Raw genomic sequence first — 55,828 nt, forward strand, 5'->3', positions numbered from 1 at the left:
GCCGCTTTATCCGCGATGCCCTTCTCAAACCACGCTACAGCGGCCTCGCGCTGCTCTTCGGATAACGGACTACGTACATGCATAAAACTGCTCCCCGGGAGTCGGAACTGAATTTCTCAGTCCAACTTCCGGGGAGCAGTTCACGGGCAGGGGAGGACATGCCCATTTGCCCGCTGGGGACATGGGCATGTCCTCCCCTGCCCTGGCACCGGGGAAGGGACATGTCCGTACCTGGCGTTGGAACGGGACATGTCCATTCTTGGGCGCGAGGAGTGGGCATATGGGCCACATGTCCACTGGCTACGGTCAACGGAGGGCATGCCCAATTTTCGAATCGGAGGGGCAGCTCGTCCGCGGGCAACCTGAATGGGATATGCCCATTCTTTAGCACGGGGAGTGGGCATGGCGGCCATATGTCCACTGGCTGCGGCCAAGGCAGGGCATGTCCAGTGCAGGGGGCCGGGCCCAGGCACCCAAGGGCTAGTCCTCCGGGTCCTCCGGCTCACCCAGTCCACGGGCGGCGAGGGCTTCGCCGGTCTGCCGGGCGAAGGCCACCGTGCTGATGAAGACGGGCAGCACAAGGGCCCGCGGGTTGCGTTCGAGCCCGCGGGCCCGGGCAGAATCGCGCACGTCCATGTAGGCCCCGACAACGAACGGGATGCTGCGGAGCATGATGGCAATGGTCAGGGCGAAGCGTTCCGGGTCCGCACCGAAGCGCCGGAACGGCCGGGCCAGGGACGCCACACCGTCGAGCAGCGCCTGCACCGGGGTGGTGGCGGTCAGGATTGAGGCGGCGACAACGCAGACCAGGACGTTCAGCACGATCCGGGCCGCGGTCGGTGCGCCCAGCTGCCACCACTGGAAGAGGCCGATCGCCAGGAGTACGGGCAGGACCGGGCGCACTGCGCGAAGCAGCCTGGCTGGACCTGCCCCGCTGAGCAGGAACAGCCCGCACAGCAGCGCCAACACGACGGCCGAAACGGCCCAGTCGGCGACCAGGAAAGACGCCATTCCGCAACCAACCACCAGCAGGAACTTCAGCCACAGCGGCGTCCGGTGGATCAAGGACGAGCCCGGCGCGTACGTTGCGAGGAGGAAGCCGTGGCCGCTCACGGCTGCTCCAGCCGGGCCTGCTCGGGCACGGCCCGCTCAAGCCCGCCGCCGGCCAGCCCGCCGCCCGGTGCAGGCAGGCCTGCAGTGCTGAGGGCACGGTAGTGCGCGACGGCGGCCGCCGGTTCGCCGTCGAACACCACCTTCCCGTCGTCCACCACCAGGACGCGGTCCATGTCCCGGGCGAGCTCGAGGTCGTGGGTGGACAGAATCACCTGCTGGCGGAGTCCGGCCAGCGTGCGTCGCAGGAGTTCGCGGTTGCGGAGGTCCAGCAGTGTGGACGGCTCGTCGAGGACCAGTACCTCCGGATCGACGGCTAGGACGGCGGCCAGCGCCAGGAGCTGGCGTTCGCCGCCGGAGAGCTCATAGATGCTCTGGTCCGCCAGCGGCAGGAGGCCGAACCGTTCCAGGACTGACTCCGCGTGGGCCCGGCGCTCGGTGGCGTTGCGGATGGAGCGCCGCAGGGACAGTTCAACATCCTCGCGCCCGGTGGGCATCACGAGCTGGGAGAGCGGATCCGTGAAGACAAACCCCACGCGCCGGCGGACCTCCCGGACCGAGCGGACGGTATCGGCGCCGTCTACCCGCACCGTGCCCTCGCTGGGTGCCACGAGCCCGTTCAGGAGCCGCAGGAGGGTGGACTTGCCGGAGCCGTTAGCCCCGATCACCCCGATCCGCCGTTCCGTGAGGTCCAGCGAAAGTTCCCGGAGCAGCGTCTTGGGTGCCGGGCGGCCGTCAACCGGCACCCGCACCGTCACGCGGTCCAGGACGATGCTGCTCACGGGCGGGTGTCAACCGTCCGAACGCGGCGCAGCAGCAGGTCCGGGAAGGCCTTGTGCAGGGCCAAGGCGATGCTTACGGCCAGGATGTTCTTGATGATGTCACCGGGGTAAAACACCAGATCGGCCAGGAAGGCTTTGGAGAAGTCCAGCTTGGCGTTGACCATCATGCCCAGGATGCCCAGGCCGTGGATGAAGACGATGCTGCTCACCATGGCTGCGGCGAACAGGAGGATGGCACGCAGCCTGCCTTTGCGGTTGGCGGTGCGCGCGAGCACGACGACGGTCAGCCAGCCGACGGCCGTGGCGGCCAGCAGGAACCCGATGATGTAGCCGGCGGAGGGTCCGGCGAGGACGCCCAGCCCGCTGCGGCCGCCGCTGAAGATCGGCAGGCCTGCGAAGCCCAGGAGCAGGTAGAGGCCGACGGCGGCGAAGGCCCGGCCCGGGCCGAGGGCCAGACCGGTGAGCATGACGGCGAGGGTCTGCAGCGTGATGGGCACGCCGAGCCCGCCCACGGGAATGGCGGCGATCAGCGCCGAAGCGGCCACAAGGGCGGCAAAGACGGCGATGAGGCCAAGGTCGGTGGCATTCCAGCGTCCCCGGCGGCGCGGGGTCCTGGCTGTGGCGGGATGGTCGGTCTGCGTCATGGTGTTCCTGTCGGGTGCTGCGGCGGATATCGGTGTCGTGATATTGACTGTACGGTCGCGGCGGGTCGGGTATTTTGTAGGCGCCCCACTAACCGGCGGCCCAGATGCTGGAGGGCGCCGCCAAAGACGACAGTGAAGGGAGCGCGGGCGGCTGGCGGCTGCCACATGGGTCCATGTCAGGGAGCAGGGGCGGTGCCGGTAGACTTGTAGAGGCCGTGCTCTCGCACCGCCCTGCCCCGGCCCCGCCCAGACTCCACCCGTTGTGCCGCGGCATTCCCTGTTGTGAAAGGCCTTAGCTGCATTGATTACCGTCCAGGATCTCGAACTGCGCGCCGGCGCCCGCCTCCTCATGGACCAGGTGAGCTTCCGGATCGACAAGGGAGACAAAATCGGTCTGGTCGGCCGTAACGGTGCAGGCAAGACCACGCTGACCCGGGTGCTCGCGGGCGAGGGCCTGCCCGCCGCGGGCAAGGTAACCCGCAGCGGCGAAATCGGCTACCTGCCGCAGGATCCGCGCACCCCGGACATGGAGCAGCTCGCGCGGGACCGGATCCTGTCCGTCCGCGGCCTGGACATTGCCGTGGGCAAGCTCCGCCTGGCCCACGAAGAGATGGCCAGCGAGGACGCCGCGGTCCAGCGCAAAGCGATGAACCGCTATGACCGGCTGGAATCCGAGTTCCTGGCCGCCGGCGGCTATGCGGCCGAAGCCGAGGCGGCAGCGATCTGCTCGAACCTCGCCCTGCCGGACCGGCTGCTGAACCAGCCGCTCAAGACCCTGTCCGGTGGACAGCGGCGCCGCGTGGAGCTCGCGCGCATCCTGTACTCGGATGCCGAAACGATGCTCCTGGATGAGCCCACCAACCACCTCGATGCCGATTCCATCTCCTGGCTCCGTGAGTTCCTCAAGAACCACCAGGGCGGCCTGATTGTGATCAGCCACGACACCGAACTGCTCGAAGCGACTGTTAACAAGGTCTTCCTGCTGGATCCGAACCGCGCCCAGATCGACTTCTACAACATGGACTGGAAGCGCTACCTCACCCAGCGCGAAACGGACGAACGCGCCCGCAAGCGTGAGCGTGCCAACGCGGAGAAAAAGGCCCAGGTCCTCATCGACCAGGCCAACAAGATGCGCGCCAAGGCCACCAAGGCCGTCGCCGCGCAGAATATGGCCAAGCGTGCCGAGCGTCTGCTGGGCGGCCTCGAAGCCGTGCGCGCACACGACAAGGTGGCAGCCTTGCGCTTCCCGGATCCGTCACCCTGCGGCAAGACCCCGCTCACAGCGGACGGCCTCAGCAAGTCCTACGGCTCGCTGGAGATCTTCACCGACGTCGACCTCGCGATCGACCGCGGCTCCAAGGTGGTCATCCTGGGCCTCAACGGCGCTGGCAAGACCACCCTGCTGCGCATGCTGGCCGGCGTCGACAAGCCGGACACCGGCGAAGTCGTTGCGGGCCACGGCCTGAAGGTGGGCTACTACGCCCAGGAGCACGAGACGCTCGACGTGGACCGCACCGTGCTGCAGAATATGCGCTCTTCCGCCCCGGACATGAACGACGCGGAAGTACGCAACATTCTGGGCTCGTTCCTGTTCTCCGGCGACGACGTCGAAAAGCCCGCCGGTGTGCTGTCCGGCGGCGAGAAGACCCGGCTGGCGCTGGCCACCATCGTGGCCTCGAGTGCGAACGTGCTGCTCCTCGACGAGCCCACCAACAACCTCGACCCCGCCAGCCGCGCCGAGATCCTCGGGGCCCTGAGCAACTACACCGGCGCCGTCGTCCTCGTGAGCCACGATGAGGGCGCCGTCGAGGCGCTCAACCCGGAGCGCGTCGTCCTGCTGCCCGACGGCATAGAGGACCACTGGAACGAAGACTACCTGGACCTGATCACGCTGGCGTAAGACCGGTCAGCGGACCGGCATCGCTTCTGCGTCCGTGATTCGCCGGAGGTCTTCGTAGCCGATGGAGAACATCGAGTTGTGATCGCCTGCCCCGGCCCACAGCACACGGTGGACTGCCAGGGACTCGTCCAACAGCGTCCGGATCTTCTCCGGGTGGCCTACCGGGGCTACGCCGCCTACTTCCTGGCCGGTGTGTTCCAGGACGAACTCGGGGGAGGCGCGGCGGATCTTGCCCGTGCCCAGCTGCCCGGCGACCTTGTGGACGTCCACCTTGGCCGCCCCGCTGGCCAGGATCAGCAGCGGGGCGCCCCCGAGATCGAACACCAGGCTGTTGGTGATCGCCGCGACGTCGCAGCCCAGCGCGGCGGCCGCGGCGGCCGCGGTCGGGACTTTTGAGTCGAACACTGTCACCGTGTCCTTCGCGCCCAGCGCGGTGAGGGCCCGCTTGACGTTGGCGACCGGTCCGGGAAAGGCATCAGGGCTCACCGCTCAGAACCCCTGGGCGTCGAGGATGGCGTCTTCCTCTTCTTCCGCCGTCGCGTTCTTGCGCTTGCGCGGAGCGGGACTGCGCCGCACGGCCGGGCCGCTGGAATGCAGGAACACGCCGCCGGCTGCGTCGGCTTCGGCGTCCTCCGCGTCAATCGCGGCGTTGCGGGCCTGCTGCCGGGCCGCGTAGCCGAACCCGACGAACATCAGCACGCCGAACGCGAACCACTGCAGCGAGTAGGAAAGGTGGGTACCTTCATCGGTGGACGGCTTGGGGAACGGGAACGGCATGTCCTTCACCGCGGGCGACTCGGAGGCCAGCTGTCCGTAGGCGCCCGTGAGCAGCGGATAGCCCAGCTGCGCGGAATAGGCGGCGAGGTCGATCGAGGCCAGTTGGCCGTCAGGGGCGCCGCGCTGCAGCGCGGGCTCGGCCGGCTTGAGGCGGGCAACCACTGTCACCGGACCCTGGGGCGGCGCAGGCACTGAGTCGGGCCGGCCCGGAGTGTTGTTGCCGATGGGCAGCCAGCCGCGGTCAATCACCACGGTTTCACCGGACACGAGCTTGAACGGAACCACCACCTCGTAGCCGGGCTGGCCGTTGAGCGGGCGGTTACGGACGATGCGCTGGCCGGCGACGTCGTAGCTGCCCTTCAGGTCCACCTGGGTCCACTCGCGCTCCGGGTTCAGCCGGCTGAACTGGTCCCGGACATCGGCGAACGGCACGGGGTCGGCGGAGTAGTTGGAGACCACGCGGTTGATTTCCGCCAGGGTTTCGGCGCGACGGTCCATCTGCCACCGACCCAGTCCAACGCAGCCCGCAGCGAAGATCGCGGCCAGCAACAGGTACCCCAGCCATTTACTGGAGAAGAGAAAGCGGTACATTCAGCCGATCCTGCCTGACGGGTCGAGGGGCGCGGTCTCTGCGGAGACGTGGACGGTCTCAGCGCCAAGGGCCAAAGTCTCTTTCCACAGTCCGCGCGTCTGGAGGTAGTCCTCGAGCCAGGCCCGGTGTTCACCGCACGCCAGCCAGATCTTGCGCCGCTCCGGGGTGTGGATCTTGGGATTGTTCCACAGCAGCTGCCATTCCGCCGCCGTGCGGCAGGCTTTCCGCGAGCAGACGGTACCGGGGGCCGCGGCGGTGTCGCCACCGGTCCCGGCCAGGTCAAAGAGGTTCATGAAGCGGCCCGTCCGTGGTCGTCGTCGTCGTCGTTCTCATCATCGATCAGCTCGCCCTGCAGCAGCGGCCCGGAGTCGTCTCCGCCGTCGGCCGGGTACTGCTCAGCCGGGTCGGCCGCGGCGTCCAGTTCTGCGAGCGGCGCATAGTCCAGGAGCGAATCGCTATGGATCTCCGCCTTGTCGCTGCCGTTGGCGATCACCACCGCAATCCAGGGCAGGAAGACGGCGCCGGCAATCGGCACGAGCTTGAACCAGCCATCCACGACAAAAATCAGGATCAGGCAGACCATGCGGATGCCCATGGCGACGGCGTACTTGACCATCCGCTGGTGCATCTCGTCCGAGTGGGGCGCAGCGGCGTCCGTGATGCTGTGCACCTCGGTATCGCCGGACTCGGCGTCCGGCCTCCCGGGCACATGTGCACCGGGTCGATTTTTGAGTGTCACGGCTGTCAGATCACGCTCCCAAGGCTTACTTCAATTCTCTCACCATCGGCGGAGCCGCCCAAACGGATGCGAACCGGGCGCTAAGATCGGAGGCAGGAAAAATCCAGCCCCCAGCGCGGCCCTCCCTGCCGCAGAACCCGGAGCCCCATATGTCTGACACACCCACCATCGGCCGCAGCGTTCTGATTACCGGCGGAAACCGGGGGATCGGCCTGGCCATTGCCGAGTCTTTCCTTGCCAACGGCGACAAGGTGGCGGTGACATTCCGCAGCGAATCGTCCCTGCCCGAGGGCATTCTCGGCGTCAAGGCGGACGTCACCGACGAAGCTTCGGTTGACGCTGCGTTCGCGGAAGTCGAAGCCGCCCACGGTCCTGTGGAGGTACTCGTGGCCAACGCCGGCATCACCAAGGACACCCTCCTGATGCGCATGAGCGAAGACGACTTCACCTCGGTGATCGACACGAACCTCACGGGTGCCTTCCGGGTCATCAAGCGTGCGTCCAAGGGCATGATCCGGGCGCGCAAAGGCCGCGTCGTGCTCATTTCCTCCGTCTCCGGCCTGTACGGGGCTCCGGGCCAGATCAACTACTCTGCCTCGAAGGCAGGCCTGGTGGGCATCGCCCGATCGCTCACCCGCGAGCTCGGCGGGCGCGGGATCACCGCGAACGTGGTCGCGCCCGGCTTCATCAACACGGACATGACGGCCGAGCTGCCCGAGGCCACGCAGAAGGACTACCTGACCAAGGTTCCCGCCGGCCGCTTCGCCGAGGCCTCCGAGGTCGCCAACGTTGTGCGCTGGATCGCCAGCGACGAGGCGTCCTACATTTCGGGTGCGGTCATTCCGGTCGACGGCGGCCTCGGAATGGGCCACTAGCCCCGGGCGACGCCGGGCCACTGGCCCGGGATACAGCGGACGACGGCGGCTACCGCCGTCGTCCGCTGCCGGCCGCGCTGGGCCTTTTTGCCCTTGGCGCCGGGGCGCCGGGAGCGTGTAATGGGCTCACAGCCCCAGACCATGCCGCGGCAGGGGCGTGACCGCAGGAGGAAAATCATGAGTGATCTCAGCAAGTGGACGCCCTCGGACATGCTGGAGCCGGTCCGGCGCTTCCTTGACGGTGATCTGTCCATAGCGCCAGGGATCAAGATCGAACAGTTCCAAGAGGGCAGCACCCTGGTGGTTCGGGCGGAAGTGCCGGGTATCGACCCGGACCGGGACGTTGACGTCTCGGTCGGCGAGGGCATGCTTAATATTGCAGTGGAGCGGCGGGAAGCGTCCGAGCACAAGGGCAAGGACGGTTTCCGCTCGGAGTTCCGCTACGGCCGGGCCGCCCGGAGCATTGCGCTGCCCGCTGGGGTGAGGGAAGAAGACATCACCGCCACCTACAAGGACGGCGTATTGGAAGTCCGCGCACCGGCTCCGAAGGTTGTGACCGGCGAAGCGACGACGAAGATCCGGATCGACCGCGGCTGACCGAACCGCCGGCCGGTTCCAGTCAAAGCGCCTTCCGGTCACGGCACGTCGGGAACTACGCCGCAGGGGCTTCTTTGTCGATGCTGAACAACTGCAATGGCGCGATCCGCTGGCATGATGGATTGCAGACCCACAGTGTTTGGACGTTTGGAACAAAAGGAGCTCGTATGGGACTGCTGGAAAAGAAGACTGCGATCGTGACCGGTTCGTCGCGCGGAATCGGCGCCGAAGTCGCCAAGATCCTGGCCGCCGAAGGCGCTGCCGTCGTCGTGAACTACCGCCAGAAGGCGCCGCGCGCCAACAAGGTTGTCGCGGAGATCGAAGCCGACGGCGGCCGTGCTGCGGCCATCGGGGCGGACCTCACCACCCAGGAAGGCGTCCAGGCCCTCGCCAGCGCCGCCATGGAGAACTTCGGCTCGCTCGACCTCCTGGTCCTCAACGCCTCCGGCGGCATGGAGACCGGGATGGAAGAGGGCTACGCGCTGAAGCTGAACCGTGACGCCCAGGTGAACATGCTCAACGCCGCCGTTGCGCTCATGCCCGAAGGCTCGCGCGTGGTCTTCGTGACCAGCCACCAAGCCCACTTCATCGACACAGTGCCCACGATGCCCGACTACGAGCCCGTTGCCCGCAGCAAGCGTGCCGGCGAGGACGCACTCCGCGCACTCGTCCCGGCACTGGCGGACAAGGGGATCTCGCTCGTGGTCGTCTCCGGCGACATGATCGAGGGCACCGTTACAGCAACCCTGCTCGACCGGTCCAACCCCGGCGCCATCGAGGCCCGCCGTGCAGAAGCGGGCAGGCTGTACTCGGTCAAGGAGTTTGCCGCGGAGGTCGCCAAGATGGCCACGGCCGACGTCGAGACCGGCCACACCGAATACGTCGGCGGCGCCGACTATTTCGATAAGACAGCCAACAAGCGCTCCTAGGAGCGCAGGCCGCCAGCGGCGCCGAGATGGCACGTCAGCAATGTTTAGCCAAACGTTGCCGCGGCGTGCCATCTCGCGGTTAAGGCATCAGACCCCCGCGATGTACCGCACGGCGTCAAGATAGGGAAGGTTGACGGCGGCGTCCGCGACAGCACGGACGGCCGGCTTCGCGTTGAAGGCGATGCCGATCCCGGCGGCGCCAAGCATGTCGAGGTCGTTGGCGCCGTCACCCACGGCAATCGTGTGTTCCATCGGGATGCCTTCGGCAGCGGCCCACTCGCGCAGGTACTTCTCCTTGGCCGCCCGGTCGATCACGTCGCCGAGCACCTTGCCGGTCAGCGCGCCGTCGACGATTTCGAGTTCGTTGGCGATCCAGTAGTGCAGCCCGAGGTCTTCGGCGATCGGCCGGAGGATCTGGTTGAACCCGCCGGACACCACGGCCACGGCATGGCCGGCGGCCTGGAACGCCGCCACAAGCTCGGCCGCGCCCTGGGTCAGTTTGACTTCGGCTCGGACCTTCTCGACGACGTCCGCCGGCAGTCCAGCCAGGACAGCCACCCGGGCGTGCAGGCTCTGGGCGAAGTCCAGCTCGCCGCGCATGGCCGCCTCGGTCACGGCCGTCACTTCCTCGCGCTTGCCGGCATAGGCGGCCAGGAGCTCGATCACTTCCTGCTGGATGAGGGTGGAGTCCACGTCCATGATCAGGAATTTTCGCGGCGCGCTGCGCAGCGCTGCGGGAACCAGTGCCGTGTCGACGCCGTCGATACCGGAGGCCGCCAGCACATGGCGCGGCCCGTCCAGCCGGGCCGCGATCGCAGCCGGCGCGGCGGCACTTTCGGCCTCCAGCGCGCCGTCCAGGTCGGCCTCCAGTTTGGCCTCCAGTGCGCAGTCCGCCGCATACACCTCGAAGCGTGCGTCGCCGGCGCGGGTTTCGGCCCCGACGCTCAGCCCCGCGGCCGTGAGGAGCGAACGCAGCCGCTGGATGTCGGGAAGGGACAGTTTCAGGCCGTAGCTCACTGCGGTCACGTTCGAACTCATGGCCTCAATCCTAGCGAGCAGGCGTTGGGCGGCCCGAATTCGTTGCGCCCGGGCCGGCGCCGCGTGACGCTCCACGGCAGCCCGCGGCGCCGGTTATCAGTCGTCCGCTTTTTTGTCCTAGTGTCTACTCCTATGAGTGATGTTCTTGAAATGGCCGGGGTCAGCGTTGTACGTGGGGCTAAGACGCTCCTGGACAAGGTGGACTGGCAGGTCAAGGAAGGCGAACGCTGGGTGATTCTGGGACCCAACGGCGCCGGCAAGACCACACTCCTCCAGCTGGCCGCGGCCCGGATCCACCCGACGTCCGGAATGGCGGGCATCCTCGAGGAAGTCCTCGGCGCCGTCGACGTTTTCGAGCTCCGGCCCCGGATCGGACTGTCCTCCGCTGCGCTGGCCAGCCAGATCCCCGAGCACGAGAAGGTCCTCAACGTGGTGGTCACCGCCGCGTACGGGGTGACCGGCCGCTGGCGCGAAGGCTACGAGAAGAACGACGAACGGCGCGCCTTTGGACTGCTGAACGAGTGGGGGATGGGCCCGCTGCTTAACCGCCCTTTCGCCTCGCTGTCCGAGGGGGAGCGCAAGCGCGTCCAGATCGCCCGTGCTCTCATGACCGATCCTGAGCTCCTCCTCCTGGACGAGCCGGCCGCCGGGCTCGACCTCGGCGGACGCGAGGACCTGGTCCAGCGCCTGAGCGAACTCGCCCGCGATGACGCCGCCCCGGCGATCGTCCTGGTCACCCACCACCTCGAAGAAGTGCCGCCGGGATTCACGCACGCGATGCTCATGCGCGACGGCGGCGTGGTGGCCTCCGGTCCGCTGCCGGAAGTCCTCACGGCCGAAAACCTGAGCGAAACGTTCGGCCTGCCGCTGGACGTCACCGTCAACGCCGGCCGGTACACCGCGACCGCCACCCACTGACGGGGCCGCTGACCCCGCGTGGAGTTCCTCAATAGCGCCTTCATTTTCTTCGCCGGGCTGTGGGCGGGCACCATCAACAGCGTCGTCGGATCCGGCACCCTGGTCACGTTCCCGGTGCTGATCGCTCTGGGCTATGCCCCCGTCACCGCCTCCATCAGCAACGCCATGGGGCTCGTGGCCGGCAACGCCACCGGCGCCTGGGGCTACCGGAAGGAGCTCGAAGGCCGCGGCCGGCAGCTGCTCCGGCTCCTGCCGGCCTCGCTGTTGGGCGCCGTCACCGGCGCCTACCTGCTGCTCCACCTGCCCGAGAAGGTCTTCTACTACGCCGCCCCCGTCCTGATCGTGCTGGCCCTGCTGATGGTGGTCTTCCAGCCGCGGCTCCAGCGCTGGGTGAAGAACCGCGAGGAAAACCCTGAGCACGCCATCCGGGACCGCCGCCACGGTGTCCTGCTCCTGGTGCTGGTGTTCCTTGCCGGCGTCTATGGCGGCTACTTCGTCGCGGCCCAGGGCATCCTCCTGGTTGGCATCCTGGGCGTCTTCTTGACCGGGACCATCCAGAACGCCAACGCGATGAAGAACTTCCTGGTCCTGGGCGTGAACGTAATCGCCGCCTGCTCCTACCTCTTGTTCGCCTTCGACCGGATCGACTGGAATGTGGTCGGACTGATCGCCGTGAGCTCCCTGATCGGCGGCGTGATTGGCTCCAAGGTGGGGCGCCGGCTCTCCCCGGCGGTCCTGCGCGGGGTCATCTTCACCCTGGGCCTGGTGGCACTGGGATTCATGATCGCCAACCTGTTCAAATAGCCGCCCCGAATAGACTCCGATCACTTCAAATAGCCTCGGAAATGACCTGCCCATGACCTTTCATTTTCTCGAATCCGCCGACGACCCGCGGGTTTCCGACTACACGCAGCTCACCGACGTGCACCTGCGCAAAGTCCGGGAACCGGTCGAGGGCCTCTACATCGCCGAGTCCTCCCGTGTCCTGCGCCGGGCGCTGGCGGCAGGGCACCGGCCGCGGTCCTTCTTCCTTGCCGAGAAGTGGGCCGAGGACCTGGCGGATGTCTTTGCGCAGTACCCGGACGTCCCGGCCTATATTGGCTCCGCGGCGCTGCTGGAGGAAATCACCGGCTTCCACCTGCACCGCGGCGCCATGGCCGCCATGCACCGGCCCGCCCCGGTGCCGCTGGGGGATCTGCTCGCCGGAGCCCGCCGGGTTGCCGTGCTGGAGGACATCGTGGACCACACGAACGTCGGGGCCATTTTCCGCTCGGCCGCGGCCCTGGGCGTGGACGCCGTCCTGGTCTCGCCGCGCTGCGGGGATCCGCTCTACCGCCGCAGCGTGCGGGTCAGCATGGGGACCGTGTTTCAGGTGCCGTGGGCCCGGCTGGAGGACTGGGCGGGAGGCCTGGCCGAGCTCCAGGAGCAGGGCTTCACCGTGGCGGCCATGGAGCTCACGGAAGACGCGGTGGACCTCGACGTGCTCGCGGCCCGCCGCCCGGAGCGGCTGGCCCTGGTGCTGGGCACGGAAGGCGCGGGCATGAGCGCAGGAACCTTGGCCGCCGTCGACCTCGCCGTGAAGATCCCGATGCGCCCGGGCGTCGATTCGCTCAACGTCGCCGCGGCGTCGGCGGTTGCGTTCTGGGAACTCCGCCCGAAGGACTAGGGCCAAGCATTACTGCCGGCACCGCCGCCCCGCGCTGACGTGCGCCGACGGTGTTCGTCAGCGCTCCGGCTATCGGCTATCATTGATAGCTGGCCGTCCGGTGATTTCCGCCGGCCATCCCATTCATACCTGGCAACTGGCAAAATCCAGTTGTGCGAACAAAGGTCCAATTATGAAGTCTAATACTCACCCGAAGTACGAAGCTGTTGTTTTCAACGACCTGGCTTCCGGCGTCAAGTTCCTGACCAAGTCCACCGTGTCTTCCAAGAAGACCATCGAGTGGGAAGACGGCAACACCTACCCGGTCATCGACGTCGAAATCTCCTCTGAGTCGCACCCGTTCTACACGGGCAAGCAGCGCATCATGGACTCCGCAGGCCGCGTCGAGCGCTTCAACGCTCGCTTCAAGGGCTTCGGCGGCAAGAAGTAAGCTTCTTCCCCATGGTCTGATGGAAGCCCGCACCGGCAACGGTGCGGGCTTTCTGCATCTCTGCCGGCGTTCTGGTTTCCTGGGGTTGCCGGTTTCGCGGGTTCCCGGATGCATGCGGCAGGATGGATGTCATGACATCCCATCCCGTGGCCACCGCTCCCAGCACTGACGACGACGGCGGCGGCCGCCACCACGGCGAGTACAAGGTCCCGGGTGGCAAACTCGTGGTCGCCGATTTCGACGTCGTGGACGGCGTGCTGACCCACGTCTCGCTGAGCGGGGACTTCTTCCTGGAACCAGACGAGGCGCTGCCGGAGATCAACCGGGCCCTCACCGGGCTGCCCGTCGATACAAGCGCAGCAGACATCGCGGACGCGGTGACGGCGGCCCTGCCCGAAGGCACCGTGCTGTTCGGTTTTTCCGCCGACGCCGTCGCGGTCACCGTCCGCCGCGCCCTTGCGAAGGCTACCGGCTGGGCGGACCACCACTGGAACATCATCGCCCCGTCCGTCCTGCCCACCCACGTCAACGTCGCTTTGGATGAGGTCCTGACCGAGGAAGTCGGCGCCGGGCGGCGCAATCCCACCCTGCGGTTCTGGGACTGGGAGGAGCCGTCCGTGGTGATCGGCAGCTTCCAGTCCGTCCGCAATGAACTCCACCCCGAGGGGGTAGCCCGGCACGGCATCAGCGTGGTCCGGCGGATCAGCGGCGGGGGAGCGATGTTCATGGAGGCCGGGAACTGCATCACCTATTCGCTCTACCTGCCGCAGACCCTTGTGGACGGCATCAGCTTCGCGGAGTCCTACCGTTTCCTGGACGCCTGGGTGATGGCAGCCCTGGAAAAAGTCGGCATCAGCGCCTTCTACGTGCCTCTCAACGACATCGCCACGGAGCACGGCAAAATCGGTGGGGCGGCGCAGAAGCGGCTCGCCAACGGAGGGATGCTCCACCACGTCACCATGAGCTACGACATCGACGCCGAGAAGATGGTGGAGGTGCTGCGGATCGGCAAGGAGAAGCTGTCCGACAAGGGCACCCGGAGCGCCAAGAAACGCGTGGATCCGCTCCGCCGGCAGACCGGTATGGCCCGGGCCGAGATCGTCGCAGCCATGATGGACGTCTTCGCCGAGCGCTACCACGCGGCACCGTCCGTACTCACCGACGCCGAGCTTGAAACCGCCCGCCGGCGCGTGGAGTCCAAGTTCGGCACCGCGGAGTGGCTGCACCGGGTTCCTTAACTGCGCGTTCCTTAACTGCGGGTTCCCTAACCACGAGCTCCTTAACAACCCGTGCCGAATCGTCCCGGCGTCCTCCGGTGCCTGGGCAGGCGGCGCCCCCGGCCGACTTAGGCGCCCAGCGCCTGCGCCGTCAGCGAACGGTGCAGGTGGCTGCGCTGCTCGATGATGATCCGGCGCAAAGCGCGCGGCGCGTTGGGGTGCGCGGCCAGCCAGTCGTCGGTGCGGACAATCACGGCGTGGGTCTCGGGCGTTGCGCCGTGGCCGTCGAGGTCCTGTCCCGCGGGATAGCAGCCGCGGACAATCCGGCTGGCGATCTCAATGCTCCGGTCCGCCCAGACCTGCTCGAGGGACTCGAAGTACGGGTCGATGAACCCGGCCAGCAGCGAGGACGCACCGGTGTTGAACCCGGCGATGGTGGCGCTCAGGAGCTGGTTGGACAGCCCCGTGCCGTGGACTGCGGCCTCCCAGGCTGCCGCTTTGACGGACGCCTCGGGGCGGGCGGCGAGGGCGGTGGCGTGCCCGGACTTGCCTGCCGCCGTGTTGTCCCGGGCGAGCTCCTGGTCCAGCTGCTCCTGTGAGGCCTGACCGTTCGCTGCCAGGGCATGCCAGAGATTCCAGCGCAGCTCGGCGTCCACCGCGAGACCGTCGATCACGGTGCTGCCGTCCAGGATGCCCCGGAGCAGGTCGAGCCGGCTGGCGTCGTAGCGGCTGGTCGCGGCGAGGGTTCGGGCCCAGGCCAACTGCTGGTCGGAACCCGGCGCCGCCGCCTGCAGCTGTTCGGCGGCCGTGGTGAGGAAGCCGCGGCGCACGGCGTCCCGCTGGCCGCGGGGTACGTACCGTTCGACAGCCGTCGAGGCGTTGCCCAGCACGTTGAGGAGGACGCCGATTCCCGGTTCGGCGGGGCCGAAGCGCTGAACGGCGTCGACGTAGAGGGAAGCCGGGGTGACAGCATCGCGGGCCGAGTCCCACAGCGCCGTCCAGCACAGCGCCCGAGCCATCGGGTCCTTTAGCTTGTCCAGGGATTCGCGCACAGTGGCCTCGGAGTGCGGATCCAGCCGGACCTTGGCGTAGCTGAGGTCGTCGTCGTTGACCAGGAGCAGGGCGGGCCGCGGTTTGCCGGCCAGTTCGGTCACGTCAGTCCGGGCGCCGCTGACATCGGTCTCGACGCTGTCCGTGCGGACCAGTGCGCCGGCGTCGTCAAAGTCGTAGAGGCCGATCCGCAGCCGGTGCGGCCGGGGCTCCTGCCTGCCGGTGGCGGGATCCACGGCGTCCTGCAGGATGGCGACGGAACTGAGCGAGTCCCCGTGCCCTGCTATCTCGCTGGAAAGGGTGATCTCACTGGAGAGCGTAGAGATGCCGGAAGTCTGGAGCCATTGGCGGGCCCATTCGCCGAGGTCGCGGCCGGACGCCGCGCTAAGTGCAGCCAGCAGCTCAGCGAGGGTGGTATTCCCGTAGGCGTGGTCCCGGAAGTACTGGCGGGACCCGGTAATGAAGGCCTCGAACCCGACGTAGGCCACGAGCTGCTTGAGCACCGAGGCGCCCTTGGCGTAGGTGATGCCGTCGAAGTTCTGCTTCGCGGCCTCCAGGTCCGGGATGTCGGCCACGATGGGGTGCGTGGTGGGCAGCTGGTCCTGGACATAGGCCCACGACTTGCGGTTGTTGGCGAAGTTCACCCAGGCCGTGTCCCAGTCCGTGGTCCGGTCCACGCCGAGGGTGCCCATGTAGTCGGCGAAGGATTCCTTGAGCCACAAATCATCCCACCACTTCATCGTGACGAGGTCGCCGAACCACATATGCGCCATCTCGTGCAGGAGCGTGTTGGCCCGGGCCTGGTATTGCGAATCAGCGGCCCGGGAGGTAAAGACGTAGCTTTCGGTGAAGGTCACCAGGCCCGGGTTTTCCATGGCGCCGAGGTTGTACTCGGGCACGAAGGCCTGCTCGTATTTGCCCCACGGGTAGGGGAAATCAAAGAGCTCGTTGAAGAAGGTCAGCCCGTTCTTGGTGAGGCGGAACAGTGCTTCGGCGTCGAAGGACGCGGCCATGGAGGCGCGGCAGTAGAGCGCCAGAGGCACATCCAGGACCGTGCCGTCGCCCAGCGTCCCGTTCCAGGCGTCCTCGGCCTTGAAGTAGGGTCCGGCCAGGACGGTGGTGATGTAGGTGGACATCGCCTTGGTGGGGGCGAAATCCCAGCGGCTCGTGGCGGGATCGGTCGTCAGCTGGGTGCGCAGCACCTCGGCGCCGTTGGAGGACACCTGCCAGTCGGAAGGGGCCATGACGTGGAAGGTGAACTCGGCCTTCAGGTCGGGTTGCTCGAAGTTCGCGAACACCCGGCGGGCGTCGGCGGGTTCGTACTGCGTGTAGAGGTAGCACTGGCCATCGGCGGGGTCGACGAAGCGGTGCATGCCCTCACCGGAAGTGCTGTAGAGCGCTGTCCCCGTGATGGTGACCTGGTTCTCCGGCTGCAGGTTCTCGAGCCGGATCCGGGAACCGTCCACGACATCGGCGAGAGCGAGGCCCTTGCCGTTGAGGAAGACACTGTGCACGCTGTCCGCGATGAAATCCACGAAAGTCGATGCCCCGGGTTCGCTCGCCGCGAAGGAGATGACGCTGCGGCTCGTGTAGCCGGCGACGTTCGGGTCGGCTGCCTGCCGGACGTCAAGGGAGACGTCGTAGCTGTGCGTGGTGATGATGGCGGCACGGGCCGCGGCCTCGTCGCGGCTCAAGTTCTGGTTTGACACCCAGCTATCTAATCACGGCAGCGTGTGCCCCGGATCACGCCGGCGGGAACATCAGGTAGGCGGCGGCCAGCCCCAGCAGGGCGATCAGCAGCCAGGACGCCAGCGCGGCCAGCAGCGCGCGTGCGCCGGTGTGCAGCAGCTGCCCCACCCGGACCGCGGAGCCCAGCCCGAACAACGCCATGCCCAGCAGCACGTCCTGGAGTGCGGCGGCCGCGTCGAGGGCTGCGGGGGAGAGCCACCCGGTGGTGCGCAGGCCCGCCAGGGCCACGAATCCGATGACGAACAGCGGGATCACCGGCGGGCGTTTGGCGCCGTCGGCTGCGGTGCCCAGCCGGTGGTGGAAGCCCGCGGCGGCGACCATCGGAGCCAACAGGATCACCCGGGTGAGTTTGACGACGACGGCGACGGCTAGGGCTGCGGCGCCCGCGGTCTGGGCGGTGGCGACCACCTGCCCGACGTCGTGCACCGAGGCGCCGGTCCACGCCCCGAAGATCTCCGGTCCGAGGCCCAGCGGCTGCGCGAGGAGGGGCAGTACACCGATCGCCAGCGTTCCACATAGGGTCACGAGCGCCACGGGGAGCACGGTCTCCTCCTGCCGGATTCTGCGCACAGCGGCCATCGCCCCGATCGCGGATGCCCCGCAGATGGCGAATCCCGTGGCCACCAGCAGCGATACGCGGGGAGGAAGCCGGAAGAGCCGGCTGATCCCGTACGTGCCGGCGAAGGCGGCCAGCACCACGGCCGTCACGAGCAGCAGCGCAGCCCAGCCCAGGCCCAGCACATCGCCGAGGCTGACTTTCAGGCCCAGCACCACGATCCCGGCCCGCATGAGATGCTTGCCGGCGAAGTCGAGCCCGGGACGCGCCGGCCCTGCGGTCCACCCCGCCGCGCCGGGCAGGTTTGCCGCCAGGAGCCCGAGGAGCACGGCCAGGGTCATCGCCGGCAGCGCCGGAACCAGCACATGGACGGCGACGGCGACGGCAACGGCCACCGCGGCGCCGATCAGGCCTGGCGCGGCCGCGGCCGCGGAATTTTTGGGGGGCACGCCCCTACATTGCCGTATCTGGCCGGAAAAACCTTAACCGCGGCATTCCCGGCAGGGGCCCCGCACTCCGCGGACCACAGGGTGCGCCGCGCCGCGAGCCGTCGAAATGATTTCGTAACGAAAAAGTGATTGGCTAGTGACCATGTCTGACCTATTCCAGGATTACTCTGAGGCCGCCGGCCGAACCGGTGCCTACGACGAGATGTTTGCCCCCGGCCAGCAGGCCCGGAAGTCGTACGGGCAGGTGGCCGTGGCGCTTCGCGAGCTGTCGTTGGCTGACGTCAGCGCCCGCGCCGATTCCATGGCGCGGACTTTCCTGGACCGCGGTGTGACGTTCGACTTCGCGGGCGAGGAGCGGCCCTTCCCCCTGGACATCGTCCCCCGGGTGATCCCCGCCGATGAGTGGAGCGTCCTTGAACGCGGTGTCGCCCAGCGCGTGCGCGCCCTGGAAGCCTTCCTCAACGACGTCTACGACAAGATGACGGTCGTGTCCGACGGCGTCATCCCGCGCCAGCTCGTCACGACCAGCGCGCACTTCCACCGCCAAGTGCACGGCTTTGAGCCGGCCGGCGGCGTCCGCGTCCACATTTCCGGAATCGACGTCGTCCGCGACGCAGCCGGCACCTTCCGCGTCCTGGAGGACAACGTCCGGGTACCCTCCGGCGTCAGCTACGTCCTCGAAAACCGCCGGGCCATGGCCAAGGGCCTGCCCGAGGCGTTCGGCCAGCAGCTCATCCGCCCGGTCGAGGAGTACCCCCGCCGGCTCCTGTCGGCCCTGCGAAAGACGGCGCCCTCCGGCGTCGACGATCCCACCGTGGTGGTCCTGACTCCCGGCGTGTTCAACAGCGCCTACTTCGAGCACACCCTGCTCGCGGGCCTGATGGGTGTCGAACTCGTCGAGGGCCGCGACCTCATCTGCCGCGGCAACCGGGTCTACATGCGCACTACGGCGGGCGAGCAGCGTGTGGACGTCATCTACAAACGGATCGACGATGAATTCCTGGACCCGCTGCAGTTCCGTGCCGACTCCATGCTCGGCTGCCCCGGCCTGGTCAACGCTGCCCGCGCCGGCGGCGTCACGATCGCCAACGCCGTCGGCAACGGCGTCGCCGATGACAAGCTGGTCTACAGCTACGTGCCCGACCTCATCCGCTACTACCTGAACGAAGAGCCCCTCATCGCCAACGTGGACACGTTCCGGCTGGAAGAAAAGGAGGCCCGCGAGCATGTCCTGGACCGCCTGGACGAGCTCGTGGTCAAGCCCGTGGACGGCTCGGGCGGCAAGGGCCTGGTGATCGGTCCGGACGCGTCCAGGGACGAACTCGACGCCCTCCGCAAGCGGATCATCGCCGACCCCCGCGGGTGGATCGCCCAGCCCGTGCTGCAGCTGTCCACAGTGCCCACGCTCAGCGGCGACAAATTCGGCCCACGGCACGTGGACCTGCGCCCGTTCGCCGTCAACGACGGCGAGGACGTCTGGGTTCTCCCCGGCGGACTGACCCGTGTGGCGCTCAAAGAAGGCTCGCTGATCGTCAATTCCAGCCAGGGTGGCGGCTCCAAGGACACCTGGGTCCTGGCCGATTCCCCGCAGGTTCCCGTCGAAGTGATCCCCCGGCCCACCATCGCTGTCCGCGAACGGGTTTCGGTTTGGCCGGTGGAGAGCAACTGGCGCGACAGCCAGAAAGAGCAACAGCAGCAGCAGATTTCTGACGCGCAGGAGGTAACCGCGAATGCTTAGCCGTATTGCCGAGTCACTGTTTTGGATCGGCCGCTACGTGGAACGGGCCGACGGCACCGCACGGATCCTCGACGTCCACCTCGAGCGGCTCAACCATCTGCCCATGGAGGAACAGCGCAGCGTGGCGCAGGAACTCCTCGCCGTCATGGGGGCCCGCGCGCAAAATGAGGATTTCGGCCTGCCCGAATTGCTCAACGCCCTCGCCTACGACAAGCAGAGTGCCACGTCCATTGCCGGCTCCCTCGGCGCGGCCCGGGAAAACGCCCGCCGCGCCCGCGAGACCGTCTCCTCCGGCCTCTGGGAAAGCCTCAACACGACCTACTACGGGCTCAACCAGCACCGCAAGGACGTGGTGGGCACCTACCGCTTCTGCAACTGGGTCCTGGAGCGCACGGCCATGGTCAGCGGCCTGGCCGACACCACCGTCAGCCACGACGAGAGCTGGCAGTTCCTGGTCCTGGGCCGGTCCCTGGAGCGTGCCGACATGACCGCGCGCATGCTCTCCACCCGCGATGTCCTCTCGGCCGGCATGTCCTGGGTGAACATGCTCCGCTGCGCCGGCGCGTACGAATCCTTCCTGCGGACCCGCCGGGCGGCGTTCGGTGACCAGCATGCGGCCGAATTCCTGCTCCTGGACCGGCTGTTCCCGCGGTCCATCGTCTACGCCCTGCGCGACGCTGACGAGTGCCTGGCGAAGCTCGACCCCTCGGCCCAGCGCGTCGGCTTCATCAACGACGCCCGCCGGATTGTCGGCCAGGCCCGCACCTTCCTGGAGTTCCACCGCACTGATGACCTCATGTCGGAACTGCCGGAGCACATGGAGCGCGTGCAAAAGGCCGTTTCGCAGGCCTCGGACGCTATTTCCCGTAAGTACTTCAATCAGGCAGACGAACTGGCCTGGGTGGGAGAAGTTTCATGACCCGGCTGAACATCGTCCACAAGACGGCCTACAAGTACAACAAACGCGTCACCCTGTCCTACAACGAGGCCCGGATGACCCCGCTGACGGACCCGCAGCAGGTGGTACTGGAGTCCTCCATGAAGGTTTCGCCCTCGCAGGCGGCCATGAGCAGCTACCGCGACTACTGGGGCACACGCGTGACGGCTTTCGACATGCAGATGCCGCATGAGCACCTCGAAGTCCTGTCCACCACCACCGTTGAGGTGCACCGGGTCGAGAAAATCGCGGCCGAGGCCGACATCGTCGGGTGGGACGTCCTGGCCGCCCCGGAGACGCTCAACCAGTTCAGTGACTGGATTCCGCAGTCCCAGCTGACGGGTCCCGGCTCCGAAGTGCTCGCCATCATTCCCGGAGTTGTGGAGGGAAAAACGCCGCATGAGGCGGCCATGGCGGTCTTTGCCTGGATGCGCGGCGAAATGACCTACATGAAGGGCTCCACCGGCGTCACCACAAACGCCGAGCAGGCCTGGAACCAGCGGCAGGGTGTCTGCCAGGACCTGGCGCACCTCGCCATCGGCTCACTGCGCAGCTGCGGCATCCCGGCCCGCTACGTGTCCGGCTACCTTCACCCCCGTTCGACGGCGGACCTCGGCGAGACGGTCGCCGGCCAATCCCATGCATGGCTCGAGTGGTGGGACGGCGACTGGCGGAGCTGGGACCCGACCAACCACAAACCGGCAGGGGACTTCCACGTCACCGTGGCCCGGGGCCGCGACTACCGCGATGTGCCGCCGCTCAAGGGCATCCTGTCCGGCGGCGGGGGATCGGCCCTCACCGTCAGCGTGGAGATCACCCGCCTGGCCTAAACCGCCGCCCCGTTCCACGTTGCGCTATCAGATAGGGCTGCTCTGAACCCTCAGAGCAGCCCTACGTGATAGCGCATCCGGTGTGTTTTGGGGGAGTTATTCGAGGCCGGACCGGGTGGAGTCGTCCAACGGCGTCCACCACGTCTGCGGCGGTACCACTTTGAAGCGCCGGCCGGTGACGGTGTCCGGCGTGATCCGGACGAAATGTTCCTTTTGCCCGGCCTGCCACGGGAACAGCAACAGGCCCACCGTGTCCATGACTTCCTGGGGGTTCTGCACCGGCGCGGCCTGGCCCTTGACGACAACGCTCCAGGCGACTCCGGTGTCCGCGTCCACGCCGTCAGCCTCCAACGCCACCGGAGTGTCGCCGGTGGCCGCCTGCAGCTTGGTGCCCTCGGCGGTCCGGAAAACCAGCGTGCCGTGGTCCACTTTGTAGTTGATGGGGAAGATGTCGGGGTGATTTTCCACCCAGACCGCCAGCCTGCCGACCGAGACGCTGCGCAATAGCTGCCAGCATTCGTGATGGTCCAGGTTTTCCACGGCGTGGGTCTGGTCCTTGGACTCGTGACTGCCCGGGCTCGAATCAGTACTCATGGCGGCGATCGTACGCCGCCGGGGCTGAGGGCGGATAGGGCAAATGGTCCCAGCCGCCGGTTAACACTGTGAAATGCCGAGGCTTTCCTGAGTGGTTCGCGGTATTCTGGCATAGGGCCGTCAGCGTGGACATGGGCCGGAGCGAGTGGGGGCAATGATATGCATTCAACGGGTGAGGGCTCAGGCCATACAGTATCCGAGCCAAACCCCGTGGTTGAGGAACTGCTGCTAAAGGGGTTCGGCGCCCGGGCAGAAGAGCTACACCAATCCAAGGAACGCATGGCGGGCCTGCTGGAAGCGGTCGTCGCCCTGGCCGAGGACCTGAGCCTGGACGCCGTCTTGGAACGCGTGGTCGAATCGGCGTGCCGATTGTTGCATGCACGCTTTGGCGCCCTGGGCGTCATCGGTGATGACCAAGCCCTAAGCCACTTCATCACGGTCGGCATCGATGGCCAACTGGCGCGGCAGATCGGTCCGCTGCCGACCGGCCACGGCGTGCTCGGCCTCCTGATTACGGACCCCCGGCCGGTCCGGCTTCATGATCTGAGCCGGCATCCTGAAGCCTACGGGTTCCCCGCGAATCACCCTCCCATGCAGTCCTTCCTGGGGGTCCCGGTCCGCGTCCGGGAGGTCGTGTTCGGGAACCTCTACCTCACGGAAAAAGAAGGCGGGGACGACTTTAGCGCCGAGGACGAGGCCCTGGCCGTCGCCTTGGCGGCTGCCGCCGGCGTCGCTATTGAGAATGCCCGGCTCTATGACGATGCCCGCCGCAGGGCCCGCTGGCTGGAGTCCTGCATGGACGTCTCCGGGCTGATGCTGAGCACGGACCGCGACTACACCTCGGGCGGCCTGGATCCCATCGCCGGCCGTGCGCTCCAGGAGTCCGCGTCCGATCTCGCCCTGCTGGTTGCGCCCGCCGCCAACGGCGTGGCCCATGTGGTGATCGGCGTTGCCGGCGAGCGGGGCGCGGCGTTTTCGGGAAGGTCTTTGCACCTGGAATCAGGGCTCCTGGATGCCGTCCTCGAAGGCGGCGAGCCGGTGCTGTTCGACGACGCGTCGGAAGTGCTCGGGGAAGCCGACGCCGGCGTCACCGGTCCGCTGCTGGCAGTGGCCCTGAGCACCCAGGGCGCCCACCATGGCCTCCTGCTGCTGGCCCGGAACAAGGATTCGGTCCGCTACGCCCGGACGGACGTCGAGATGGGGGCCGTCTTCGGATCCCACGTGGCCCTCTCCTTGGAGCTGTCGCGGGTGCACCGGCTGCGCGAAGAGCTCCTGGTCTTCACGGACCGCGACAGGATCGCCCGGGACCTGCACGACCTTGTCATCCAGCGGCTGTTCGCCGCCGGGCTGAGCGTGCAGAGCCTGACCCGGTTCACCAAGGACGAGCTTGCGCGGGAGCGCATCCGCATCATCACAGGCGAACTAGACGAGGCGATCCGCAGCCTGCGCGACACCATCTACTCACTGAAGAGCAACATTGGCGACACCGAATTGCTGAGCGGCCGGATCCGTCGCGTCACGCGAAGTTCGGCGAAGTCCATGCCCTTCGCGCCGCGCCTGACCATCACAGGACCCGTGGATGCCGTGACACCGGACAAGGCCGACAACGTCGTGGCTGTGGTTTCCGAAGGGCTCAGCAACGCCATCCGGCACTCCGGGGCGGATACCATCTCGGTCTCGGTGGCGGTTGTCAAGAGCCGGGTGACGGTGGTGATCAGCGACAACGGCGCCGGATTCGCCCAACCCGGAATACGCAACGGGCTTAGCAATCTCGAGGACCGGGCACGCATGCTCGACGGCGAATGCACCATCACGAGCGCGCCCGACGCCGGTACCAGCCTGGAATGGTCCGTGCCCCTTTAGCCGGGCGCCTTTAGCCGGGCTCCGCTAGCCGTCGCGCGGACCGTCGCGCACGGAGGCTACCGGACGGTGTGGCTACCGGACGCTGTGCGGCCGGGTTCCTTCGCTGGCGCCCGCACCGGAGGCCACCGGAAAGGCCGGGCTGGCGATAAAGACAGCGGCCTGGGTACGTCGTTCGAAGCCCAGCTTGGCCAGCAGCGACGATACATAGTTCTTGACGGTCTTTTCCGCCAGGAACATTTCGGCGGCAATCTGCCGATTGGTCAGTCCGCCGCCCACCAGCTCCAATACCTTGCGTTCCTGGGGCGTGAGGGATGAGGTGCGCGGGTCAACTTCCTCGGCCTCCACCAGACTGTCCACAATGCCGGCGGCGACGTCTTCCTCGAAGAGGGTCTCGCCCGTTGCCGCCCGCCGCAGCGCGCCGATCAGGTCCGTGCCGCCGATCTCCTTCAGCACATATCCCCGCGCTCCGGCCAGGACGGCGCCGCGCAGGGCCTGTTCGTCGTCGAAGCTCGTCAGGATGATGCAGTTCAGTGACGGGTCCACCGACCGCACGTCCCGGCAGACCTCAATGCCGGTCCCGTCCGGCAGGCGGGCGTCCAGCACACAGACATCGGGGTGCAGTGCGGGAATGCGCCGGGTCGCCTCCACCGCGGATCCGGAACTGCCGACCACAACGAATCCCTCGCCTTCGAGGAGTTCCTGCAGCCCACGCCTGACGAGTTCGTGGTCATCAAGGATGAAGACGCGGATCACCGCCTGCGCGCCATCAGGTGCAGCGAGACCTGCGTCTGACCAGGCAATCATGGTTCTCCCGTCCGGCCGCTTCCGAGGCCGCTCGATTCTGTGGTTCGTTGATAGACCCCAGCCTTTGCCATTCTTCTGCACGGCGGCGCCGCAGACAAGGGTCATAATGCCCACCGGGCCGCCTGCCGCACTGAATGCTTTCGGGCACGCGCGGGCTGGTGTGATTGCAAGTCTTTTGGCCCTAGGCGGCGGGCGGGCGGGAGGAAATCATGGGAGCGTCGCCATCTGGCGCAGGAAGCTCGGCCCGAACGAGGACAAAGGTCACCGATGAACGAAGTCATGGACGTCCGTACGATCGTGGTGGGAGTTGACGGCTCGGACGCTTCGGTATCGGCGTTACGGCATGCGCAGGCCCTTGCGGTGCCCCTGTCCGCCAAGGTGGTCGCGCTGGGGTGCTGGGACTCTCCGCAGGTGTACGACGGCTATGTCGCCGTCGGCATCGACGACTTCGACGTCCGGGCCGGCGAAATCCTCGCCGAGGCGGTAGCGAAGGCGTTCGGCCCGGACACACCGTACAACGTCGAGGGCCGCCTCATCCAGGGACATCCCCGCCACATGCTCATCGAGGAAAGCAAGTCCGCCGACATGCTCGTGGTGGGCCGCCGTGGCCACGGCGGGTTCGGCGGCCTGCTTCTGGGATCGGTCAGCTCAGCCTGTGTGGCACATGCGCATTGCCCGGTACTGGTCGTGCACTCGCCAGAAAGCGACTGACGCCCGAATCCCTGCCGGGAGTGATCCGAACCCGTGCTACTCGAATGTGGCGCGGCGCTGGTCCGAGAGGCGGGTGGTCCACACATCGGGCCTGTTGACCTTGAAACGCCGTCCGGTCAGCGCTTTGGGAGCCACCCGAACGTAATACGGCTTGGCGCCGGGTTGCCACGGTTCCAGGAGCAGGGCGTCCGCCGCGTCCTTGTCCGCCTGGTTCTCGATCAGTTCTGCTTCGCCGCGCGCCATCACGCTCCAAGCCGTCTCCTCGTGGGCGTCGTAGCCGTCGATCTCGAATGCCACCGGTTTGCCCGTGATGGCGCCCCACAGTTTCGTGCCACCGGAGGTGCGGAAGACAATCGCCCGCCGCTCCAGCACGAAATTCACCGGAAAGATCTCCGGATGGCTGTCCACGATCAGCGCTACGCGCCCTACGACCTCGGCATCGAGCAGCGTCCAGCACTGGTCCATGGTCAGCGAGTAATCCGGCGACGGCGTGGTTGTCTCCATGTGGAGCCACGTTACACCGGTCACCACGGACTGGGCTTGTAATCCTTTAGGAAGACGCCGTACTGGTCCTCGCCTGACTCGCCCATCACGATGGGGTCATACACGCGGGCGGCGCCGTCAACCAGGTCCAGGGGCGCGTGGAAGCCCTCTTCCATGAGGCGGACTTTGGTGTAGTGCGGCCGCTCGTCCGTGATCCAGCCGGTGTCCACGGCCGTCATGAGGATGCCGTCGGCGTCGAGCATTTCCTGCGCACTGGTACGCGTCATCATGTTCAGCGCAGCCTTGGCCATGTTCGTGTGCGGGTGCCCGGGGCCCTTGTACGCGCGGGAGAACTGGCCTTCCATGGCACTGACATTGACGATGTACTTCCGCCGCGCGGTGGAGCGCTTCATGGCGCCGCGCACCCGGCTGACCAGCAGGAACGGAGCCGTCACGTTGCACAGCTGCACTTCGAGCATCTCCAGCGGGTCCACTTCGTCCAGCACCTGGGTCCAGCTGTTGATCGTAGCGAGGTCCGGGACCAGCCCGCCGGCGTCGATCGCGGTGCCGGAGGCAATGCGCTCCAGCGACGCGGAACCCGTGGACAGGGCCAGGGAAGTGATTGCGTCCCCGGCCAGTACGGGATTGTCGAGCACGCTGCTGGCGAGGGCAAGAGGGTGCTTGTCGTGGGCGTGGCCAAACGTGACCAGCTCCGGGCCCCCGTTGGCAGCCTGGAGGGCGGCGGGAAGCGGCTCGTCCTCGGCGTCGACGAGGGGCTTGTAGGCGTTGCCGGAGCGCCGCACCGTCTGGGCTGCGTTGTTGATGATGATGTCCAGCGGTCCTGCGGCATCGAGGGAATCCGTCAAGGCCATCACCTGGGACGGGTCGCGAAGGTCGATGCCCACGATCCGGAGCCGGTGCAGCCAGTCAGCGCTGTCCTCCATGGCAGCGAAGCGGCGGGCGGCGTCCTTGGGGAACCGGGTGGTGATGGTGGTGTGAGCGCCGTCCCGGAGGAGCCGGAGCGCGATGTACATGCCGATCTTTGCCCGGCCGCCGGTCAGGAGGGCCCTGCGGCCCGTCAGATCGGTGCGGGCGTCGCGCTTGCTGTGGCTGAACATGGCACACTCGGGACAGAGCTGGTGATAGAAGGCATCCACCTGTGTGTAGTGCTGCTTGCAGATGTAGCACGGCCGGGACCTGATGAGATGGCCGGCGATCTCCCCGGTCGCAGACGTGGCGAGCTTGTTGCCGCGCGTCTCGTCGTCGATCCTGTCGGGGGCCGCCGTCGCCGTCTGGGCGATCACGGCGCGGTCCGCTTCGGCGATCTCATCCCGTTTGCTGACCCGCCGGTGGCGCTTGACGGCCTTGAACATCTTCCCGGTGGCGCGGCGCACGGAAACGTAGTCCGGGTGTTCCTCGTCATAGGCGTGGATCGTGTCCAGGACCTTCAGGCAGGCCTGGATTTCCTCCGGCGTCAGCCCGGCGGGGCCCGCCACGACACTGCCAGGCTGGGCGGAGGGAAGGTCGGAGGACAGATCGGGGGAGCTCATTGCCCCAATTTTACAGGGTGCGGGGAGCCCGGCCTGACGGCGGTGCCGGGCCCCCGCCTGCCTATGCCGTGGGGGATTGCTTGGCCGGTGCGTCCGCGCCGACCGCGGCGGCCTGCACGTCGGCAACCTTGTCCACGGACTCCCGCATTTCGGGCCAGTTTTCCGTCGCCGTGCGGACAGCGTCCGGCACCAGGCGCAGGTTGGCCGCGGAGAGCGCCCGTTCCGCATCGCTGGGATCCGGGACCAACTGACCCTTGGACAGGACCGTGATTCCGGAGTCGGTGACCTTGAACCCGCGGGCGCGGTCCAGTTCGGGGTCGAGTCCGATCGCGGCCCCGGCCGGAACCTTGACGTTCTTGTCGATGATGGCGCGTTTGATGACGGCGCCTTCGCCGACATTGACCTTGTCCATCAGAACCGAGTCCAGGACCCGGCTCGAGGTGCCGACGTAGACGTCGTTGGAGAGCACGGAGCCCTCCACGATGCCGCCGGAGACGACGACGCCGCTGGCCACGATGGAATCCAGTGCCGTGCCCACTGTGTTGGACTTGCCGCGGACAAACTTGGCCGGCGGTGAGATGGTCTGGCGGGTGTAGATCGGCCACGCGGAGTTGTAGAGGTTGAAGACCGGAACGGGGGAGATCAGGTCCATGTGGGCGTCGTAGAACGAATCGATGGTGCCGACGTCGCGCCAGTAGGTGCGGTCCCGTTCGGTGGAACCGGGAATGTCATTGAGGGTGAAGTCGTACACGCCGGCCTCGCCCTGGTTCACGAAGTAGGGAATGATGTCCCCGCCCATGTCGTGCTTGGTGTCGAGGCGCTCGGCGTCAACGTGGAGTGCTTCGATAAGGGCGTCGGCGTCGAACACATAGTTGCCCATAGAGGCCAGGAACTGGCTGGGGTCCGCCGCGAGGCCAGGAGTCGAGGATGGTTTCTCGACGAACGCAGCAATTTTCTCCGGGTTGTCCGCGTCCGTTTCGATCACGCCGAACTGGTCCGCCATGTGCAGCGGCTGGCGGACGGCGGCGACTGTGGCTTTGGCCCCGCTGGCGACGTGCTGCGCCACCATCTGGGAGAAGTCCATCCGGTAGACGTGGTCTGCGCCGACCACGACCACGATGTCGGGGTTGGCGTCATGAATAAGGTTCAGGGACTGATAGATGGCGTTGGCGCTGCCCAGGAACCAGCTCTTGCCGACTCGCTGCTGGGCCGGAACCGAGGCCACATAGTTCCCCAACTGGGTGGACATGCGCCACGTCTCGGAAATGTGCCGGTCAAGGCTGTGGGACTTGTATTGCGTCAACACCACAATTTGCAGATAGCGGGAATTCACAAGATTTGAAAGGGCAAAGTCAATTAGCCGGTAGCTTCCGGCAAACGGGACACCAGGCTTGGCCCGGTCCGCCGTCAACGGCATGAGCCGGTTTCCCTCGCCACCTGCGAGGACAATTGCCAAAACTCTCTTTTGATGCGGCATGGTGATCGCTCCTGAACGCCTTCGTTACTCCCCAATACAGTCCGGCATGCCCGAACGTCTTCACACTAGATCAGTTCCACCGTAACGACTACCTTGGTGCATGTGCGAATAGATATTGTGACCAAAGAATTCCCGCCGGAAATCTACGGCGGCGCCGGGGTCCACGTGGCCGAGCTCAGCAGGGTGCTGGCCCAACGCGTGGACCTTCAGGTGCGTGCCTTCGGCGCGCCCCGCGAGCCCGGGTATCACGGAGCGACCGTCACGTCGTATTCCGTGCCCGAAGACCTGGGCTCAGCAAACGCGGCCATCCAGACCCTCGGGGTGGACCTGAGGATCGTTCCGGACATAGCCGGCGCGGACCTGGTCCACTCCCACACCTGGTATGCCAACATGGCCGGACACATTGCGTCGCTGCTCCACGGCATCCCGCATGTGCTCAGCGCCCACAGCCTGGAGCCGCTGCGCCCGTGGAAGGCCGAGCAGCTCGGTGGCGGTTACGCGGTCTCCTCCTGGGTAGAAAAGACCGCCTACGAGGCCGCTGCCGCCATCATCGCCGTCTCGGAAGGCATGCGCCAGGACATCCTGCGCAGCTATCCCGACGTTGACCCGGCCAAGGTCAAGGTGGTCCACAACGGCATTGACGTCAGTTTGTGGAACCGGGACGAGGGCGACGACGTCGTCCGGGCCCTCGGCATGGACCCGTCGCTGCCGAGTGTCGTGTTTGTCGGGCGCAACACGCGGCAGAAGGGCGTTCCGTACCTGCTCCGTGCCGCCGCCAAGCTGCCGGCCAATATCCAGCTGGTGCTGTGCCTCGGCGCTGCGGACACGCCGGAACTGGCCGCCGAGACCGCCCGCCTCATCGAGGAGCTGCAGAGCCAGCGCAGCGGTGTGATCGTGGTGGAACGAATGCTTCCCCGCAACGAACTCATCCAGGTCCTCAGCCACGCAACGGCGTTCGCCTGCCCGTCCATCTACGAGCCGCTGGGCATCGTGAACCTTGAGGCGATGGCCTGCGGCGCCGCCGTGGTGGCCAGCGCCACCGGCGGTATTCCGGAAGTCGTCGAGCACGGCGTGACCGGGCTGCTCGTCGAGCTGGAGCAGGTCACCGACGGCACGGGCACGCCGCTGGATCCGGAGAAATTCGTCACCGACTTCGCCGCCGCCCTGACCGAAGTGGTGTCCGATCCCGCCCGGGCGCGCGCCATGGGTGTAGCCGGCCGGCGCAGGGCCGAGGAGCACTTCTCCTGGGAATCCATCACGGAGACCACGCTCGAGGTTTACCGCTCGGTGCTCAACAAGGACTCCTGACCAGCGTCCAAACAGCAGTACAACGGCGCCGCCCCGGCTGAAGGGGCGGCGCCGTCGTCATGCTCCGGCTGGGTCAGGCGCCGCCGGCTTTTGTGCCGCCGGCTTTTGTGCCGCCGGCTTTTGTGCCGTGGGTTTTTGTGTCGTGGGCCGCGCGGGCGAGCAGGATCCTTTCATCCAGGGGTGCCTGGCCGCTGGCGCGCTGCTTCCGGAAATAATCCCGGGCCTCGTCCTGGCGCGCCTTCTCCGCGCCGGTGGAGATCTCCGCGCGGAGGTGCTCCGGCCCGTAACCGAAGGCGTCCACCAGGTCAACGGCGTGCGGGCGGATCTTCACGAGCAGGCGGTTGATGTATTCGCCCACGGTGCGTCCGCGCTGCATCGACAGCCGGCCGTTCATGAGGTACCAGGACAGGTTCTTCTCGATGAGGGACAGGCCGAAGAGATCACGCAGCCACGTCAGGACCTTGTGCGTGCCCGGGTCTGTCACTTTCCCGAGGGCCTCCGTAAAGGCCTCCCACTGCAGCAACTCCGCATGGGCCTGGGCGGCTTCGATGAGTTCGTGCTGGTGCGCGTTGAACAAGGCGGCGCCCTGCTGCTGCGGGAGCCTGTTCGCGCCCTTGAGGGCCGTGGCCACCTCCGCGACCATGGTCTGGACGCGGTCCGTCAGCAGGGTCCGCTGGCTTGCCTCGTCCTTGATCGCCAGGGCCGCTTTCTGCACTGATCCGGAGTCAGCCACGAACTGGGCGACGCCGCGCAGTCCGGTGCGGTGGATCGCGACACCGGTGGCCTGGCCCACGACGTAGCGGGCCAGCACGCCGAAGTTCACGGTGCGGAATTCCTTGGCGTAGTCGGCCAGAAGGCGCTTGGCGACCAGCTGCAGCAGGACCGTGTTGTCGCCTTCGAAAGTGGCGTACACGTCCAGGTCGGCGCGGAGCGAGGCGAAACGGTTCTCGATCAGGAATCCGGCGCCGCCGCAGGCCTCGCGGCATTCCTGCAGGGTATCGAGTGCGTGCCAGGTGCTGAGCGGCTTGAGTGCCGCTGCCAGGGTCTCCAGGTCCTGCCGGTCCTGGTCGGTGTCGTGACGGCCGGAGAAGACGTCGTCGAATTTCTGCAGCAGCTGCTCGCTGGCGAAGCTCGCGGCGTACGTGGTGGCCAGCCGGGTGAAGAGCCGGCGCTGGTGCCGCTGGTAGTCCAGCAGGACTTCTTCATCGGTCTGGGAGGAGGCATTGAACTGCCGGCGTTCGGTGGCGTACTGGATGGCGGTTTTCAGGGCCAGTTTCGACGCCGTCACGGCGGCGCCGTCGAGGGAGACCCGGCCCTGGACCAGCGTGCCGAGCATGGTGAAGAAGCGGCGGCCCGGACTGGCGATGGGGGAGGTGTAGTTGCCCTCAGGGTCGACGTCGCCGTAGCGGTTCAGGAGGTTCGTGCGGGGGATCCGGACGTTCGTGAAGTGGAGCCGGCCGTTGTCAATGCCGTTCAGGCCGCCCTTGACGCCGTCGTCCTCGCCGCCGATGCCCGGCAGGAAATCCTTGGTCTCGGGGTCCCGGAGGTCCATGTAGAACGCGTGCACACCGTGGCTGACGCCCTTGGTCACCAGCTGGGCGAACACCACGGCGGCCAGGCCATCGGTGGCGGCGTTGCCGATGTAGTCTTTCCACGCGGCCCGGAACGGGGTGTGGACCACGAACTCCCCGGACGCGGGGTCGTAGGTGGCGGTGGTGGCAATGCTGGCCACATCCGAACCGTGCCCGGTCTCGGTCATGGCGAAGCAGCCCGGGATGTCCAGGCTCATGATGCCGGGCAGCCACTTCTGGTGGTGTTCGGCGGTGCCGAGGTGGTTCACCGCGGAGCCAAACAGTCCCCACTGGACGCCGGCCTTGATCTGCAGCGACGGGTCGGCGATGACCAGCTCCTGGAACCCGGCCACGTTCCCGCCGTGATCATCCGAGCCGCCCACGGACTGCGGGAATGCGCGGTGTACAGCGCCGTTGTCCACCAGGATCCTGAGCTGTCCAAACGCGCGTTGGCGGTGCTCGGTGTGGGTCAGGCCCTCGATCTTGTGCAGTTCCGGGCGGCCGGCGAGGCCCCTGGACTTCAGCCGGATATCGGCCCACTTGCCGAGCAGTTGTTCGCCAAGGGCCGCGACGTCGACGGCGGGCGCCTCAGCGGAGCCCGGTTGGGCGCCGGAACGCCCGCCTGTTTTGGTCGCTGCCGGCGTCGTGGTGCGGCGAGGTGCGGTGCCGGGGGTGCGGTCGGCTAGTTCAGTCATGTCGTTTCCTTCTGTGGTTCTGACAATCTCTAGTGCTGACAATTCAGTTCGTAGGCGTGGGCCCGGGTGCCGCTGCTACGGCGTGCCCTGGCCCGGCGGATCCGCCGGTGACGAGGCTGCCGGTGACTGCAGTTCGCGGGCGATTCCGAAGCAGAGCCAGTCCGTGATCTGCCGCGCCATGGCTTCCTGGTCCGGCTTGGCGGGTCCCGGCGGGCTGGCGAGCCACTGTTCTCCGGCGTTCCGCACCAGGCCGATCGCGGCATTGGGCCAGTAGCCGATCACGGCTTCCTTGTCCTGGCCGCCGCCCAGATGGCTGCGCATGGGCCGGGCAATCATGTCGCTGATGGCGGCGAAGAAATGGCTCAACGCGCCGGCCGTGGAGATGGACGGGCTGGCGGTATCCGCGTCGCCGGGGGCGTGGCGCGTGACAAAGGTGTAAACATTCGGGCTGGTCTCGGCCATCTGCAGGTACGCGGACACCATGGCGAACAGGCCTTCGCGCGGCGTCTGGGCGCCCTGGGCCGCCTCCTGGATGCGCCGCTGCATCTGGCTCAGGACCACTTCGCCCACGGCCTGCTGGAGTCCGGCCTTGTCGCCAAAATAGCGGTAGAAAACGGACTTTGAGGTTCCCGCGGCCGCGGCAATGTCCTCCATCGACGCGTCACTGCCAAGGGCGTGCACCGCCCTCCGGGCCGACTTGATGAGCTCCCGCCGCCGTTCCTCGCGGTGGGACTGCCAGCGGGAGGCCCGGCCGTCGACGGCGGCCTGCCCGGCGGGCGAGGTGTCGTTGGGGATGTTCACGATACCCAGCGTATCAGGTACGCTGGGTATCGGTAATCGCTTTGATCGAAGGAGACAGCCCATGTCCGTCAACGGACCGTCAGTGCCCCGCCCCCAACCAGCAGCCGCATCAACCGCCGCAACATCCGCTGCAGGAGCGGCCGCAGGTAAGACGCTGGCCGTCGGCGCAACCTCGACGCAACTCCGCAAGGCCGTGGTCGTGGGCGGCAACCGCATCCCCTTCGCCCGGACCGGCGGCGCGTACACCAAGTCCTCCAACCAGGACATGCTCACCGCCGCCCTGGACGGACTGATCGCCCGCTTCGGCCTTCAGGACGAGCGAATCGGGGAAGTCGCGGCCGGGGCCGTCCTCAAGCACTCCCGCGACTTCAACCTCACCCGGGAGGCCGTGCTGGGCTCGGCCCTCTCTGCCGAGACCCCGGCGTACGACCTCCAGCAGGCCTGCGCCACCGGCCTCGAAACGGTGCTCGGCCTGGCGAACAAAATCAAGCTGGGCCAGATCGATTCGGCGATCGCAGCCGGCGTCGACTCCGCCTCTGACGCCCCCATCGCCGTCAGCGAGGGACTCCGCGAGGTGCTCCTTGACCTCAACCGCGCCAAGACGGTGTCCCGGAAGCTGCAGGTCCTCAGCCGGCTCCGGCCCAAGGATCTCGCCCCCGATGCACCGAACACGGGGGAGCCGCGCACCGGACTGTCCATGGGCGAGCACCAGGCGCTGACCACCGCGCAGTGGAAGATCACCCGCGAGGCCCAGGATGAGCTCGCCTTCAACAGCCACCGCAATCTTGCCGCGGCCTACGACGCCGGCTTCTTCGACGACCTCCTGACCCCCTACCGGGGACTGAGCCGCGACTCCAACCTGCGAGCCGATACGAGCCTGGAGAAACTGGCCACGCTCAAGCCCGTCTTCGGCAAGAACCTGGGCGCGGAAGCGACCATGACGGCCGGCAACTCCACCCCGCTGACCGATGGCGCCTCCACCGTGCTGCTCGCGTCCGAGGAATGGGCCGACGCCCACGACCTCCCCAAGCTCGCCACGGTCGTAGACGGCGAGGCGGCCGCCGTCGACTTTGTCCACGGCAAGGACGGGCTGCTCATGGCGCCGGCATTCGCGGTGCCCCGGCTGCTCGCACGCCACAATCTCACCCTCGCCGACTTCGACTTCTTCGAGATCCACGAGGCCTTCGCCGGCACGGTGCTGAGCACCCTAGCCGCTTGGGAGGACGAGGAATTCGGCCGCACCCGCCTTGGCCTGGACGGCGCCTTCGGCAGCATCGATCCCACCAAACTGAACGTCAACGGCTCTTCTCTTGCCGCCGGACACCCGTTTGCTGCCACGGGCGGCCGAATCGTGGCGTCGCTGGCCAAAATGCTGCACACCCAAGGCCAGGTCAACGGGCGCCCGGCCCGCGGGCTTGTGTCCATTTGCGCCGCCGGCGGCCAGGGCGTCGTCGCAATTCTTGAAGCACTGTAAGGGGAATCGGATGAGCGACAAGTACACCCAGTTCGTCAGCCACGGACTCGGCAGGGACATTGCCAAGCGACTCGGCCTCCCGCAGCCGGTGGCCCTCCGGCGGTACCAGCCCGGCCGCCCCCTCATCGACGGACCGGTCCTGGTCCAGGGATCAACCGGAGGCGCGGACGAGCTCGCCGCCACACTCCTGGCCTGGAACCTCGACGTCCGCCGCCACGCGATACCCAAGGAGAAGCTGGGCGCCATCATCCTGGTGCTGGACGAACTGGCCCACCCCGGCGACCTCGAAAAACCGGTCCTCAGCGCCGCCACCTCGCTGCGCGATCTCGCCCCGAACGGCCGCGTCATCACCATGTCCCGCACGGCAGACTCCGCGACGGAGCCGGCAGCGGCAGCGGCCCGGCAGGGCGTGGACGGCCTCCTGCGGTCACTGGCGAAGGAACTCCGGGCCGGCGCCACGGGCAACGGCATCGTGCTCGCGGACGGCGCCCGGACCACCAGCCCCGGAACACTGGGGGCGTTGAGGTTCTTCCTGTCGGGCCGCTCGGCGTTCGTGGACGGGCAGTTCCTGACCGTCAGCTCCGGCGCCGGTCAGCTTCCCGAGGACGTCGAGAAGCCGCTGGCCGGCAAGGTGGCCGTGGTGACCGGCGCCGCCCGGGGAATCGGGGCTGCGATCGCCCGCACCCTGTACCGCGACGGTGCCACCCTCATCCTCGTCGACATCCCGGCGGCCGGAGACCACCTGGCGGAGGTGGCCAACGAGGTCCACGGGACGGCCCTGCAGCTGGACATCAGCCGCATCGATGCCGGCCAACGGATTATCGACCACGCCGCGGCTCGGCACGGCCGGCTGGACATCGTGATCCACAACGCCGGGATCACCCGTGACAAGCTCCTGGCCAACATGGACGCGGGCCGCTGGAACTCCGTGATCGCCGTCAACATCGCCGCGCAACTGCGGATCAATGAGGCCCTGCTGGCCTCGGAGCAGTTCCGCGACTCGCCCCGGATCGTGTCCGTGGCCTCCACCAGCGGCATCGCCGGAAACCGCGGCCAAACCAACTATGCCGCGTCCAAGGCCGGCGTGATCGGCATGGTCCGTGCCACGGCGCCGCTGATCGGCGAGCGCGGCGGGTCCATCAACGCCGTCGCTCCGGGCTTCATCGAAACGGAGATGACCGCCAGGATCCCCTTCGCCACCCGCGAAGTGGCGCGCCGGCTCAATTCGTTGCAACAGGGCGGCCAGCCGGGCGACGTCGCCGAGGCCATCGCGTTCCTGGCCAGCGACGCCGCGGGCGGGATTTCCGGCGAGGTGCTGCGCGTCTGCGGGCAGAACCTGGTGGGCGCGTGAGCGGTTCACAGACCGTCATCTTGGGCGAGATGCCGGCGCTGTCCAAGCTCTATGTCAACGCCGCGGCCGCGGCGGCACGGCGCCGGGTCCTGGGCACCCACGGCGGCACCGAACTGCCGGACTACACCCACGAGGTGCGTAGCGTGAAGGCCGGCGTCGCGAACCTGACGGCCTACCAGCACCTGATCGGCGAGAGTGCGAGCGATGTTCTACCGGCCGGCTTTATCCATGCCCTGGCGTTTCCACTGGCCATGAGCGTGATGAACCGGGATGATTTTCCATTGCCCTTGCTGGGCATGATCCACCTGAGCAACAAGGTGGTGCAGTCCGCGCCGGTCCTGTTCACTCAGGCCCTCGATATTCGGGCCCGGGTGGAGAACCTGCGCGGGCACCGGGCCGGCACGCAGCTCGATGTCGTGGCCGAGGTCCGTGCCGCCGGGCAAGCCGCCGTCGGGCAAGAAGAAGTCCGCTGGCGCGGGGTCTCGACCTACCTGGCCAAGGGGGTGTTCCTGCCCGGGATCGACAAGCCCTCGGTGCCCGTGACGCCGCCGCCGTTCGCTGTGCCGGATCCCACGGCCCTGTGGCAGCTGGGCGTGGACACGGGGCGCGCCTACGCCGCTGTGTCCGGCGACTTCAACCCCATCCACCTCAGCGTGCTCACCGCTAAGGCACTGGGCATGCGCCGTTCCCTTGCCCACGGCATGTACCTGGCGTCGCGGGCGCTGGCCGACGTCGGCGCCGTCCGGGGGGACTCGTTCCGCTGGGACGTGGCGTTCGAAGCCCCCGTGTTCCTGCCGGCCCGTGTGGCGCTGGACATCAGCACGGTACAGGCCGACGGCGGCGCCTGGCAGCGCTCCGACTATGTGGCGTGGAACCCGCTGTCCGGGCGCCGGCACTTCACCGGGTCGGTTACGGCGTTGCCGTAGCAGGGCCGGACAATTCAGCCTGCGGACGTGTTGGCCTGTTGTGCCTCCGGCCGGCCGGGGGTGGCCACCCGCAGCATGCGGTGGAGGCTCACGAGGATGGATTCCACCGCGCTCGGGGCGTCCTTGCTGTGCTGTTCGGTGGCAAGCCGGGCGGTCAGCTCGCTGATTTCCGCGTCGGCGGAGCGGGCCAGCTCGGCCTGGCGGTCCTGCTGTTCCTCCTCCAGGGCACGCAGCACGTCGCCGACGGAAGCCATGGCGTCCCCGAGGGGCGCCGCGTACGCGTCGGGGACAACGAAGGGGGTGTCCTCGGCCCAGATCACGTCCGAGAGCACCTGGGTCACGTCCTGGACGTGGAAGGTCAGCCGTTCGAGGTCCCGCAGGTTCCGGTAGTCGAGCTCCATGTCGCGCGGGTGCAGGTGGCGGCGGGGATTGGCCCGCCGGCTCGCATCGGCCTTCTCGACGGCGAAGCGCACGGAGCGTGCGTGCGCTGCGAGCGCCTCCGAACGGCGGGACCAGTCCTGATGTTCCGGCGGCCAGCTTTCCTTGAGGGCCTTGCCCATGTCCCAGAGCTGCTGGGCGAGTGCCTGGCGCAGTTCGGCGATACTCAGGGCCGCGGCCCGGAAGTGCAGCGGCGGGAACACCAGCAGGTTCACGATGATGCCCACCGTGACGCCGACGCCCATCTGGAAGAGGTACCCGAAGGAGAACGTGTCCGGATTATGGCCGCCGACCAGCAGGACTAGGAGCGCCGCCGTCGGGATCCAGTCCCGGCCCGAACCAATCTTGGGCAGGCCGGCAAGAATAACGCCCAGGCCCATGACCACTGCGACAGTCCAGGGAGACGGCGAGCCGAGGCTGAACAGCATGAACGCAAGACCCACGCCGATCGCCAGGCCGACGAGCGTCTGTACGCCCTGGCGCATGGAACCGGCCACGTTCTCGTACATGGCCACCAAGGCGCCAAGCGGGGCGTAGTACGGATATTCTGCCGCGGAGCCCGGCATGAAGGGGGCGATCGCGAAGGCGATACCCGCCGCCAGCCCCGCCTTCAGGGCCAGCTGGAGGCGCGGCCACAGCACCGCGGCGGCGACTGCGCTGCCCGCGGCGCGCGCCCATCTGTGCAGCAGGGAGGGCGGGCTGTCGATTGTCTTTTCTGGAGTGGCCATCCCGGCTCACCCTAGGGCTCGGAGGTTGCTGCTACAAGTGGACGAACCGGCTCCGGCGCTGACCGGCCCGAATCGACGCCGGTCAGGACGCGGCGTGGGCGGCCTGCCGCACCGCCGCGGACAGCCGCTGGGCCCGGCCCCCGGTCCTGCCCTCTTCGCTGCGGCGGGGTACATAGCCGAACCCGAGGCCGTAGCCGGGATCCGCGAAGCCCAGGGCACCGTTGGCGCCCTCGTGTCCGAACGCCAGATGGCTGCCGAAGTCCCGCCCCGGCTGGGGCTTAATGAACACCACGGCAAAGGCGTTGTCCGAGCCGGAGCAACGGTCCAGTCCCCAGACCTGCTCCGCGGCCATGAGATCGATGGTGGCCGAACTCAGGAACGCGGGACTGCCGTCCACCCCCGTTGTGGCGGCGGCGTAGAGCCGGGCCAGCCCTTCGGCCGACCCCACACCACCGGCGCTGCTCATTCCCGAGGCGCGCACGGCGCGATGGTTGGGCAGTTCCATGATGGTGCTGACCGGCGCGTTGCTGTTGAGGCCGTTGAGGCTGAGCGGATCCAGCCACGGCTGGGCCGGGTCCGGATCGTAGAGCACCTCGCGGTACCGCGGTTCCTGGTCCTCGGGCAGGCCAAGGAAGAAGTCGATGCCCCACGGGCGGCGGATGTGCTCGTCGTAGAGCCCCTGGAGCGGCATCCCCGAGGCGCGGCGGCAGAGCTCCTCCATCAGGATCCCGATGGTCAATGCGTGGTAGCCGAATGCCGTGCCCGGGCGCCACAGTGGCGCCGACGCCGCCAGACGCCGTGCCGCGGCAGACGTCGTAAATTCCGCCAAGGGAAACCCGCCGACGACGCCGGGCAGGCCCGCCTGATGGGAAAGGGCCTGCCGCACAGTGAGCCGGTCCTTGCCGTGGACGCCGAACTCGGGCCAGTAGGACGCGACGGTCCGGTCGAGGTCGAGGCGGCCGTCCTGGACGAGGAGGGCGATGACGAACGCGGCGACTCCTTTGGAACAGGAATAAGTGCCCGTGATGTCGCCAGGCGCGAACCCCGGGCCGCCGCTAAGGTCCACCACCTTGGTGCCGCGGTGGAAGACGGACAGTTGCGCGCTGTAGCCGGGATCATCGGAAAGGAAGGAGTCGAAGAGCTCACGTACTCGCACGAATTCGGGCGTGGCAAGGCCAGCCGAGGCGGACTGCGCTGGTGTCGCCACAGACGCTGTCTCCATGGATGTGGTCGCCATGCCCCACCCCGCCGCCGCGCCGGCCGCTGCCGGCATCAGGCCGCGCCCTGTCCCGCGGCGACCTCTTCACCGGCCCGGACCGGTCCGGGAGGCGTGCCGTCGCCGAACGGCCGCCCGCCCAGCGCAGCGCGGCCGTGTTCCGAGAGCCAGTTGCCCAGTTCCGGTCCGCGCGGGATGACTCCGGTGGGATTGATGTCCTCATGAACGATGTAGTAGTGCTGCTTGATCTGCACGAAGTCGGTGGTGTCACCGAATCCGGGCGTCTGGAATAAGTCGCGCGCGTAGGCCCACAGGACCGGCATCTCGCTGAGCTTTTGCCGGTTGCACTTGAAGTGGCCGTGGTACACGGCGTCGAAGCGGGCCAGCGTGGTGAACAGGCGGACATCTGCCTCCGTGATGGTGTTGCCCACCAAGTAGCGTTGGCCGTTAAGGCGGTCCTCGAGCCAGTCCAGGGCCGTCCAGAGCCGGTCATAGGCGGCGTTGTAGGCCTCTTGGGAACCGGCAAAGCCGCACCGGTAGACGCCGTTGTTCACCTCAGTGAAGACGCGCTTGTTGACGGCGTCGATTTCTTCCCTCAGGTGTTCCGGGTACAGCTCCGGCGCGCCGGCCCGGTGATACTGCGCCCATTCCGTGGAAAAGTCGAGCGTGATCTGGGCGAAGTCGTTCGTGACGACCTGCCCGGTGGGAACGTCCACGATCGCCGGGACGGTAATCCCGCGGGGGTAGTCCGGAAAGCGGCGGAAGTAGGCGTCCTGGATGCGTTCAATGCCGAGGACGGGATCCCTGCCGTCCGGGTCGAGGTCGAAAGTCCAGGACCGGGCGTCGTGGGTGGGACCGGGCTGGCCGAGGGAGATGACCTCTTCCAGGCCGAGCAGCCGCCGCACGATCACCGTGCGGTTGGCCCACGGGCAGGCCCGCGCCGCGATGAGGCGGTAACGGCCAGGTTCCACCGGCCAGCCGGGCTCGCCATTGCTGCCCGCGCCGCCGTCCCGGGTGATCCGGTCCTCAATGTAGTTGGTGTCCCGGGTGAATTCCTCGCCGCCGGTCACGTAGGCGCCCTTGGTGCTGAATCCCGGATCGTCGGTGTGCGTAGTCAGGCTCATGGTCCCAGCCTAAGGCCGGGCATTGAACGGTCCGAACGCTGTTGTGAACTACAGTGCCGTGAACACCGGCGCCATCGGCTGCCAGGCAAACCACCAGGCGCCGGCCACCACCGCGGCGAAGAGGGCAATCCACACCGCGGCCGGTACGGAGGTGGCCCGGGCCAACAGATAGGCGTCCGACGTCGGGAGCCTGTCACGGTGCCGCAGATGGACGTTTGCCAATTTGCCGAGGTCCCTGACGGCGGCGACCAGGAGGGCCAGGCCCAGCACGATCATCACATGTCCGTTGAACACCGGCGGCACAAAGAGCACCAGCAGCGCCGAGGCCAGCACGGCGGCCGCGGTGATGAGCAGGCCGACGCCGTTGCGGAGGAACAGGAATGAGGCCAGGAGGATCAGGGTGCCCACCGACATTGCGGCCGGACCCCAGCCGTTGAAACCGCACCAGACCATGACCGCCCCAACGACGGCGGGCACGGGGTAACCCCAGAAGGTTGACCAGGCGGCGGACAGGCGGCTCTTGCTGTAGGTCGTGGTGGTGCCGGAGTGGTCCAGGCCCAGCCGGATGCCGCCGAGCCGCTGGCCGGTGGTGAGGGCCGCAAACGCGTGGCCGAGTTCGTGGGTCACGGTGGCGAGCAGGCCAAAGTAGCGCCAGGACAGGCGAGGCAGGGACACGGCAACAGCCAGCAGGATCACCGCAACGAGCTCGGTGCCGGTCACGTGCGGGCTGGAGGCGTGCGTGAATCCGGCAACGATCCGCTCCCACCACGTCAGGGCGAGGTTCGGTTCCGCCGGCAGGCCGAGCCGGATCATGCCCGGCCCGAGGCGTGTTCGATGCAGTACGCGGTCCAGGGCCTGGCCTCCAGCCGGCCCTCGGGGATCGGGGCGCCGCACACCCCGCAGAACCCGTAGGTGCCCTCGTCCATCCGGGCAAGGGCAGCATCGATCTGCGCCAGGGAAGCCCTGCTCTGTTCCAGGAGCGCGGAGGCCTGGGATAGTTCGAAGGCGATCGTGGTGCCCTCGGGGTCGTGTTCGTCGTCGACATTGGAGTCCCGGCGGGCGGCATTGACCGAGGTGATGTCCGCGCGGAGAGCGGGAAGGAGGGCAAGTTTCCGCTGACGTTCCTCTTGCAGCAGGATCCGGAACCGTTCGACGTCAACCATAGAGTGCAAGGCTAGCGCGGACGCCGTGGCGGCGTCTAAACGGGCCCATAGGCCCGTCCGAACCCGGGGCCGTGTCAGTAGCGTCAGCCGACTCGAAGAACTGGTAGGTGAATCCCAAATCCACGGAGAGGGCGCCGGGCGGGAGGCAGCGTCTAGAGTGGGCGCATGGCGGACCAGACGCACCCCGAGAACACCGCAAGCCCCGCAAGCCCCGAAAAGACCGAGAACCCCGAATACGCCGCGACACCCGGAATTGCCGGGCACGCCGGGGACACTGATACGGCCGAAGCATTGCTGCGTGAACTCGCCGCGGCCTATGGCGTCGACACGAGCTACTGGGGCTGGGACGGAGTAGAGCGCTCCGTGGCCGCCGGAACACTGCGGGGCGTACTGGCGGCCCTCGGGGTCCCCGCCAACGGGCCCCAAGAGCAACAACGCTCCTTGGCAGAGTCCCGGCTGGCACCGTGGCGGCGCATCCTCCCCCCGGTTCTTGTAGTGAGGGAGGGGCGGGAGACCCACGTGGATGTCCACGTCCGGCACGGAAGCGAGGTCCGCGTCTGGATCGACGCCGAGGACGGCAGCAGACTCGAGGCTGCCCAACGGGAGAACTGGGACCAGCCGGTTCACGTCGACGGCGTCCTCACAGGGCGTGCCACGTTCGCCATCCCCGGCGACCTCAGCCTCGGCTGGCACACCATAAACGCCGACACCGACGGCACCTTGGCGCAGTGCCCGCTGGTGGTGACGCCTGACCAGCTCCGGACCCCCGCCCCCCTCGCGGGACGCCGCACCTGGGGGCTGACGGCCCAGCTGTACTCCGTGCGCTCCTCCCGGTCCTGGGGGATTGGTGACTTTGCAGATCTCGGCGACCTCGCCGCGGTTGCCGGCGAGCAGGGGGCCGGCTTTGTGCTGGTCAACCCGCTGCATGCCGCCGAACCAGTGCCGCCGGTCGAAGACTCCCCGTACCTGCCCGCCACGCGGCGCTTTTTCAACCCGCTCTACCTGCGGGTGGAGGAAATCCCGGAATATGGCTACCTGGACGCTGCCGGCCGGGCCGAGGTAGCACGCCTGGCCGAAGGTCTGCAGGCGGCCAACCGGTCCCGGGACCTCCTGGACCGCAACGCCAGCTACGCGGCGAAGCTCGCAGCCCTGGAACTCGTCTTTGCCGTCCGCCGCGGCCCGGCGCGGACCCGGGAGTTCGCGGACTTCTGCGCCGAGCACGGGCAGGGACTCGAGGACTTTGCGCTGTGGTGTGCGCTCGCCGAACGGCTGCCGCCGTCGGCGCCGGAATGGAGCGGAGAGGCAGCAACCCCGGCGTCGCCGTACTGTGTCGAGCAGCGGCAGATGCTCGCGCCCCGGATCGAATTCCACCGCTGGCTCCAGTGGCTCTGCGACCAGCAGCTCGAGGCGGCACAGCGTTCCGCCCGTCAGGCGGGGATGGGGATCGGCGTCGTCCATGACCTCGCCGTTGGCGTGAAACCTGGTGGTGCCGACTCTTGGTCGCTGTCCGGCGTTCTCGCCCGGGGTGTCACGGTGGGCGCACCTCCGGACATGTTCAACCAGCTGGGCCAGAATTGGTCCCAGCCGCCGTGGCATCCGGGCCGGCTCGCAGATTCCGGCTACGCCGCCTACCGGGACATGCTCCGGACCGTGCTGCGGCACGCCGGCGGGATCCGCGTGGACCATATCCTCGGCTTGTTCCGGTTGTGGTGGATCCCCGAGGGCGCCGGCCCGGAGAGCGGCACCTACGTGCACTACGACTACGAGGCCCTCATCGGCATCCTGGCCCTCGAGGCGCAACGGGCGGGGGCGATCGTGATTGGCGAAGACCTGGGCGTGTTCGAACCGTGGGTCCGCGGCTACCTGGCCGAGCGGGGAATCTTCGGCACATCGATTCTCTGGTTCGAACACGACGCCGACGGCCCGATCCCGCCGGAGCACTACCGCCAGCAATGCCTGACCAGCGTCAACACCCACGATCTGCCCCCGACAGCGGGTTACCTTGCCGGTGAACACGTCACTTTGCGGGAATCGCTCGGGCTATTGCGGCGCCCCGTGGCTGAAGAACGCGCCGAGGCCGCGGCCGAGCAGGAGGCAGTGCTGGCCCAAGTCCGGGCACGCGGCCTGTTGACGGACACCGGTGGCAATGACGTCCGGACGACGGTGGAGGCGCTGTACGCCTACACGGCACTGGCCCCGTCCGCGCTGCTGGGGGTGGCGCTCGTCGACGCCGTGGGGGAGACCCGGACCCAGAACCAGCCGGGCACCAGCACCCAGTATCCGAACTGGCGCATCCCCCTGGCCGCTCCCGAGGGCGTGGTACTGATCGATGACCTGCCGGGCAATGAGCGGTTCCTCTCCCTGCTGGGCACCGTCCGGACTGCGCTCCATCCCTGAGCCTGAGCCGGACCTGAGCCGGACCTGAGCCGGGCCTGAGGCCGGGCCCGCGAACAGCATTGGCCGTGCCGATATAGGCCGCTAGCATGGTCCGATGACGCGGATCGGCCGAGGCTCCCTGGCCGGCGTTTGGGCGCTGGGGATATTGCTGGTGGGTTGCACCCCGGTGCAGCCCTTCCAGGCCGGCCCGCCTGCGCCATCCCAATCCACGCCTACCCAATCTACGCCTTCCGAATCCCCGCCCGGGCCCTCTGGCCAGGGCACGCCTCCCGCCGAGACTCCACCACCTTCCCCTTACTTCGCACAGCCGGCGCCCCACCCGGCCCCAGTACAGCCGGGCAAAGCCGGCGTCGAGCACATTGTGATCATCGTCCTGGAAAACAAAGCGGCCTCGGAGATCCTCGGCGCCAGCGAAGCAGGCTACTTCAACAAGCTGGCGGCGGAATTCTCACTGGCCGCCAACTACCAGGCGATCATGCACCCGAGCCTGCCCAACTATCTGGCCTTGACGAGCGGAACGAACGCGGGGATTACCAGCGACTGCAAACCGAGGTCCTGCACGGCAGATGTGAGGTCCATCGCCGATGAGGTCACCCAAACCGGAAGGTCCTGGAAAATGTACGCCGAGAGCATGCCCACGCCCTGTGCCGCGAAGAATTCCGGCGCGTACGCGGTGAAGCACAATCCGTTCATGTACTACCCCGCCGTGACAGGGGACAAGGCCGCGTGCGCGGACCACGTCGTGCCGTTCCGCCGGCTGGACCAGGACCTCCAGTCGGCGTCCACAACGCCGAACTACGTCTTCATCAGTCCCAACATGTGCAACGATACGCACAACTGTCCGATCAACACCGGGGACGACTGGCTGTCCCGGGAGGTGCCCAAGATCCTTGGATCGCAGGCCTTCACGACGCAGAACTCACTGCTGGTGGTCACGTGGGATGAAGGAAGCGACGATGACAACCGGGTAGCCACAGTTTTTGCTGGTACGGCGGCTCGGAAGGGCTTCACCTCCAAGACCGCCTACTCGCACTACTCCTTGCTGCACACCATCGAGGACGTCTGGGGGCTGACGCCGCTGACCGACAACGTCCGCAAGGCGCCCGTCATGAGCGACATGCTCAACCGGTAGCGGCGGGCGGCCTCTCCCGGCCAATACACAGGAAGCACTGCCCATAATGGTCCCGAAGCTCCGGTCAACCGCTATTTGACCGGAGCTTCGCCAAGTGCACCCGGGCCACCGCAGCCTCCGCGCCAGGTTCCGGCGATTGGGGGCTTTGGGCACAGGCGAGCGGGCATTCCGGTTTCCTAGAATGGAGCATGGCCGGTTCCGAAGTCATTGAGGTGGAACACAAGTACAGCCCTTCGGAATCCGACGCCCTCCCGCGACTGGGATCAATCCAAGGGGTGGATCGCGTCGGACAGCCCGTAAACGACCAGCTGGACGCCGTCTACTTTGATACCGAGGCACTGGCGCTGGCCGCCCGGCGGATCACCCTGCGCCGGCGGTCCGGCGGACCGGATGCAGGCTGGCACCTCAAACTCCCAGTCACCGTGGGGGAGCGGCGGGAGATAGGGGAGCCGCTTGGAGGCGATCAGGATGCCGTACCGGAGCGTTTGCGCCAGTTAGTTCTCGTTCACACCCGCAGCGACGTGCTGGTGCCTGTGGCACGCGTCAAGACCAGCCGGAGCTCGACTCCCTTGTACGCCGCCGACGGTGCAATCCTGGCCCAGTTCAGCGACGACCACGTCGAGGCGCAATCCCTGTTGATCACGGCGGAACCTTCGCGGTGGCGGGAGTGGGAAATTGAACTCGCCGACGGTCCCCGACAACTACTCCAGGACGCCGACACGCTGCTCGCAGCTGACGGCGTCCCCGTATCCTCCCTGCCGTCCAAGCTGGCCAGGGCGCTCGGATCTAACTATCCGGGTGATCCCGCTGCGGCTCCAAAGCCGAGCCCGCACGGTCCGGCTTCGGACATGGCACTGTCCTACATGTTCCAACAGATACGCGCCCTGAAGTTGCATGACTCCGGAGTCAGAGTCGATGCGCCCGATGCCGTGCATCAACTCCGGGTGGCCGCGCGCCGGCTACGGTCAGCGTTGGCGACGTTCCGGAAGCTCACAGATAAGGCGTTGGCCAAGGTCCTGCGGGCGGAACTGCAGTGGCTCGCCGGCGCTGTGGGCCAGGCCCGGGACACCGAGGTCATCCGCGCCAGGCTGAAGGACATGATCAGCGCAGAGCCGCCGGAGATGTTGATCGGTCCAGTTGCGCAGGAAATCGAAGAGCACCTCGGCGCCATCCAGCAACAGAGCCGTGCCGCAGGCTTGGCGGCGCTGGACAGCGACCGGTACTTCCGTCTCCTCGATTCCCTCGATGCGTTCCTTGCCGCACCTCCGCTCAGCCCATCAGCGTCGAAGGAAGCGCTGCCGACTGTTGGCCGGCTCGTCTCGGACGAGCAAAAGCGCCTGAAGGCAGCGGTCCGCGCCGTCGATGTTGCCACCGGACGCGGGCCCCAGGATGCCGCACTGCATGAAGTTCGAAAGAGCGCCAAGCGGCTGCGTTATGCCGCGGAGGCGGCTTCCCCTATCTTCGACAAGCAAGCAATTGCCCTTGCCCGGGCCGCGGAGGGCATCCAGGAAATACTCGGAGACTTCCAGGACAGCGTCGTCACCCGGGAAACCCTGCTCACACTCGCGGCGCAATCCGAGGCCGGCGGAGGCAGCGGATTCAGCTACGGGCGCCTCCATGCGTTGGAGCAACTACGCGGCGATCAAGCCCGCGCGCGGTTCTACGAGGTGTGGCAAGAGTCCAGGCCGAAACCCCTGCGCTGGGACTAGTCGCGACACCTCAGCGCCTCGAAAGAGAGACCCCTATGACCGAACTCCGGACCGGTATTGCGGCCATATGGTCGGACGGACTCGGCCGCGCCAGCATCCGCTCCGTCCAGGCCCTCACGGTGGCAGCCCTCGCGTGGGCGATCATCTGGACCGCAACCCGCGTTCCGCTCGTCATCATCCCGGTGCTGATTGCCGCCATCCTGGCCGCCGCAATCTCCCCGCTGGTCCGCTGGCTCACACAGCGCTCGTGGCCACGTGCCCTCGCAGTCCTTGCCTCCTTCGTGGCCATCCTCGCCGTTGTCGGCGGCATCATCACCGGCATCGTGGTCCTGGTCTCCGGCCAGTGGGCAGAGCTCTCAGCCCGCGCTGCTGCCGGGGTCGCCCAGCTGCACACTTTCCTCAACACCGGACCCGTCCCCGTCAGCGACCAACAGATCACCGCCGCCATCGACTCGGTGCGGGAGTTCTTCACCTCCAGCTCCTTCGGTGCAGAAGCAATCATCGGGGCACGCACCGTGGGGGAACTTTTCACCGGGGCCGTGTTGATGGTCGTGACGCTGTTTTTCTTCCTCAAGGACGGGCCTGAGATCCGGAGTTTCCTCATCGGCTTCCTTCCCGCCGACCACCGCGCCAAGGCACGCCTGGCAGCGGACCGCAGCACCGTTGTCCTTGGCGCGTACGTCCGCGGCACCGCCATTGTCGCCGCGATCGACGGTCTCACCGTCGGGATCGCCCTCGCCATCATGGGAGTGCCGCTGGCCCTGCCGCTCGGCGTGTTCATCTTCCTGGGCGGATTCATCCCGATCGTCGGTGCCACCGTCGCGGGCAGCCTCGCCATCGCCGTCGCACTGATCTCCAACGGCCCCATCCAGGCACTCATCGTCACCGCCGTCGTGATCGGGGTGAACCAGCTCGAGCACCACTTCCTGCAGCCGGTCCTGATGGGCAAAGTGCTCAGCATCCACGGGCTGGCCATCCTTCTCGTCCTGGCGGCAGGCACCACGCTCGCAGGCATCGTCGGAGCCCTGATTGCCGTGCCGATCACCGCCGTGGCCTGGACCGTCCTCAAGACGTGGTCCGGCCGCGATCCGCTGCCCGAACCCGAACAACCGGCCGAGGCCGGGCCGCAATAGCAAAGCAGCGGGTATGCGGCCCAGCAGCAGGGCCAGGGCGGCTACGATGGTCCGGGACATGGACATCCCGTTCTGGCTGTTCCAGAATGGCAATGTGCCCCTCACCGAGCAGTACGGGCTCTTCATCGAACGCGACCTGCCGCCGCGGCGATCTCTGCGGACTGCGTGGCTGCTGGCGTTGTTCCTGGGTTTCACCGGCGCGGACCGGTTCTACCTCCGCAGGCCCGCCACCGGCACCCTGAAGCTGTTGACCCTCGGCGGGGCCGGTATCTGGTGGCTCATTGACCTGTTCCGGGTCACCAAAGAATACGCCGCCGACGGTGCATCCATGCCGTTGGTCGGGACCAACTCCCTGCGCCGCCGCCTGCGCCTGGCCTCGGCTGTCGTGGTCGTCACCTTCGTGGGTATGGTGATCTGCTTCACCGCGGCCCCCGTCGCCGGAACTGTCACCGCCACCGTCACAGCCTTGAAAGCACTGCTGAACCCGGCCCCGCCGCCGATGAAAGAGTGGGTGACCGTCGCGGAAGCCTCCGCCACGAAACACCCGGGGCCGGTCGTGACCGTCACCGGCAAGCTCCACGTCGAGTACACGTTCACCGGGCCGGCCGTCGTGTACCTCCAACCCGTGAAAGGACCGGCCCTCACCATCCTTTCCCTGGTTAAGGGCGGCGCTGGGGCGATCGGCGTCACCTTGCCGCCGGGGACCTACAAACTGATAGTCAGCACCACCGGCACCCTCTGGCACCTCACAGCTGAGGAATATCGAGTGCCCGGGTAGCGGCACGGCGCGCGCCGCACACATGCAGGTTCACTATGGAAGACATTACCGACCAGACTGACCAGGATTCCGGCGTGCAGGCAGACCAGGCTGCTGCCGCACCCGTGGCCGTCCCGCAGCACAAAAAAACACCCTGGAATCCTTGGATTCCAGGGTGTTTCCTGTCGTGCGCGGAGGGGGCGCCAGCAGGCAGCTCGAAGACATCCAATGTTCATTGAGCGATCATGGGCCCTGGCATGGGACCGGGCGGTGGCTGCAGGCACCATGCAGGCGCCCGATACTCCGTGTCGCTACACCTGAGCAGAGCCTGCATCTCGACTGCTGGACGCGGTTCCTCCGCGGGTTCAGAAGGTGCCTAATGGCCGGCGGGCACGGACGGGCCCGCAATCCGGGAAGCTATCCGAGGATTTCGGCACGCTCTTTCTTATGCGGCCAGGGCCTCGCTGAAACTCCCTCTGACCGCGAAGCCAGGTTGCTACGCGTTTTCGGTCTGTGTGATGAAGCCGCGGAGCCGGTTCCGGGCTTTGTTTTCTACCGGGGTCGGAATGTAGGTCCGGATGCGGCCTGCATCCAGTATTTTGTATTCCTCCGCGACAATGCCGGCGATCAGAGGCCGGGGAGCGTGCGGGTAGCGTACGGCGAGCCGATCGGTGACCTTGACGATGGTTTGATGCTTTTCCGTGTCGTCCATGACGTCAGTTTGACGCCCGGGACCCTGCGGCGTCCATCAGCTTGCTTACCGTGCTGTGCTGAACCGGCGGCGCCAGTAAGCGCTGGCCGGTATCGCAGGGTTCGTTGTCCTTCCGCGCAACACCTCCCAGGACCGTCACTGCATGACCCGCCAGCCCACACCAATTATCGGCCTGAGGGAGTGACCAGGGGGCGTCCAGGCCAGAACCTTCGGGGCTTTCCACGTTACGCCAGCGTGTCGCCTGGTCTTCGGTCGTGGGTGGCGCGACGCCAGCGCGGGCCGCCACGGATGTAGCGGACGGTGACAGGCCGAAAACACGAAGAAATCATGGGGCGGAAACTTCTCTGCAACCTTGGCCGTGCACTCTGTAAGCATGGGACGCCTCGGAAGGGACCCGATCATGACCACAGATGAGAAGACCATTGTCAGCTCCTGCCATGACCTGGCGGCCGGGGATGAAATCGACGCCCGGTACAAGGGCGCCCTCGTTCACCATGGACGGGTCACAGAGAGGGCACCCGACCACGGGCTGTTCTGGATCATGGATGACCTCACGGGCGGGCGCCGGTTGTTGGACATGGCCGAACTGGAGATCGTCCGCATCGACAGTCCGGTTATCGGTGATGCCGTGGGCATGGGGCCGGCCGCCGCCTGAATCGTCGTGGTGGCGGCCGGCCCCTTTGACTATGCCGTGGTTCGTGAGCTGATGTTCACCAAGCGGGTGCCCAAATCCTCTGGCGCCGTCCCCGGATGCGCCGGATACGGTAGCTCTATGCATTGCGTCGAGGCTGAGGCGCTGATCAAAGCCCGAGGCTCTACCGTCTGGGACATCATCACCGATGCCCGGAACTACGCCGTTTGGGCGTCCGGCATCACGCATGTCACTGGCGAGCCGCGCAATGGTGGCACCATCAGAATCCGGACCCGAACAGGTGGGAGCCGCGTTGTCCGGCTGCGTGTCCAGCAGATGCCAGGCGAGGTGATGACCTGGACCGGGGGCCTGCCCCTGGGTCTGTTCACCGGTCTGTGCACCTTCACGCTTGACCCCGAGGGCGGCATGACCCGCCTGCGCGTGAATGTAGAGTTCACTGGCCTGCTGCGGGGGGTGCTCTGGAATGCCGTGGCCGATACGCAGCAGGCCCTCATCGATTACGTCAACGCCGTCAAGAAACGCGCCGAAATCCTCGGCTGAGACAACCCGGGGTGACGAGCGACGTCAGATGCAACGTCCGGCGCCTCCCGCGCGCCGATGATCCGGACCACTGGGTCAGCCTGATTCTGAATCCATAAAAGAATATCCCCCGATACAAAGAAATTCTTATATCAGGATTCCCAGTCGGAGCGGATGATGGACATGACGATGGCGTCTACGTAGTCGCCATCGAACTTGAGAGTGGCTCTTTTCGGCCTTCATAGATGAACCCGTTGCGCGGCTTGCCATCTCGTAGGCCGTGACCGACCAAGGCCCCTCTCCTGAAGAAGTCGACGGTTGCGATGAACCGTGAGGCGAGGCCGGTGCCCTTCTCCGAGGTAGTAGTCATCCTTAGGTCTGAGAACCAGGAGTGCTCAACCCCATAGTCGCTAGGGATTAGGGATCGGCCAGTGGTATCCACGGGCGCGACGCGGAGGCGGATGGCCCAGATTTGTCTTACAGAGCGCGGACGCATCTACGAAAGGACCAGCAATGAACGTCAACTCCAAGGGAGCAGCAATGTTGGGCCTCACGGAGCACATCAGGCACAGCGTCAACAACCCCCTCACTTCTACTGATGTCGACTTCAACGCAGTCCTCGACGACGTGCTAAGCACTGTCGGTCTCAGCGTCAAGGACGCTGGTGGGAACGTGCGCTTCTACGGCGGAGCCGACCCGTTGATCGCCAGTCCGTTCCTTTTCGCGTCTGCGGCGGCGGTGGCGCTCGGCGCCAAGGGTGTTGCTGCTTCAGCGATCTGGCGCGAACGCGGCGGCGGCGGCCAGGACATCGCCATCGACATTCGGAGGGCGTTCCAGCGGTTCTCCGGATTCGCGGACGGGCGCTGGGAACAGGTCAACGGGCGGCCGCCGTCGCTCAAGTGGAACAAGTACAACCCGTTTGGCGACGTGCCGTTCTTCCGCGCTACCCGGGACGGGCGGCATGTGGTTGCGCTCAATGTCTACCCGGGGCTGCACCAGAAGGCCCTGACGTTCCTGGACTGCGCGGACAACGCCAAGTCGATCAACGAGGCCATCGCGAGGCGGGACGCCGATGAGCTCGAGGAGGCGGCCGCTGATGCCGGCATCATCATCGCCAAGGTGCGATCGTCCGAGGAGTTCTTCCAGGAGCTGCAGTACCAGCAGGTGCTGCAGCACATGCCACTCATCTCCGTCGAGAAGATCGCTGACGGCGACCCGCAGCCGCTGGCAGCCGGTGCGTCGACACCGCTGGAAGACATCCGGGCCCTGGGGATGGGGCATGTCATTGCCGGCGCCGGGATCGGCCGGGACCTGGCATCGTTCGGGGCCGACGTCCTGAACGTGTGGCGCCCCGACGACAGCGAGGTCGAGGCGTTTTACTGGGACACACAGGTAGGCATGCGCTCGGTGTACCTGTCCGATACCGGCGACGATCGTGCCAAGCTGGACGAGCTCTTGCGGGAAGCGGACGTCTTCTTCTCCAACCGTCACCCTGGCCACCTAGAGCAGGTCGGCCTGACCGCCGACAAAGTCGCTGCCGGCCACCGGGGTCTGATCCATGCGCAGGTGCTGCTGCACGGCGCCGAGGGGCCGTGGGCGACACGCCCGGGATTCGACGAGATCGGCGCTTGCGTCAGCGGGATCTTCGCTCTCGGCGGCACCCTCGAAGACCCCAGGATGCCACCGATGCTGCCCATCGTCGACAACATCGTCGGCTGGCTCGGCACGGTCGGGGTACTGGAGGCGCTCCGCCGCAGAGCCGTCGAGGGCGGCTCCTACCGCGTCCGGGTCTCACTCACCCGCGTCTGTCTCTGGCTGATCTCCCTGGGGATCTTCGACAAGGAGTTCGCTACCACCGCAGCGGGGAGCACCGCGGAACACTCGGCAATCCCGCCCGAGCTGTTCACCGCGAAGACCCCACTCGGCACCTACCAGGGAATGACCGATCAGATCGGATTCTCGTCACTTCCGCAGGGATTCACCACCACTGTGCTGCATCCGATGGGCGCCGATCAGCCGGAATGGTTGCCGCGGGCAGCAAATCCGGCCTGATCCGCAGGGTTCCGATAAGGAAGCCGGCCGGTCCTCCGCAGATGAGGAGGGCCACCGCCAAGTGGAGATCTATGCGAGCGAGGGCGGCGTAGCAGTCTTCTCGATCGACCGGCCTGTCCGGCGTTGGCAAGCTGTGACAACTCTGATATTACGAAGGTCGGAGCATTTCTCGACATCAAGCTCGGTGACCTGCTAGCCGTTCTCGAAGTCGAGCCTCCGCCACAACAGCGTTAGCGGTCGTTCTCTGGTCCGCCGGAATCGGCCGAGTCCCGTCACTGAGAATGGTTCCGATGCCCAAAGAGATCCCGGTCGACGCGAACGCAGGTGTCGCCTTCCCGGTCCTTTCAGCCGAGCAGATCAGACGCCTCTGGCGTTACGCCGTCGTGCAAGACGTTGCCGTCGGCGACACCGTGTTCCGGGCAGGCGACGAATCCTACGATCTCATCGTCATTGAGCGGGGAGCGGTGGATCTGATCCGGGCCGCCACCCACGATGCACCCGAGGAGGTCGTGGTCAGCCATGGGCCGGGCCGTTTCATCGGTGAGTTGAGCCTGCTCACCGGTCAAGCCGTGTACCTCACGGGGCTGGTGGTGCAAGCGGGACGAATTCATAGGATCCCACCGGCCCAGTTTCGTCGGCTGATGGCTGAGGACGCCGAGCTTTCCGATATTCTATTGCGCGCCTTCCTCGCCCGGAGAGAACTCCTTCGCAACAACTCAGCTGCCCGAGTCGTCGAGATCGTGGGGAGCCGCCTCTCCGCGGCTTCACTGGAACTCCGGACATTCGCGGCGCGATTACGGCTTGCCCATCTCTATTTTGAGGCCGATTCCATTGCCGGGCAGGCGCTCATGCGGGCCGTGCAGGTCGAGACCGGGGACCTCCCGGTCGTCATCACTCCCGGCAAGGTGATGCGCCGCGCGACTGCAGAGATCATGGCCCGCGAACTCGGACTTTCATTCCGTCGAGCGGCCAACCAAAAGGTGGATCTGGCAGTGATTGGCGCAGGCCCGGCGGGACTTGCCGCTGCGGTCTACGGCGCATCTGAGGGGCTCGCAACTGTCCTGTTCGACATGGTCGGTCCTGGCGGACAAGCTGCGGCAAGTTCGCGGATCGAGAACTATCTCGGTTTCCCCACCGGCATAAGCGGGACGGACCTGACAGGGAAAGCGATCGTGCAGGCACTCAAGTTCGGCGCTCAGCTATCGGCACCGTGCGGGGTCACAGCCCTCGACGTTGACACCGGCGTAATTCGTCTCGCGCTGACCGACGGCACCAGCCTCGAAAGCCGCGCCGTGATCATCTCCACGGGCGCCCGGTACAGGTCCCTTCCCCTGACGCACTGGGAGAAGTTCCAAGGCGCCGGAATTTACTACGCTGCAACTGAGCTCGAAGCCAAATGGTGTGCCGGTAAGCCGGTCACAGTTGTCGGCGGCGCGAACTCGGCCGGTCAGGCTTCGCTGTATCTCGCGTCGCGCGGAAACGCCGTCAACCTCGTCGTCCGCGGTGCTGATCTCGCGGCTGACATGTCCCGCTATCTCGTGGACCGGCTGGCCGCAGAACCGCTGGTCTCTATTCACACCGCGGCTGAGGTGTCGGGCCTCCGGGGCCAAACCCATCTCGCTGCTGTTGAGATAACGGAGCGGGAATCGGGAATCCGCACTCTTGTCGAGTGCGCAGGACTCTTCTGCTTCATCGGCGCAGTTCCCGCAACCACCTGGCTGAACGGACTCGCGCTCGACAACGAAGGTTTTATCCTTACCGACTCGGACCTGGACCCGTCGGAACTCGGTGGAAGCTGGTCGTCTCTCGGGCGACGGCCGCTGCCCTTCGAAACCAGCATCCCTGGGGTTTTCGCCGCGGGCGACGTCCGCAAGGGCTCAATGAAGCGCGTGGCCGCAGCGGTCGGAGAGGGAGCGAGCGCCGTCCAATCAGTCCATGCCTCAATCGGATTCCACGTTTAGCTCAGGAACCACATCGAGAATCGGCAGAGGGAACTGTGACCGATCAACCGGTCCAGACTTCGGCTGACGCCAGCGACCGCTGGAACCGCGCTGCGCTGGAGACGGATCTGCCGCAGGGGAGCGGATCGACATTGGGTGGGACCGTCCCGTGAGAATCCAGGACGTCGCCGAGATTTCCAGCCGTGTCCTGGGCCGGAAGATCACGGTAGGGCCGAGGCCAACCGGCATGTCCGGCGCGTCAGAGGCCCCTGGTGACGGCGTCCCCGCGGTTTCCCGGGACATGGCCGCTCTGCTCGAGTGGTGCGAGACGGGCCGCTACGTGGCATGCACGACCCGTCAGGGTGAAGTCTTCGGGATTCCCACGGCTGAAGTCGCCATCGGACGGTTCATCGCAAGCCTTGGCCACCCTGTTCACGACTAGGGTCACGGCTTTGACTTCGTCGTGACGACGAGAAGTTGTCGGCTTCGATGATGGCCTCGATGAAGGCTTCGGGTGCTTCTTGCGGCAGGTTGTGCCCGACCCCTCCGGAGAGGGTTCGGTGCGTGTACTGCCCCGTGAACTTCGTCGTGTAGGCGCTCGGGTCCGGGTGGGGTGCGCCATTGGCATCACCTTCGAGGGTGATCGTCGGCACCGTGATGGGCGGACTAGTCGCGAGTTGTTGTTCCAAGCCGTCGTAACGGAGTTCGCCTGGCGCCAGCCCGAGTCGCCACCGGTAGTTGTGGATCACGATGTCGACGTGGTCGGCGTTGGCGAAGGACGCCGCGCTGCGGTCGAACGTCGCATCGTCGAAGCTCCACCTGGGTGAGGCGGTGTGCCAGATCAGCTTTGCGAAGTCGTCGCGGTACTTGTCGTAGCCGGCCCTGCCCCGTTCGGTCGCGAAGTAGAACTGATACCACCACGAAAGCTCTGCCGATGGTGGCAACGGTTCCGAGTTCGCTGCCGGATTGCCGATCAGGTAGCCACTGACGGACACCAAGGCCGTGCATCGGCGGGGCCAGAGCGC

The 55,828-nt window shown here is 67.0% G+C and carries 52 protein-coding genes (1 of these 52 running past the window's edge); 28 read left to right on the forward strand and 24 right to left on the reverse strand.

What is annotated here, in order from left to right; translation table 11 throughout:
- Positions 1-480: 480 nt before the first annotated feature.
- Genes BLS42_RS05670 through BLS42_RS05680 form a run of 3 tightly spaced genes read right to left on the reverse strand, consistent with a single transcriptional unit; the run spans position 481 to position 2,536 of the window.
- Positions 481-1,113, reverse strand: a complete 633-nt coding sequence (locus tag BLS42_RS05670) for an energy-coupling factor transporter transmembrane component T family protein (RefSeq protein WP_090577789.1) — start codon at positions 1,111-1,113, stop codon at positions 481-483.
- The gene (locus tag BLS42_RS05675) at positions 1,110-1,892 is read right to left on the reverse strand and encodes an energy-coupling factor ABC transporter ATP-binding protein (protein WP_090577792.1); all 783 of its coding nucleotides are present in this window, start codon (positions 1,890-1,892) and stop codon (positions 1,110-1,112) included. Before BLS42_RS05675 ends, BLS42_RS05670 begins: the two co-directional genes overlap by 4 nt.
- Positions 1,889-2,536 carry a biotin transporter BioY gene (locus BLS42_RS05680; protein WP_090577795.1) on the reverse strand — a complete coding sequence of 216 codons (648 nt, stop codon included), beginning with the start codon at positions 2,534-2,536 and terminating at the stop codon, positions 1,889-1,891. The genes BLS42_RS05675 and BLS42_RS05680 overlap by 4 nt, the downstream gene beginning before the upstream one ends.
- A 301-nt stretch (positions 2,537-2,837) precedes the next feature.
- Here BLS42_RS05680 and BLS42_RS05685 point away from each other — a divergent pair, with 301 nt between their 5' ends.
- Positions 2,838-4,436 carry an ABC-F family ATP-binding cassette domain-containing protein gene (locus BLS42_RS05685; protein WP_090577799.1) on the forward strand — a complete coding sequence of 533 codons (1,599 nt, stop codon included), beginning with the start codon at positions 2,838-2,840 and terminating at the stop codon, positions 4,434-4,436.
- Between the two features lie 6 nt (positions 4,437-4,442).
- Here BLS42_RS05685 and BLS42_RS05690 read toward each other — a convergent pair whose 3' ends face one another.
- From BLS42_RS05690 to BLS42_RS05705, 4 genes are read right to left on the reverse strand one after another with little or no spacing between them, the layout of a single operon-like run.
- Positions 4,443-4,922, reverse strand: a complete 480-nt coding sequence (locus tag BLS42_RS05690; protein WP_090577803.1) for a YbaK/EbsC family protein — start codon at positions 4,920-4,922, stop codon at positions 4,443-4,445.
- Between the two features lie 3 nt (positions 4,923-4,925).
- Positions 4,926-5,804, reverse strand: a complete 879-nt coding sequence (locus tag BLS42_RS05695) for an SURF1 family cytochrome oxidase biogenesis protein (RefSeq protein ID WP_090577806.1) — start codon at positions 5,802-5,804, stop codon at positions 4,926-4,928.
- Complete coding sequence (locus BLS42_RS05700; protein WP_090577809.1) at positions 5,805-6,098, reverse strand: hypothetical protein; 294 nt, start codon at positions 6,096-6,098, stop codon at positions 5,805-5,807.
- The gene (locus BLS42_RS05705) at positions 6,095-6,544 is read right to left on the reverse strand and encodes a DUF3099 domain-containing protein (protein WP_090577812.1); all 450 of its coding nucleotides are present in this window, start codon (positions 6,542-6,544) and stop codon (positions 6,095-6,097) included. Before BLS42_RS05705 ends, BLS42_RS05700 begins: the two co-directional genes overlap by 4 nt.
- A 149-nt stretch (positions 6,545-6,693) precedes the next feature.
- Here BLS42_RS05705 and BLS42_RS05710 point away from each other — a divergent pair, with 149 nt between their 5' ends.
- The 3 genes from BLS42_RS05710 (at position 6,694) to BLS42_RS05720 (ending at position 8,945) form a co-directional block, all read left to right on the forward strand.
- On the forward strand, positions 6,694-7,419 hold the full coding sequence (locus BLS42_RS05710) for a beta-ketoacyl-ACP reductase (RefSeq protein WP_090577814.1): 726 nt from the start codon (positions 6,694-6,696) through the stop codon (positions 7,417-7,419).
- A 177-nt stretch (positions 7,420-7,596) separates the two neighbouring features.
- On the forward strand, positions 7,597-8,016 hold the full coding sequence (locus BLS42_RS05715) for an Hsp20/alpha crystallin family protein (RefSeq protein ID WP_090577817.1): 420 nt from the start codon (positions 7,597-7,599) through the stop codon (positions 8,014-8,016).
- 167 nt (positions 8,017-8,183) lie between these two features.
- Positions 8,184-8,945 (forward strand): SDR family oxidoreductase, encoded by a 762-nt coding sequence (locus BLS42_RS05720; RefSeq protein WP_090577820.1) that lies wholly within the window; start codon positions 8,184-8,186, stop codon positions 8,943-8,945.
- Between the two features lie 87 nt (positions 8,946-9,032).
- Here BLS42_RS05720 and serB read toward each other — a convergent pair whose 3' ends face one another.
- Positions 9,033-9,983 carry a phosphoserine phosphatase SerB gene (serB, locus tag BLS42_RS05725; RefSeq protein WP_090577823.1) on the reverse strand — a complete coding sequence of 317 codons (951 nt, stop codon included), beginning with the start codon at positions 9,981-9,983 and terminating at the stop codon, positions 9,033-9,035.
- A 132-nt stretch (positions 9,984-10,115) separates the two neighbouring features.
- On the opposite strand from serB, the gene BLS42_RS05730 reads away from it, so the two are divergent.
- The 5 genes from BLS42_RS05730 (at position 10,116) to BLS42_RS05750 (ending at position 14,235) form a co-directional block, all read left to right on the forward strand.
- Positions 10,116-10,901, forward strand: a complete 786-nt coding sequence (locus BLS42_RS05730) for an ABC transporter ATP-binding protein (protein WP_090577825.1) — start codon at positions 10,116-10,118, stop codon at positions 10,899-10,901.
- Positions 10,902-10,919: 18 nt separating this feature from the next.
- Entirely contained in the window at positions 10,920-11,705 is a 786-nt protein-coding gene (locus BLS42_RS05735) for a sulfite exporter TauE/SafE family protein (protein ID WP_090577828.1), read from the forward strand.
- A gap of 52 nt (positions 11,706-11,757) precedes the next feature.
- On the forward strand, positions 11,758-12,567 hold the full coding sequence (locus BLS42_RS05740) for a TrmH family RNA methyltransferase (protein ID WP_090577831.1): 810 nt from the start codon (positions 11,758-11,760) through the stop codon (positions 12,565-12,567).
- 172 nt (positions 12,568-12,739) lie between these two features.
- A complete protein-coding gene (locus BLS42_RS05745) occupies positions 12,740-12,997 on the forward strand; it encodes a type B 50S ribosomal protein L31 (RefSeq protein ID WP_011691973.1) in 258 nt (85 codons plus the stop codon).
- A 131-nt stretch (positions 12,998-13,128) separates the two neighbouring features.
- Positions 13,129-14,235 carry a lipoate-protein ligase LplAB gene (locus tag BLS42_RS05750; protein WP_090577834.1) on the forward strand — a complete coding sequence of 369 codons (1,107 nt, stop codon included), beginning with the start codon at positions 13,129-13,131 and terminating at the stop codon, positions 14,233-14,235.
- A gap of 107 nt (positions 14,236-14,342) precedes the next feature.
- Here the strand turns inward: BLS42_RS05750 and pepN are convergent, their stop codons facing one another.
- Both pepN and BLS42_RS05760 read right to left on the reverse strand, forming a co-directional pair.
- On the reverse strand, positions 14,343-16,973 hold the full coding sequence (gene pepN, locus BLS42_RS05755; protein ID WP_090577837.1) for an aminopeptidase N: 2,631 nt from the start codon (positions 16,971-16,973) through the stop codon (positions 14,343-14,345).
- A gap of 34 nt (positions 16,974-17,007) precedes the next feature.
- Complete coding sequence (locus tag BLS42_RS05760; protein ID WP_090577840.1) at positions 17,008-18,018, reverse strand: YeiH family protein; 1,011 nt, start codon at positions 18,016-18,018, stop codon at positions 17,008-17,010.
- Positions 18,019-18,160: 142 nt separating this feature from the next.
- Here BLS42_RS05760 and BLS42_RS05765 point away from each other — a divergent pair, with 142 nt between their 5' ends.
- The 3 genes from BLS42_RS05765 to BLS42_RS05775 are packed head-to-tail and all read left to right on the forward strand — an operon-like array spanning position 18,161 to position 21,523.
- Entirely contained in the window at positions 18,161-19,756 is a 1,596-nt protein-coding gene (locus tag BLS42_RS05765; RefSeq protein ID WP_090577992.1) for a circularly permuted type 2 ATP-grasp protein, read from the forward strand.
- Positions 19,749-20,675: an alpha-E domain-containing protein gene (locus tag BLS42_RS05770; protein WP_090577845.1), complete on the forward strand. Its 927-nt coding sequence runs from the start codon at positions 19,749-19,751 to the stop codon at positions 20,673-20,675. The genes BLS42_RS05765 and BLS42_RS05770 overlap by 8 nt, the downstream gene beginning before the upstream one ends.
- Positions 20,672-21,523: a transglutaminase family protein gene (locus BLS42_RS05775; protein WP_090577848.1), complete on the forward strand. Its 852-nt coding sequence runs from the start codon at positions 20,672-20,674 to the stop codon at positions 21,521-21,523. Before BLS42_RS05770 ends, BLS42_RS05775 begins: the two co-directional genes overlap by 4 nt.
- 96 nt (positions 21,524-21,619) lie before the next feature.
- Here the strand turns inward: BLS42_RS05775 and BLS42_RS05780 are convergent, their stop codons facing one another.
- Positions 21,620-22,117 (reverse strand): pyridoxamine 5'-phosphate oxidase family protein, encoded by a 498-nt coding sequence (locus BLS42_RS05780; protein WP_090577851.1) that lies wholly within the window; start codon positions 22,115-22,117, stop codon positions 21,620-21,622.
- A 279-nt stretch (positions 22,118-22,396) separates the two neighbouring features.
- On the opposite strand from BLS42_RS05780, the gene BLS42_RS05785 reads away from it, so the two are divergent.
- Positions 22,397-23,980, forward strand: coding sequence for a GAF domain-containing sensor histidine kinase (locus BLS42_RS05785; protein ID WP_371129516.1), 1,584 nt, complete (start codon positions 22,397-22,399; stop codon positions 23,978-23,980).
- Positions 23,981-24,052: 72 nt separating this feature from the next.
- Here BLS42_RS05785 and BLS42_RS05790 read toward each other — a convergent pair whose 3' ends face one another.
- A complete protein-coding gene (locus BLS42_RS05790; protein WP_090577854.1) occupies positions 24,053-24,784 on the reverse strand; it encodes a response regulator in 732 nt (243 codons plus the stop codon).
- 267 nt (positions 24,785-25,051) lie between these two features.
- Here BLS42_RS05790 and BLS42_RS05795 point away from each other — a divergent pair, with 267 nt between their 5' ends.
- Positions 25,052-25,495 (forward strand): universal stress protein, encoded by a 444-nt coding sequence (locus BLS42_RS05795; protein ID WP_090577857.1) that lies wholly within the window; start codon positions 25,052-25,054, stop codon positions 25,493-25,495.
- Between the two features lie 36 nt (positions 25,496-25,531).
- Here the strand turns inward: BLS42_RS05795 and BLS42_RS05800 are convergent, their stop codons facing one another.
- The 3 genes from BLS42_RS05800 to glgC form a co-directional block, all read right to left on the reverse strand.
- The gene (locus BLS42_RS05800) at positions 25,532-25,999 is read right to left on the reverse strand and encodes a pyridoxamine 5'-phosphate oxidase family protein (RefSeq protein ID WP_090577998.1); all 468 of its coding nucleotides are present in this window, start codon (positions 25,997-25,999) and stop codon (positions 25,532-25,534) included.
- Between the two features lie 20 nt (positions 26,000-26,019).
- Positions 26,020-27,528: an SDR family NAD(P)-dependent oxidoreductase gene (locus BLS42_RS05805; protein ID WP_256336276.1), complete on the reverse strand. Its 1,509-nt coding sequence runs from the start codon at positions 27,526-27,528 to the stop codon at positions 26,020-26,022.
- Positions 27,529-27,589: 61 nt separating this feature from the next.
- Complete coding sequence (gene glgC / locus BLS42_RS05810) at positions 27,590-29,005, reverse strand: glucose-1-phosphate adenylyltransferase (RefSeq protein ID WP_090577860.1); 1,416 nt, start codon at positions 29,003-29,005, stop codon at positions 27,590-27,592.
- 102 nt (positions 29,006-29,107) lie between these two features.
- Between glgC and glgA the strand changes: the two genes are divergently transcribed.
- The gene (glgA, locus tag BLS42_RS05815; protein WP_090577863.1) at positions 29,108-30,313 is read left to right on the forward strand and encodes a glycogen synthase; all 1,206 of its coding nucleotides are present in this window, start codon (positions 29,108-29,110) and stop codon (positions 30,311-30,313) included.
- A 73-nt stretch (positions 30,314-30,386) separates the two neighbouring features.
- On the opposite strand, the gene BLS42_RS05820 is transcribed toward glgA, so the two are convergent.
- Both BLS42_RS05820 and BLS42_RS05825 read right to left on the reverse strand, forming a co-directional pair.
- Positions 30,387-32,579 carry an acyl-CoA dehydrogenase family protein gene (locus BLS42_RS05820; RefSeq protein ID WP_090577866.1) on the reverse strand — a complete coding sequence of 731 codons (2,193 nt, stop codon included), beginning with the start codon at positions 32,577-32,579 and terminating at the stop codon, positions 30,387-30,389.
- A gap of 75 nt (positions 32,580-32,654) precedes the next feature.
- A complete protein-coding gene (locus BLS42_RS05825) occupies positions 32,655-33,380 on the reverse strand; it encodes a TetR/AcrR family transcriptional regulator (protein ID WP_090577869.1) in 726 nt (241 codons plus the stop codon).
- Between the two features lie 61 nt (positions 33,381-33,441).
- Between BLS42_RS05825 and BLS42_RS05830 the strand changes: the two genes are divergently transcribed.
- Genes BLS42_RS05830 through BLS42_RS05840 form a run of 3 tightly spaced genes read left to right on the forward strand, consistent with a single transcriptional unit; the run spans position 33,442 to position 37,131 of the window.
- A complete protein-coding gene (locus BLS42_RS05830) occupies positions 33,442-34,854 on the forward strand; it encodes an acetyl-CoA C-acetyltransferase (RefSeq protein ID WP_090577872.1) in 1,413 nt (470 codons plus the stop codon).
- A gap of 10 nt (positions 34,855-34,864) precedes the next feature.
- Positions 34,865-36,205 carry a 3-oxoacyl-ACP reductase gene (locus tag BLS42_RS05835; RefSeq protein ID WP_090577875.1) on the forward strand — a complete coding sequence of 447 codons (1,341 nt, stop codon included), beginning with the start codon at positions 34,865-34,867 and terminating at the stop codon, positions 36,203-36,205.
- Positions 36,206-36,234: 29 nt separating this feature from the next.
- Complete coding sequence (locus BLS42_RS05840; protein ID WP_371129517.1) at positions 36,235-37,131, forward strand: MaoC family dehydratase; 897 nt, start codon at positions 36,235-36,237, stop codon at positions 37,129-37,131.
- A gap of 14 nt (positions 37,132-37,145) precedes the next feature.
- On the opposite strand, the gene BLS42_RS05845 is transcribed toward BLS42_RS05840, so the two are convergent.
- From BLS42_RS05845 to BLS42_RS05865, 5 genes are all read right to left on the reverse strand, one after another.
- On the reverse strand, positions 37,146-38,297 hold the full coding sequence (locus BLS42_RS05845; RefSeq protein ID WP_256336277.1) for an FUSC family protein: 1,152 nt from the start codon (positions 38,295-38,297) through the stop codon (positions 37,146-37,148).
- Between the two features lie 82 nt (positions 38,298-38,379).
- Complete coding sequence (locus tag BLS42_RS05850; RefSeq protein WP_256336278.1) at positions 38,380-39,504, reverse strand: serine hydrolase domain-containing protein; 1,125 nt, start codon at positions 39,502-39,504, stop codon at positions 38,380-38,382.
- 65 nt (positions 39,505-39,569) lie between these two features.
- The gene (locus BLS42_RS05855; protein ID WP_090577880.1) at positions 39,570-40,637 is read right to left on the reverse strand and encodes a glutathione S-transferase family protein; all 1,068 of its coding nucleotides are present in this window, start codon (positions 40,635-40,637) and stop codon (positions 39,570-39,572) included.
- A 48-nt stretch (positions 40,638-40,685) separates the two neighbouring features.
- Entirely contained in the window at positions 40,686-41,450 is a 765-nt protein-coding gene (locus BLS42_RS05860) for a M50 family metallopeptidase (protein ID WP_090577883.1), read from the reverse strand.
- Positions 41,447-41,800 carry a TraR/DksA family transcriptional regulator gene (locus BLS42_RS05865; RefSeq protein ID WP_090577886.1) on the reverse strand — a complete coding sequence of 118 codons (354 nt, stop codon included), beginning with the start codon at positions 41,798-41,800 and terminating at the stop codon, positions 41,447-41,449. Before BLS42_RS05865 ends, BLS42_RS05860 begins: the two co-directional genes overlap by 4 nt.
- A gap of 165 nt (positions 41,801-41,965) precedes the next feature.
- Between BLS42_RS05865 and malQ the strand changes: the two genes are divergently transcribed.
- From malQ to BLS42_RS05890, 5 genes are all read left to right on the forward strand, one after another.
- Positions 41,966-44,197: a 4-alpha-glucanotransferase gene (gene malQ, locus BLS42_RS05870; protein WP_090577889.1), complete on the forward strand. Its 2,232-nt coding sequence runs from the start codon at positions 41,966-41,968 to the stop codon at positions 44,195-44,197.
- 361 nt (positions 44,198-44,558) lie between these two features.
- Positions 44,559-45,329, forward strand: coding sequence for an alkaline phosphatase family protein (locus BLS42_RS05875; protein ID WP_176803211.1), 771 nt, complete (start codon positions 44,559-44,561; stop codon positions 45,327-45,329).
- Positions 45,330-45,517: 188 nt separating this feature from the next.
- Positions 45,518-47,038, forward strand: a complete 1,521-nt coding sequence (locus BLS42_RS05880) for a CYTH and CHAD domain-containing protein (protein ID WP_090577894.1) — start codon at positions 45,518-45,520, stop codon at positions 47,036-47,038.
- Positions 47,039-47,073: 35 nt separating this feature from the next.
- On the forward strand, positions 47,074-48,171 hold the full coding sequence (locus BLS42_RS05885; protein WP_256336279.1) for an AI-2E family transporter: 1,098 nt from the start codon (positions 47,074-47,076) through the stop codon (positions 48,169-48,171).
- Positions 48,172-48,229: 58 nt separating this feature from the next.
- Positions 48,230-48,949: a TM2 domain-containing protein gene (locus BLS42_RS05890; protein WP_090578010.1), complete on the forward strand. Its 720-nt coding sequence runs from the start codon at positions 48,230-48,232 to the stop codon at positions 48,947-48,949.
- Positions 48,950-49,424: 475 nt separating this feature from the next.
- Here BLS42_RS05890 and BLS42_RS05895 read toward each other — a convergent pair whose 3' ends face one another.
- Positions 49,425-49,640 carry a three-helix bundle dimerization domain-containing protein gene (locus tag BLS42_RS05895; RefSeq protein ID WP_090577899.1) on the reverse strand — a complete coding sequence of 72 codons (216 nt, stop codon included), beginning with the start codon at positions 49,638-49,640 and terminating at the stop codon, positions 49,425-49,427.
- 400 nt (positions 49,641-50,040) lie between these two features.
- Between BLS42_RS05895 and BLS42_RS05900 the strand changes: the two genes are divergently transcribed.
- From BLS42_RS05900 to BLS42_RS19915, 5 genes are all read left to right on the forward strand, one after another.
- On the forward strand, positions 50,041-50,295 hold the full coding sequence (locus tag BLS42_RS05900; protein WP_090577902.1) for a hypothetical protein: 255 nt from the start codon (positions 50,041-50,043) through the stop codon (positions 50,293-50,295).
- A 117-nt stretch (positions 50,296-50,412) separates the two neighbouring features.
- Entirely contained in the window at positions 50,413-50,832 is a 420-nt protein-coding gene (locus BLS42_RS05905; RefSeq protein ID WP_176803213.1) for an SRPBCC family protein, read from the forward strand.
- Between the two features lie 492 nt (positions 50,833-51,324).
- Entirely contained in the window at positions 51,325-52,863 is a 1,539-nt protein-coding gene (locus tag BLS42_RS05910; protein ID WP_218122074.1) for a CoA transferase, read from the forward strand.
- A gap of 290 nt (positions 52,864-53,153) precedes the next feature.
- Positions 53,154-54,824: an FAD-dependent oxidoreductase gene (locus BLS42_RS05915; protein WP_090577907.1), complete on the forward strand. Its 1,671-nt coding sequence runs from the start codon at positions 53,154-53,156 to the stop codon at positions 54,822-54,824.
- A gap of 148 nt (positions 54,825-54,972) precedes the next feature.
- Positions 54,973-55,245 (forward strand): hypothetical protein, encoded by a 273-nt coding sequence (locus tag BLS42_RS19915; protein WP_143019149.1) that lies wholly within the window; start codon positions 54,973-54,975, stop codon positions 55,243-55,245.
- On the opposite strand, the gene BLS42_RS05920 is transcribed toward BLS42_RS19915, so the two are convergent.
- A protein-coding gene (locus BLS42_RS05920; RefSeq protein WP_090577910.1) for an alpha/beta fold hydrolase crosses the window boundary here: on the reverse strand, positions 55,211-55,828 show its 3' portion. Its footprint extends 354 nt past the window's final position; only the last 618 of its 972 coding nucleotides appear in the window; its start codon lies beyond the right edge, outside the window; it ends in the stop codon at positions 55,211-55,213. The two genes, BLS42_RS19915 and BLS42_RS05920, sit on opposite strands and share 35 nt — an antisense overlap.

The sequence above is a fragment of the Arthrobacter sp. ov407 genome (genome assembly GCF_900102895.1).
In the GTDB taxonomy this organism is placed as follows: domain Bacteria; phylum Actinomycetota; class Actinomycetes; order Actinomycetales; family Micrococcaceae; genus Arthrobacter.

What these genes read in the sequence shown, in the direction of transcription:
- BLS42_RS05680 (WP_090577795.1), bottom strand. Translation starts at nt 2,536, where the DNA reads ATGACGCAGACCGACCATCCCGCCACAGCCAGGACCCCGCGCCGCCGG.
- BLS42_RS05695 (WP_090577806.1), bottom strand. Translation starts at nt 5,804, where the DNA reads ATGTACCGCTTTCTCTTCTCCAGTAAATGGCTGGGGTACCTGTTGCTG.
- BLS42_RS05700 (WP_090577809.1), bottom strand. Translation starts at nt 6,098, where the DNA reads ATGAACCTCTTTGACCTGGCCGGGACCGGTGGCGACACCGCCGCGGCC.
- BLS42_RS05710 (WP_090577814.1), top strand. Translation starts at nt 6,694, where the DNA reads ATGTCTGACACACCCACCATCGGCCGCAGCGTTCTGATTACCGGCGGA.
- BLS42_RS05715 (WP_090577817.1), top strand. Translation starts at nt 7,597, where the DNA reads ATGAGTGATCTCAGCAAGTGGACGCCCTCGGACATGCTGGAGCCGGTC.
- BLS42_RS05720 (WP_090577820.1), top strand. Translation starts at nt 8,184, where the DNA reads ATGGGACTGCTGGAAAAGAAGACTGCGATCGTGACCGGTTCGTCGCGC.
- serB (WP_090577823.1), bottom strand. Translation starts at nt 9,983, where the DNA reads ATGAGTTCGAACGTGACCGCAGTGAGCTACGGCCTGAAACTGTCCCTT.
- BLS42_RS05730 (WP_090577825.1), top strand. Translation starts at nt 10,116, where the DNA reads ATGAGTGATGTTCTTGAAATGGCCGGGGTCAGCGTTGTACGTGGGGCT.
- BLS42_RS05740 (WP_090577831.1), top strand. Translation starts at nt 11,758, where the DNA reads ATGACCTTTCATTTTCTCGAATCCGCCGACGACCCGCGGGTTTCCGAC.
- BLS42_RS05745 (WP_011691973.1), top strand. Translation starts at nt 12,740, where the DNA reads ATGAAGTCTAATACTCACCCGAAGTACGAAGCTGTTGTTTTCAACGAC.
- BLS42_RS05750 (WP_090577834.1), top strand. Translation starts at nt 13,129, where the DNA reads ATGACATCCCATCCCGTGGCCACCGCTCCCAGCACTGACGACGACGGC.
- BLS42_RS05765 (WP_090577992.1), top strand. Translation starts at nt 18,161, where the DNA reads ATGTCTGACCTATTCCAGGATTACTCTGAGGCCGCCGGCCGAACCGGT.
- BLS42_RS05770 (WP_090577845.1), top strand. Translation starts at nt 19,749, where the DNA reads ATGCTTAGCCGTATTGCCGAGTCACTGTTTTGGATCGGCCGCTACGTG.
- BLS42_RS05775 (WP_090577848.1), top strand. Translation starts at nt 20,672, where the DNA reads ATGACCCGGCTGAACATCGTCCACAAGACGGCCTACAAGTACAACAAA.
- BLS42_RS05780 (WP_090577851.1), bottom strand. Translation starts at nt 22,117, where the DNA reads ATGAGTACTGATTCGAGCCCGGGCAGTCACGAGTCCAAGGACCAGACC.
- BLS42_RS05785 (WP_371129516.1), top strand. Translation starts at nt 22,397, where the DNA reads ATGGCGGGCCTGCTGGAAGCGGTCGTCGCCCTGGCCGAGGACCTGAGC.
- BLS42_RS05790 (WP_090577854.1), bottom strand. Translation starts at nt 24,784, where the DNA reads ATGATTGCCTGGTCAGACGCAGGTCTCGCTGCACCTGATGGCGCGCAG.
- BLS42_RS05795 (WP_090577857.1), top strand. Translation starts at nt 25,052, where the DNA reads ATGAACGAAGTCATGGACGTCCGTACGATCGTGGTGGGAGTTGACGGC.
- BLS42_RS05800 (WP_090577998.1), bottom strand. Translation starts at nt 25,999, where the DNA reads ATGGAGACAACCACGCCGTCGCCGGATTACTCGCTGACCATGGACCAG.
- BLS42_RS05805 (WP_256336276.1), bottom strand. Translation starts at nt 27,528, where the DNA reads ATGAGCTCCCCCGATCTGTCCTCCGACCTTCCCTCCGCCCAGCCTGGC.
- glgC (WP_090577860.1), bottom strand. Translation starts at nt 29,005, where the DNA reads ATGCCGCATCAAAAGAGAGTTTTGGCAATTGTCCTCGCAGGTGGCGAG.
- BLS42_RS05820 (WP_090577866.1), bottom strand. Translation starts at nt 32,579, where the DNA reads ATGACTGAACTAGCCGACCGCACCCCCGGCACCGCACCTCGCCGCACC.
- BLS42_RS05830 (WP_090577872.1), top strand. Translation starts at nt 33,442, where the DNA reads ATGTCCGTCAACGGACCGTCAGTGCCCCGCCCCCAACCAGCAGCCGCA.
- BLS42_RS05835 (WP_090577875.1), top strand. Translation starts at nt 34,865, where the DNA reads ATGAGCGACAAGTACACCCAGTTCGTCAGCCACGGACTCGGCAGGGAC.
- BLS42_RS05840 (WP_371129517.1), top strand. Translation starts at nt 36,235, where the DNA reads ATGCCGGCGCTGTCCAAGCTCTATGTCAACGCCGCGGCCGCGGCGGCA.
- BLS42_RS05845 (WP_256336277.1), bottom strand. Translation starts at nt 38,297, where the DNA reads ATGGCCACTCCAGAAAAGACAATCGACAGCCCGCCCTCCCTGCTGCAC.
- BLS42_RS05855 (WP_090577880.1), bottom strand. Translation starts at nt 40,637, where the DNA reads ATGAGCCTGACTACGCACACCGACGATCCGGGATTCAGCACCAAGGGC.
- BLS42_RS05860 (WP_090577883.1), bottom strand. Translation starts at nt 41,450, where the DNA reads ATGATCCGGCTCGGCCTGCCGGCGGAACCGAACCTCGCCCTGACGTGG.
- BLS42_RS05865 (WP_090577886.1), bottom strand. Translation starts at nt 41,800, where the DNA reads ATGGTTGACGTCGAACGGTTCCGGATCCTGCTGCAAGAGGAACGTCAG.
- malQ (WP_090577889.1), top strand. Translation starts at nt 41,966, where the DNA reads ATGGCGGACCAGACGCACCCCGAGAACACCGCAAGCCCCGCAAGCCCC.
- BLS42_RS05880 (WP_090577894.1), top strand. Translation starts at nt 45,518, where the DNA reads ATGGCCGGTTCCGAAGTCATTGAGGTGGAACACAAGTACAGCCCTTCG.
- BLS42_RS05885 (WP_256336279.1), top strand. Translation starts at nt 47,074, where the DNA reads ATGACCGAACTCCGGACCGGTATTGCGGCCATATGGTCGGACGGACTC.
- BLS42_RS05890 (WP_090578010.1), top strand. Translation starts at nt 48,230, where the DNA reads ATGGACATCCCGTTCTGGCTGTTCCAGAATGGCAATGTGCCCCTCACC.
- BLS42_RS05895 (WP_090577899.1), bottom strand. Translation starts at nt 49,640, where the DNA reads ATGGACGACACGGAAAAGCATCAAACCATCGTCAAGGTCACCGATCGG.
- BLS42_RS05900 (WP_090577902.1), top strand. Translation starts at nt 50,041, where the DNA reads ATGACCACAGATGAGAAGACCATTGTCAGCTCCTGCCATGACCTGGCG.
- BLS42_RS05905 (WP_176803213.1), top strand. Translation starts at nt 50,413, where the DNA reads ATGCATTGCGTCGAGGCTGAGGCGCTGATCAAAGCCCGAGGCTCTACC.
- BLS42_RS05910 (WP_218122074.1), top strand. Translation starts at nt 51,325, where the DNA reads ATGAACGTCAACTCCAAGGGAGCAGCAATGTTGGGCCTCACGGAGCAC.
- BLS42_RS05915 (WP_090577907.1), top strand. Translation starts at nt 53,154, where the DNA reads ATGCCCAAAGAGATCCCGGTCGACGCGAACGCAGGTGTCGCCTTCCCG.